This is a genomic window from Streptomyces sp. NPDC037421 (assembly GCF_055602105.1).
Window position 1 is genome coordinate 18,625 of sequence record NZ_JBVJWV010000041.1, and the last position, 41,608, is coordinate 60,232.

Sequence of the window (41,608 nt, forward strand, 5' to 3'; positions counted from 1 at the left end):
CCACCCCCCGGCCCGCTTGGGGGGGGACCCGCCCCTCTTTCCTGGTGGGGGTCACCAAACGGCACCACCCCGCCATCGCCCCAATCGCCGGCGGGGCTGATTGCGGCCCCGCCGGCGATTGAGGCGCTGGGGGAGGGTCTGGGGCGGAGCCCCCAGGGAGCGGGGTCCGGGGCAGCGCCCCGGGGAACGGGCGAAGGGCGGGGAGGGGCCGAGCCCGCGCAGCGGCACAGCACCCGCACACATCCACCGGCACCGGCACAAGCACGAGCACCGGCACCGGCACCGGCACCGGCACCGGCACCGGCCAGGGCAATCGCCAGAGCAATGGCCAGGGCAATGGCCGGACCCGCTCCGCCCGGCCAGGGCAACGGCGGGGCCCGACGTAGAATCCCCCCATTGTGTCTGAGCCCCTGAATCCCCAGCCCAGCCTCCCCGACTCCCCGCCGGAGGCGTACACGCCGCCCAAGTGGCGCACCGAGCCGCGGTTCCCCGACGGTCCCGCGCCCGACCCCGCCGGGTCGCACCACGAGCGCCGGATCCGGAGCTTCCAGCCGCGCCGCAGCCGGGTCACCACCGGCCAGGGCGAGGCGCTGAAGCGGCTGTGGGGCACCTGGGGCCTCGACATCGACGGCCACGAGGTCATCGACCTGGAGAAGCTCTTCGACGGGCTCCCGGTCATCCTGGAGATCGGCTTCGGCATGGGCGAGGCCACCGCCCAGATGGCCGCCGCCGACCCCTCCACCGGCATCCTCGCCGCCGACGTGCACACCCCCGGCCAGGGCAACCTCCTCGCCCTCGCCGAGCGGGGCGGCCTCACCAACGTCCGCGTGGCGAACGGCGACGCGATCATCCTGCTCCGCGAGATGCTCCCGCCCGCCTCCCTCGCCGGGATGCGCGTGTACTTCCCGGACCCGTGGCCCAAGGCCCGGCACCACAAGCGGCGCCTGATCCAGCCCGAGTTCCTCGACCTGGCCGCCACCCGCCTGGCGCCCGGGGCCGTGCTCCACTGCGCGACCGACTGGGAGGACTACGCCGAGCAGATGCTCGAAGTCCTCACCGCCCACCCGGAGTTCGTGAACACCCAGGCCGACGGCGGCTACGCGCCGCGGCCCGAGTTCCGCCCGCTCACCCGTTTCGAGGGCCAGGGCCTGGACAAGGGCCACGTCGTCCACGACCTCCTCTTCGCCCGGCGCGGCGCGGAGGAGATCGAACCGGCAGTCGAACCTGACTCCAAGAACTGACAAACGTCACTCGGAGTGTCCGACCCGCTCGGTAGGGTCATCATGTGTACCGAGCGCTCTCCCGTGTGCTCGCACGCCCATCGGGCCCGGCCCGCATGTGCGTGCTCGGCACGCTGCTCACCGCCACCGGGGTCGTGATCCTGGAGCTCGTGCGGGAGCAGACCGGCACGGCCGGGTTCTTCGTGGGCCTCGGCCTGGCCCTGCTGCCGGTGCCGCCGCTGATGGCGGCGTTCCGGTGGGTCGGCCGGGCCGCGCCGGGCCCCTGGCGGCAGTTGCTGTTCTGCTTCGGCTGGGGGGCCTGTACCGCGGCGCTGATCGCGATACTGGCCAACAGCTTCGCCACGGAGTGGATGGCCGCGGCCTCCACCGACCCCGCCGCCGCCGACCGCCTCGGCTCGGTCGCGATCGCCCCGGTGGTGGAGGAGACCGCGAAGGCCGCGGCCCTGCTCCTCGTCTTCGTCTTCCGAAGACGGCGGTTCACCGGCGCCGCCGACGCGATCGTGCTCGCCGGGTTCACCGCCACCGGCTTCGCCTTCACCGAGAACATCCTCTACCTGGGCAACGCCTTCGAGGAGGACCTGGCCAACGGCACCCGCGTCCTGGACTCCGTGACGGCGGCGACGTTCTTCGTGCGGGTCGTGCTCTCCCCGTTCGCGCACCCCCTCTTCACGGTGCTCACCGGCCTCGGCTTCGGCGCTGCCGCACTCACCGCCCGCCGTGCGCGCAGGACCGGGCTGCCCCTGCTGGGCCTGGCCCTCGCCATGGGAGCCCACGCGCTGTGGAACGGCTCCTCGCACTTCGGTGAGTACGGTTTCTACCTGGTCTACGGCTGCGTGATGGTCCCGGCGTTCGGGCTGCTGGTGTGGCTGGCCGTGCGGGTCCGGCGCGGGCGCCTGCGGGCCGTCGCCGCCGAGCTGTCGGTGTACGCCGCCGCGGGCTGGCTCAGTCCGGCGGAGGTGCCGGCCCTGGCTTCGGTGCCGGCCCGGTCACTGGCGCGCGCCCTGGCCCGCCGCACCGGAGGCCGCCCCGCCGCCCGCGCGGTGTCCCGGTACGCGGCGGACGCCGCCGCCCTCGCCCTGCTGCGCCGGCACGCCCGGCAGTCCGGCCCGGGCGGCCGCGGCCGGGACCCGGAATTCGCCGAGCGGGAGCGCGAGTTGCTGCACCGGCTCTGGCACCGCCGGGCGACGGCCGCGCCCGCGCTGGCACGGGCCGCCGTACTGGAGGAGCTGCTGGCCCCGCCGCGCTGGACCCCGCAGGCCGCCGCCCCGGCGCCCGCGCGGGTCCTCGTACCGGCGGCCAGGACTCCGGAGCTGTCGGCCTCGCCGACCTAGCGGGGTGCCCCCGGGCCGAGCCGTCAGACGTCGAGGCCCTTCGAGCCCAGCCACGCCAGCGGGTCGACCGTCGAGCCGCCCTTGCGCACTTCGAGGTGGAGGTGCGCACCCGTGACGTTGCCGGTGGCGCCGACCCGGCCGATGGTCTCTCCGGCGCCCACGGAGCCGGAGGTCACGGACATCGAGGAGAGGTGGCAGTACCAGACCTCGGTACCGTCGTCGAGCTTGAGCACGATCCGGTAGCCGTAGGCCCCGGACCAGCCGGCGGAGATGACCTTGCCGCCGCCCACGGCCTTGACGGGGGTGCCCGTCGGAGCGGCGAAGTCGAGGCCGGTGTGGTAGCCGGAGGACCACATGGAGCCGGCGGCCCCGTAGTGGGAGGTGAGGGTGTAGGAGGAGGTCGGCAGGGACCAGCCGCCCGCCGACTGCGAGCCGGAGCCCGTGCCCCCGCCGGAACCGGTGCCGGTGCCCGCCGCCTTGGTGGCGGTCTGCTCGGCGGCGGCCTTGTCCGCGGCCGCCTTCTCGGCTGCGGCCTGCTCGGCGGCGACGCGCGCCGTCTCGGCCTCCTTGTCGGCGGCTTCGCGCTGGGCCTTGGCCTCCTGGGCGGCGCTCTCGCGTGCCGTCCGCTCGGCGTCCGCCCGGGCCTGGGCCTCGTCGGCGTCCTGCTGCGATTCGGCCTGCAGGAGGATGCGGCTGAGCAGCGCCTCGCCCGCGTCGCCGCCCTGCTTCGGCACCGCGGCGGTCTCCGTGCCGCCCGCGACGCCGGTGCCGGAGTCGGCCGCGGCGGCGGTCCGCACGGCGTCGCCGCCGTCGGTGCCGGAGTGGCCGCCCCCGCCGAGCAGGTCGGGCATGGATATGGAGACCTGGGGGCGGTCCTGCGCGGTGGCGATGCCGCCCGCGCCGACCGCGGCGATCACGCCGACGCCGAGGACGGTCGAGCTGCGGGCGAGTCCGCCGCGCGCCTTGAGGACGCGGTGCTTGCCACGGAGCGGGCGTGCGGAGTCCTCCGTGGGATTCCACTCGCCCCAGGCTCCGGCAGTGGGCGCCTCCTGGACGTCGATGCCGTCAGGGGCAGGCGAGTTGGAGGCCACCGGGGCACACTCCTCATGGGCGAGAACGCACACGGGTGCCGTCGTTGCGACAGCTGGGACGACCGCGCTGCGTTATCGAACGGTAATCTACGCGGGGGAATGATTCCAAGCCGAAGCGATTGATCGTTAACACCAATCGGCCACGCCTCGAACAGCTTTGGCCTCCGCATTCGGCCCATGGAGCCACAACTCCGGCAATTCTCCCGCCCCACCCCCACCACTCCAGCCACACCGGCCAAATGACGCACTGTCAAGCACCTTGCACAGAGCCCCCTCTCGGCCACGCACGGTCACCCGGCCCCTCGCGGGTCGTCGCGGCGCACCACCGGGACGGTCCTCCTGCGCTCCGGCTGCCCCTCCCCCGCCCGCCCCACCGCGAGCAGCGCCATGTCGTCGGTCGTACCGCCGCCGGTGTGCCGGCGCACATCGCTGCTGAGCGCGCCCAGCAGCTCGTCCGGCCCCGGGAAGACCCTCCCCCGCAGCCGGGCCGCCGGATCGTAGAAGGTGCCCGACCCGTCCCGCGCCTCGGTCAGCCCGTCGGTGTACAGCAGCAGCGTGCTGCCCGACGGGAAGGGCCACTCCTGCGGCCGGGACGCCCCGCCGGCCGCCAGCTCGCCCAGGCCCAGCGGCAGCGCCGGCTCGGCCGGGGCCAGTACCGCCAGGCCGCCGTCCGCGTACAGCAGCAGCGGCTCGGGGTGGCCCCGGTTCAGCAGCCGCAGCCGTTCGGCGCCGGGCGGGATCTCCCCGAGCACGCACGTGGTGAACCCCTCCACCGCGTCCAGGCTGCCCCGCCGCGCCCCCTCCCGGGCCAGGGCGCGCTCCAGGCGCCGCGCGAGCCCCTCCAGGGTCGGCTCGGTCTCCGCCGCCTCCCGGAAGGCACCCAGCACCACCGCGACGGCCTCCACGGCCCCCAGCCCCTTGCCCCGTACGTCGCCCACCGCGAGCCGCACGCCGTACGGGGTGTCCTGGACGGCGTAGAGGTCCCCGCCGATGAAGGCGTCGGCCTGCGCGGCCTCGTACCGGGCGCAGACGTGCAGCCCCGCGATCCGCCCGGCCGGGGTCGGCAGCACGGCCCGCTGCGCGGCCTCGGCGATCCCGCGCGCCGAGGCGAGCCGCTCGCCGCCGCGCCGTACGACCAGGTTGATCAGCAGCGCCAGTCCGGAGACGGTCAGCACCGTCGCCAGCTCGGTCAGCGCCTCCACCTTCCAGCTGGTGCCGTTGTGGACGTGCAGGCCCACGACCACCAGCGAGGCGGCGATCCCGGTCAGCGCGGTCGCCCGGAGGGTGTACAGGGGCGCCGCGATCAACGGGGCCGCGGTGAAGAAGGGGGATCCGGTGAAGCTGGGCGGGGTCGCGAGGTCGAAGACCGTCCCCAGCACGATCAGCAGCACCGGCAGGATCCGCACCACCCGCCGGGCGGCGCCGTCCGCGCTGCCGTCCTCGCCCTGCCGGCCCAGCCCCGCCACGCTGCTCTCCTGCCGCCCGGTCGCGCCCCGCCCCTCCAGGCTGGCGGGAGGCGGCCCCGTACGGCGAGCGGACCGGGCCGAAGGGGTGACGACGCCGCGCCCCGGCCCCGGACACGACGAAGGCCCGGTTCCAAGAGGAACCGGGCCTTCGTACTGAGTAGCGGGGACAGGATTTGAACCTGCGACCTCTGGGTTATGAGCCCAGCGAGCTACCGAGCTGCTCCACCCCGCGTCGGTAAACCCAACTCTACGTCATCCGGGGGACGGCTCCTGCCAATTAACCCGCCCACACCCCCGCTGAAGGACATAACCGCAGGTCAGAGCCCTAGAACTATTCCATCCCGGTGCCCGGAGCAGCAGATCGGGCACCGGCGCGCAGGCCCTGGGACGGGATCAGGCCACCGGCCGGCCCCGGGAACGACGGAGCGCCCCGTCCGAAGAAGTCGGACGGGGCGCTCGGCGCGGGTCCGGAGGATGCTCCCCCGGGCCTGCGAGCGGTAGGCCATGTCGGACTCGAACCGACAACCAACGGATTAAAAGTCCGCTGCTCTGCCAATTGAGCTAATGGCCCTCCAGGTGCTCACCCCAGAGCATAGCCGGAGAGGGGCTGCGGACCGATCGGGTATCGCCGGGTGTGGCTCCGGCGGTTTCCCGCCATCCGGCGCGGGAGGGGCGAAACGGCCGGAAATGGGCTCGGCCCCCACCGCACCGGAGTGCTGTGGGGGCCGAGTCTTCGTCAGGTGGCGCTCAGGCGTCAGCCGTTGCGCTTCCAGCGGGGCTTGTCGTCGCGGCGGAAGCCGCCACGGTCGCCACCGCGGTCGTCACGGTTGAAACCACCGGACGGACGGTCATCGCGACGGAAGCCGCCGGAGGGACGGTCGTCGCGGCGGAAGCCGCCACGGTTGTCGCCGCCACGGTCGTCACGGTTGAAACCACCCGACGGACGGTCATCGCGACGGAAGCCGCCACGGTTGTCGCCACCACGGTCATCGCGGCGGAAGCCACCCGACGGACGGTCGTCACGGCGGAAGCCGCCACGGTCGCCGCCACGGTCGTCACGGTTGAAACCACCCGACGGACGGTCATCGCGACGGAAGCCGCCACGGTTGTCGCCACCACGGTCGTCACGGCGGAAGCCACCCGACGGACGGTCGTCACGGCGGAAGCCGCCACGGTCGCCACCACGGTCGTCACGACGGTTGTCGCGGCGCTCGTAGTTGCCCCGGTCGTCGCGGCGCTCGAAGGTGCGCTCCTGGGCGACGGGCTCGGCGACGGCGGCCACGGCAGCGGCGACCTCGGCCTCGGCGGCCTCGACGACCTCGGCGACGGCGGCCTCCGGGTCCTCACCGCGCTCGCGGGCGGAGCGGGCGACGAGGCGGTCGGCCTCCTCGCGCAGCTCGGCGGCGCGACGGGTCGCGCGCTCCAGCTGCTTGGTCAGGTCGGCGACCTCGCGCTCGGCCTGCTTGGCGGCGTTGTTCGCGGAGTCGGCCTGGACCTCGGTGAGCGAGCGCGCACCGGTGATCTCGGCGACCTCCGGGTCGAAGGCGCCGGCGCCCTGGACGATGTGGCGCGAGGCGTCGACGCCCGCGTCCTCCATCAGGCGGAAGATCTGGCGGCGCTGGTGCGGCAGGGCCAGGGAGACGACGACACCGGACTTGCCGGCGCGGGCGGTACGGCCCGAGCGGTGCAGGTAGTCCTTGTGGTCGCCGGCCGGGTCCACGTTGAGGACCAGGTCGATGCCGTCGACGTGGATGCCGCGGGCGGCGACGTCGGTGGCGACGAGCGCGTTGACGTAGCCGTCCTTGAAGTCGGCGAGGACGCGGGTACGGGCGCCCTGCGTCATGCCGCCGTGCAGCGCGTCGGCCTTCACGCCGGACTCGATGAGCTGCTCGGCGATGCGGTCGGCGCCCAGCTGGGTGCGGACGAAGATGATGGTGCGGCCCTTGCGGGCGGCGATGGCGGCCGTGACCGGCGCCTTGTCCTTCGGCTTCACGACGAGGACGTGGTGGGTCATGGTCGTGACGTTGCCCTGGGCGCTGTCGACCTCGTGGCTGACCGGGTTGCTCAGGTAGCGCTTGACCAGGGTGCCGATCTCGTTCTCCATGGTGGCGGAGAAGAGCATGCGCTGGCCGCCGGCCGGGACCTGGTCGAGCAGCTCGGTGACCTCGGGCAGGAAGCCCAGGTCGGCCATCTGGTCGGCCTCGTCGAGGACCGCGACCTCGACGTTCTCCAGGGAGCAGGCGCCGCGGTTGATGATGTCGCGCAGACGGCCGGGGGTGGCGACGAGGATGTCGACACCGCGCTCCAGGGCGTAGATCTGGTTGCCCATGGAGGTACCGCCGCAGACGACCTTCATCTTCAGGCCGAGGACGTCGCCGTAGGGCTGGAGGGCGTCCGCGACCTGCATGGCGAGCTCGCGCGTCGGGGTGAGGATGACGGCGCGGGGCTTCTTCTTGTCCGTGTGGCCGTCGGTCAGGCGGGCCAGGGTCGGCAGACCGAAGGAGAGGGTCTTGCCGGAACCGGTGCGGCCGCGGCCGAGGATGTCCTTGCCGGCCAGGGCGTCCGGGATGGTAGCGGCCTGGATCGGGAACGGCGTGGTGACGCCGTTCTGGGCGAGCTTGCGCACGACGCCCTCGGGCAGACCGAGGTCCGCGAAGGTGACGGTGGGCTCGGCGTCGTCGGCGTCGGCCGCGTCCGCCTCGGCGGTCACGTCGGCGACATCCGCCACGTCAGCCTCAAGGGCTTCGATGATCTCGTCGCGCTCGATGGCGTCCATGGCCTCGGTGACCGCGAGGGTCTCGGCGTCGACGATCTCGGTGGAGTCGTTCTCGGGCATGACGGAACGGTCAGAACTGGAAATGGACATGCGAAATGCGAAACCTTCCGGAGTCTCGGCACGCGCCCAAACTCCGTGAATCGCAAATCGACCGCCTCAATGCGGTCAGCCACGGCTAGGGAGAGTACGCGCCACACGGCGCTCTTCGGATTCGGCGCCGGGCAATGGGATCAAACGATCTATAACCATACGCACCCTCCCGGGGGTCTGGCAAGTCACCCTCCCGATTTCGCCCCTGACCTGCGGCGATACCTCGGGGACGAGTTACGCGAACCCCGGAAGGGCCGCCCAGAACCCCTCAGACCCGGGCAGAGTCCCTCAGGCCAGGGTCGCCCCCGGACCCGCGTCGGACGACCCGCTCGGCGTGGGTTCCGTCACAGTCGGGGTGGGGTCCGGCGTGGGGGTGGTCGTCCCGCCCGACCCGCCGGAGCCGGAGCCGCCGGAACCGGATCCCGAGCCCGAACCCGACCCGCCGGACCCCGAACCCGACCCGGACCCCGAACCGGATCCCGCGCCCCCGGCGGCCGACCCCGCGCCGCCGGCCCCCGAGCCCGAACCGGACCCGCCCGCCGCGGACCCCGGGCCGCCGGCACCCGTACCGCCCCCGGACGGCACCTGGCCGCCCTGACCGCCCGCGCCGCCGCCCGGGCCGGCCGACGGGGAGGGCTGCCCGGGCTTCGCGGGCGCGCCCGGGCTGGGCGAGGCGCCGGTCGCGCCGGAGGCCTTCCCGGGCTCACCGGGCTTGCCCGCCTGGCCGCCCGTACCGTCCTTCACGCCGTGGCCGTTGCCGTGCACCCCGGAGCCGTGGCCGCCGCCGGCCGCCCCGGCGGGCCCGCCCGTGTCCTTGCCGCCGACCGAGGCCGCGGGCCCCGGCTTCGCGGCGTCCTCGCCGACGCTCATGCAGCCCGCCGTCGCCGCCACCGCGAGCGCGGAGACGGCCAGTCTGAGGGACGCGGACAGGGAAGCGGTCAAAGGGCGCACGGGGGCACCTCCGGAGCACTGCGGCGGGGTCCGCGATGAGCGGGTCAATGAGCCCAACTCCCTTTACCCCGTAAGAGACACGCCCCTTACGCGAACAGCTGTCGCGCCACCTGCGACCCGAGCGTCACCGCGCCCAGCCCCGCCAGCACCGACGCCGCGACGTTCGCCGCGGCCAGGAACCGCCGGCCGCGCTCGGCCAGCCGCAGGGTCTCGTACGAGAAGGTCGAGTACGTGCTGAGCGCCCCGCACAGACCCGTACCCAGCAGCAGGTCCGCCCGCGAGGAGCCCGCGCCGGCCAGCGCCGCCCCCGCCAGCACCCCGAGCAGCAGACAGGCCGCCGCGTTGACCACGAAGGTCCCCCACGGGAACACGGAGTCGTGGCGGGCCTGCACCGCCCGGTCGGTCAGGTACCGCAGCGGCGCCCCGACGACGGCACCCGCCACCACCAGCAGCCAGTTCACCGGCGCCCCCGCGCACCGAGCGCCAGCCGGGTCACCGAGGCCGCCGCCCACACCGCGCCCAGCGCAGCCGCCACCGTCAGCCCGGCGTACGCCAGCGCGGTCCCGGCCTCGCCCTCGTCCAGCAGCCGGGAGAAGTCCACGGCGTAGGTGGAGAAGGTGGTGAACCCGCCGAGCACCCCCACCCCCGCGAACGGCCGCAGCAGCGGGTGCGGCGCGCTCCGCCCGCCCTCGCTGATCAGCACCATGAGTACGCCGATCAGCGCGCAGCCCGCGGCGTTGGTCCAGAAGGTCGCCCACGGGAAGGCCCCGGGCCCGGCCGGCCACAGCAGGGCCAGCCCGTAGCGGGCCGAGGCGCCGACGGCCCCGCCCGCGGCGACGGCGGCCAGCACCCGGCCCTGCGGCTCGGCGCGCTGGGCGGGCACGTGCAGGTCGACGTCGGGGTCGATCGCCTCCGCGCCGGGGACCGGCCGGGTCACCCGTAACCCAGGGCGTGCAGCCGTTCGTCGTCGATCCCGAAGTGGTGGGCGATCTCGTGCACCACCGTCACCTCCGTCTCGGCGACCACGCTCTCCCGGTCCTCGCACATGCGCAACGTGGGGTTCCGGTAGATGGTGATGCGGTCGGGGAGCACTCCGGCGTACCACTCGCCGCGCTCGGTGAGCGGGGTCCCCTCGTACAGGCCGAGCAGCTCGGGGTCGTCGGCCGGCGGCTCGTCCTCGACGAACACGGCGACGTTGTCCATCAGCCGCGTCAGCTCCGGCGGAATCCGGTCCAGGGCCTCTGCGACGAGCTCCTCGAACTCCTCGCGCGTCATCTCCAGCACCCGGCCATTGTCGCCCCGGTGCGGGCGCCCGCAGCTCGTCGGGGGAAACCGTTTTGGCGATAGCTCCTCCGATCCCATATGCTTCTCACGTCCCCGACGCGCTGCAAAGTGCCCGGCGGGCCTTTAGCCCTCATCGTCTAGTGGCCCAGGACGCCGCCCTTTCAAGGCGGTAGCACGGGTTCGAATCCCGTTGGGGGTACGCAACACCATGTGCAAGACTTGCTCTTGCACACACCAGGTCCTGTGGAGCAGTTGGTTAGCTCGCCACCCTGTCAAGGTGGAGGTCGCGGGTTCAAGTCCCGTCAGGATCGCTGAGGCTGGAAACAGTCTCGTGGCTGGGTAGCTCAGTTGGTACGAGCGATCGCCTGAAAAGCGATAGGTCGCCGGTTCGACCCCGGCCCCAGCCACAGAAGGAAGGCCCCGTCCATCGGACGGGGCCTTCCGCGTTCTACTCCTCCCGCTGCTCCGCCCGGGCGGAGCGCCGCCACCGCGCCAGGCCGAAGGCGAGGGCGCCCGCGCCGACCAGGGCGAGCAGCGCCCAGTCCGGCACGGCGTCCGCGAGGGAGCCGGCCCACCGCTCGACGGCGTACGAGTCGTCCACGTCCAGCAGCCCGGGCAGGGCGCTCGCCCCGTCGTACGCCAGGAACAGCGCGCCCAGGGTGATGAAGAACAGCCCGGACAGCAGCGACGTCGTGTGCAGTTCGAAGCGGCCCGCCCGGAAGGCCCGGCCGCGCAGCCAGCGCCGCCGGCCGAGGTCGAAGCGCTCCCAGAGCAGGGCCAGCACGAACAGCGGTACGGCCATGCCCAGCGCGTACACCGCCAGCAGCAGGCCGCCGTAGACCGGGCTGCCGCTGACGGCCGCCACCGTCAGGACGCTGCCGAGGATCGGGCCCGCGCAGAAGCCGGCCAGCCCGTAGACCGCGCCGAGGGCGTACACCGACAGGGCGGTGGTCGGGCGGATCCGGCCGGACAGCTCGGAGATCCGCCTCGGGGCGAAGCCGAGGCCCAGGATCTGGGCGAGGCCGAGCGCGATGATCAGCCAGCCGCCGGCGAGGACGAGCAGGTCACGGTTGCCGTGGAAGAAGCGGCCCGCGTAGGAGCCCGCCGCGCCCATCGGTACGAGGGTGCTCGCGAGGCCCGCGTAGAAGATCCCGGTGCGCGCCAGGAGCCGTGAGCGGGAGTCGATGGAGTACGCGAAGAAGGCGGGCAGCAGCAGGGCGCTGCACGGGCTGAGCAGAGCGAGGAGGCCACCGAGCAGGGCGGCCAGGTATCCGATGTGGGTCACTGCTTCGCCGCCGCCTCGGCCCTGGCGATGGCGGCGGTGAAGGCGTCCAGGGGCTGGGCGCCGGCGATGGGCTGCCCGTTGACGAGGAACGAGGGGGTGGACTGGACGCCGATGCGGTAGCCCTCCTCCTGGTCGCGGCGCAGCGCGGCCGAGGCCTGCTCGCCGCCCATGTCGGCCTTGAAGCGGTCCAGGTCGGGGACGCCGGCCTCGCGGGCCAGCTCCACGAGCCGGTCCTCGCCGAAGCCCTTGGCCTTGGCGCCCTCGGCGTACGCGGCCGCGTGGAAGGCGGTGAAGCGGTCCTGCTGCCCGGCGGCCCAGGCGGCCTTGGCGGCGGCCTCGGACTCGGCTCCGAAGATCGGGAAGTTGCGCCACTCGATGCGGAGGGTGCCGTCCTCGACGTACCTCTTCACCAGTTCGGGTTCGGTGTCGCGGGCGAACTTGCCGCAGTAGCCGCACTTGAAGTCGGAGTACTCGATGAGGACGACGGGCGCGTCGGCGCGGCCGACGGCGAGCTTGTCGCCGGCTTCGCGGCGGGCCAGCGCCTTGAGCTCGGCGGCGGGGTCGGTGCGGGGCGTGGCGGCGGCGGTGTCGCGGTGCGGCTTCTCCTGGGGGGCGGTGGCCTGCCAGGACACCAGGCCGAGGGTGACGGCGGCGATGGCGACCCCGGCGGAGATCAGCAGGGGCTTGCGGGACGAGCGGGACATACGGGTGCTCCAGAACTGCGTGGCTGCGTGTGGTGAAGGGGGGACTGGTGGTGCGGCCCCCCTACACCCGCATCACGGACAGCTCCACCGGCGAGGGCGCCCGCTGGTCGGGGCCGCGTACGGGTACGCGTACGCGCAGCGCGAGGTGCGGGCGCGCCTGCCCGGGCGCGGGGCGTGCCGCCGCGAGCTGCGCGTGGTCCTGCCCGCCGGCCCGGGGCGGCACCCCGGGCCCCTGCCCCCGCCCTCCGGGATCACACGAGGGCCCCGGCCCCTGGTCGCCGGTGGGGGCGTCCGCCACACCGGTCCCGGAACCGGTCGGCGCCGGAGCGAAGCCCGTCGGCGCCGCGCCCCGGTCCGGGGTCTCCCGTACCGGCCCGGCCGGGTAGCGGGCAGCGGGCCCGTGGGCCTCCGGCCGCACGGCAGGTGCGGAGGCCGGGTCCGGATCCGGGGCCGCCCGCACCGGCCCGCCCGTGCCGGTGGCCGCCTGCGGGGCCGGGCCCCTGTCCGCGGTCGCCCGCGCGGGCCCGGCCGGGGCCAGGGCCGATTCCCGACCCGCAGTCGCGAGTACACGAGCCGAGCGCAGCTCCGGACCGGCCTCCGGCCGCCCGGCCAGGGCAAGGGCCGGATCCCGGTCCCGGGTCCCCTGTACGGGCCCGGCCAGGGCAAGGGCCGCCCGCAGGGCAGGATCCCGGTCCGGGGTCGTCCGTACCGGCCCGGCCAGGGCAAGGGCGAGGGCCGTGCCCAGCAGAGCCACGAGGACGGCGGCAGCCGAACGGCGGAAGGACAACGGTGGGCGGCCTCTCACTCGCACAACTGGGGGACTCGTCCCGAAATGGTACGGGGAGGGGCACAAATGCGTTCGCCACCCGCCCGGCCCAGGTGAGATCCTCGATCAGGTATGTCTACTTCCTTCGCCGCCCTGCAGACGCTTCTCGGTGAGATCTCCCTCCGTGACGCGCACCGCCTCGGCCGCCGCCTCGAGGGCGCCCGCCGTATCCGCAAGCCCGAGGCCAGGCAGGCCGTGCTCGACGAGATCGCCGCGGAGGCCGAGAAGGCCGCCGCGCGACTGGCCGGCCGCGCCTCGCGCATGCCGGAGGTCACGTATCCCGAGAACCTGCCCGTCAGCCAGAAGAAGGACGAGATCGCCGAGGCGATACGCGACCACCAGGTCGTGATCGTCGCGGGCGAGACCGGCTCCGGCAAGACCACGCAGATCCCCAAGATCTGCATGGAGCTGGGACGCGGCGTCCGGGGCATGATCGGGCACACCCAGCCCCGGCGGATCGCCGCCCGCACGGTCGCGGAGCGCATCGCGGAGGAGCTGAGGTCGGAGATCGGGCAGACCGTCGGCTGGAAGGTCCGCTTCACCGACCAGGTGGACCAGGACGCGACCTTCGTGAAGCTGATGACGGACGGCATCCTGCTCGCCGAGATCCAGACGGACCGCGAGCTGCGCGCCTACGACACGATCATCATCGACGAGGCGCACGAGCGGTCCCTGAACATCGACTTCCTGCTCGGCTACCTGGCCACGCTGCTGCCCAAGCGCCCCGACCTCAAGGTGGTCATCACCTCGGCGACCATCGACCCGGAGCGGTTCTCCCGGCACTTCGGGGACGCGCCGATCGTCGAGGTCAGCGGGCGGACGTACCCCGTCGAGGTGCGCTACCGGCCGCTCCTCGAAGAGGACTCCGAGGAGAGCGACCGCGACCAGATCACCGCGATCTGCGACGCCGTCGACGAGCTCCAGGGCGAGGGCCCGGGCGACATCCTGGTCTTCCTCTCCGGTGAGCGGGAGATCCGCGACACCGCCGACGCGCTGGTCAAGAAGAAGCTCCGCTTCACGGAGGTCCTCCCCCTGTACGCCCGGCTCTCGCACGCCGAGCAGCACCGGGTCTTCCAGCCGCACACCGGCCGCCGGATCGTCCTCGCGACCAACGTCGCCGAGACCTCCCTCACCGTCCCCGGCATCAAGTACGTGATCGACCCGGGCACGGCCCGCATCTCCCGCTACAGCCACCGCACGAAGGTGCAGCGGCTGCCGATCGAGCGGATCAGCCAGGCCAGCGCCAACCAGCGCAAGGGCCGCTGCGGCCGTACCAGCGACGGCATCTGCATCCGGCTGTACTCCGAGGACGACTTCAACGGCCGGCCGGAGTTCACGGACGCCGAGATCCTGCGGACGAACCTGGCGTCCGTCATCCTCCAGATGACCGCCGCCGGGCTCGGCGAGATCGAGAAGTTCCCCTTCATCGACCCGCCGGACCACCGCAACATCCGCGACGGCGTGCAGCTGCTCCAGGAGCTCGGCGCGCTGGACCCGGCGCAGAAGGACGTGAAGAAGCAGCTCACCCCGATGGGCCGCCAGCTCTCCCAGCTGCCGGTGGACCCGCGGCTGGCCCGCATGGTCGTGGAGGCGGACAAGAACAACTGCGTCCGCGAGGTCATGGTCATCGCGGCGGCCCTGTCCATCCAGGACCCGCGCGAGCGGCCGTCGGACAAGCAGACGCAGGCGGACCAGAACCACGCCCGGTTCAAGGACGAGACGAGCGACTTCCTCTCGTACCTGAACATGTGGCGGTACGTCCGCGAGCAGCAGAAGGAGCGCGGCTCGTCCTCCTTCCGCCGGATGTGCAAGCAGGAGTACCTGAACTTCCTGCGGATCCGGGAGTGGCAGGACATCTACGCCCAGCTGCGGTCGGTGGCGCGGACCATGGGGATCCACGTCAACGAGGCGGACGGCGCCGAGACCAACATCCACATCTCGCTGCTGGCCGGCCTGCTGTCGCACATCGGCCTCAAGGACACCGACAAGAACGAGTACCTGGGCGCGCGGTCGGCGAAGTTCGCGGTGTTCCCGGGCTCGGCGCTGTTCAAGAAGCAGCCGAAGTTCCTGATGTCGGCGGAGCTGGTGGAGACCTCGCGGCTGTGGGCGCGGGTGAACGCCAAGGTGGAGCCCGAGTGGGTGGAGCCGCTGGCGCAGCACCTGATCAAGCGCACGTACAGCGAGCCGCACTGGGAGAAGGACCAGGCGGCCGTGATGGCGTACGAGAAGGTCACGCTGTACGGCGTGCCGATCGTGGCGCAGCGGAAGATCAACTACGGCCGGATCGACCCGGAGGTGTCGCGGGAGCTGTTCATCCGCAACGCGCTGGTCGAGGGCGACTGGCGGACCCACCACAAGTTCTACGCCGACAACCGCAAGCTGCTGACCGAGGTCGAGGAGCTGGAGAACCGGGCGCGGCGCCGCGACATCGTCGTGGACGACGAGACCCTGTTCGACTTCTACGACCAGCGGATCCCGGAGCACGTGGTCTCGGGGGCGCACTTCGACTCCTGGTGGAAGCACAAGAAGCGCGAGGAGCCCGAACTCCTCGACTTCGAGCGGGAGATGCTCCTGACGGAGAAGGCGGCCGGGGTCACCAAGGCCGACTATCCGGACTCCTGGCGGCAGGGGCAGCTGAAGTTCCGGGTGACGTACCAGTTCGAGCCGGGCGCGGACGCGGACGGTGTGACCGTGCACATTCCGCTCCAGGTGCTGAACCAGGTCACGGACGAGGGCTTCGACTGGCAGATCCCTGGTCTGCGGGAGGAGGTCGTCACGGAGCTGATCCGTTCGCTGCCGAAGCCGATCCGCAGGCACTACGTACCGGCTCCGAACTACGCGACGCGTTTCCTGCTGACGGCGCATCCGATGCAGGAGCCGCTGCCGGTGACGCTGGCGCGCGAGCTGCACCGGATGGTGGGCGTGCCGGTGGCGGCGGAGGACTTCGACCTCGGCCGGATCCCGGACCACCTGAAGATCACTTTCCGGATCGTCGACGAGCGGCGCCGCAACCTCGCCGAGGACAAGGACCTGGAGGCCCTGCGGCTGAAGCTGAAGCCGAAGGCCCGCCAGGCCCTCTCCAAGGCCGCGGCCGCCACCGCCGAACGGGCGGGCGGGGAGTCCCTGGAGCGCACCGGTCTGACGGACTGGACGATCGGCACGCTGGAGAAGGTCTTCGAGACCCGCCGGGCGGGCCAGCCGGTGAAGGCGTACCCGGCGCTGGTGGACGACGGGGCGAGCGTCTCCGTACGCCTCTTCGACACGGAGGCCGAGCAGCAGCGGGCGATGTGGCTCGGCACGCGGCGCCTGATCCTGCTGAACATCCCGGTGAACCCGGCGAAGTTCGCCTCGGACAAGCTGTCGAACCAGCAGAAGCTGGCACTGTCGCGCAATCCGCACGGCTCCATCCAGGCGCTGTTCGACGACTGCGCGACGGCGGCCGCCGACAAGCTGATCGCCGATCACGGCGGTCCCGCCTGGGACGAGGCCGGCTTCCGCCGGCTCTACGACAGGGTCCGGGCCGATCTGGTGGACACGACGGTGCGGACCGTCGGGCAGGTGCAGCAGGTCCTGGCGGCCTGGCAGGCCTGTGAGCGGCGGCTGAAGGCCACGGGCAGCCTGGCCCTGATGGCGAACGTCGCGGACGTGAAGGCGCAGCTGGCGGCCCTGATGCCGGCCGGTTTCGTGACGCTGACCGGGCTGAAGCGGCTGCCGGACCTGATGCGTTATCTGGTGGCGGCCGACCGGCGGCTCCAGCAGATGCCGACGGGTGCCCAGCGCGACACCACGCGCATGGAGAAGGTCCACGAGATGCGGGACGAGTACCTGTGGCTGCTGGAGCAGTTGCCGAAGGGCCGGCCCGTCCCGGAGGCGGTCACGGAGATCCGCTGGATGATCGAGGAACTGCGGGTCAGCTACTTCGCGCACGCCCTCGGGACGGCGTATCCGGTCTCCGACAAGCGGATCGTGAAGGCGGTGGACGCGGCGGCGCCGTGATCCGGTTCGACCGCACCCCCTGAGCTGCTGTACAGTCTGTTTCGCAGCCGCGCCAGTCGGCCGCGAATCAAGGTCCTGTGGAGCAGTTGGTTAGCTCGCCACCCTGTCAAGGTGGAGGTCGCGGGTTCAAGTCCCGTCAGGATCGCAGAAACGTCAGGGCCCGTATTCCGCAAGGGATACGGGCCCTGACGCGTATCCGGGCGCCGGCCGCGCCGCAGGGCGCCGGCGATCCGGGCCGACTCCCCCGCCGCATGATCGCCCGAGCCCCGTGGCGCCCCTGTGGGCCCCCCTGAGAGCCCCGGTGCCCCCTCGGCGCTTCCCGGGCCGCCGACGCGGCCCGGGGGCCTTCCAGGGGCCCTTCAGCGGGGTCGGGGGAACACATCGCCCGGAGAGGAAAAATCCCCCATACGCATGAGGCGCTCTGTACCCGGACCTCCCTTTACGGGGGGCATTGCCGGATGTACAAGAGTTATCAGCTGTGACGGGAGTCACCACATGAGTTTTTGAGACTCGCACGTTTATCGGACTCATACGCACGCTCAATTTAATATGTGCAATGGCACCTACCCCGCCGGCGCCCGGGGACGACGGGGTCCCGAACCCCTCCCAGGTCCGCCCGGGGGCGCTCCGGACACAAAAAGATCGCGCTGGACCCGGCGGAGTCCAGCGCGATCAAACGGCAGTGAGCCTGTTGGGGCAGGCCCAGCCGATGAAGCCATGTGGGTTTCATCGGATTGGGGGATCCGACACGTACCCGTTAATGCGGTGTTGCTGCGGGACCTCAGGCCTCGCTGCGCTGCTGCGGAATTCCCGCGAGCAGTGCGCGGACCTCGGCCTCGCGGTAACGGCGGTGTCCACCCAGGGTGCGGATGGACGTGAGCTTGCCAGCCTTGGCCCAGCGGGTGACCGTCTTCGGGTCCACGCGGAACATCGTGGCAACCTCAGCCGGGGTCAGCAGCGGCTCGGCATCAGGGGTGCGAGCGGTCATGAGCGGCCTCCTCGGGAGAACCGAACCATCTCGGTTCTTTCCTCTAAATTCTGCACCTTGGCCCGCGTTGCCCGAAATGGACATACGCAGGCCGAGTCGGTTATAGGACGAACGGCTTGTCCTCGGCACTACAACTACACCATCCGTCCAGCCTCGACGGCCAAACCGATGGAATTGCCCTCCGAGGTGTTCATCAGCGGCGGAAGCCGATGGACCGCCCCATAACGGACAGTCACCCCACTGTGACGATCAGTCACAGAGCGATCAGGAGTCGTCAGACCCCCCATAGAGTGCAATACCGAGCATTCCGCCCAAAGTTGGGTGGAAGGAACCCTCCCCGGACTCCTTGTCCTATTTTGGCACGAGGGTAGGGGAAGGGCGCAAGGGTGTGGATAGTGCGTTCCGTCACGCTTGGGCCAATGGCCCGTATCGGGACGTAGGTCCTGGAACTAAGACCCTAATGCGGTGATCGAACCCTTGATCTGCGTATTGTGGCCGATCGGCCGATGACAACCGATACGGGCGATACGCGAGGGGTCCGAACGGGTACCGAACGGGATTCGTACATGATCCCCACCGACCACGGGTTCCGAAAGGCCCAAAGCCCTCCTAGTTCGCGAAGAGCCTCTCCCGGACCGCCCGCCACCGCAGCGAAAGCTCCCCGTAGACCTGCGAGGCGCCCTCGCCGTCGCCCGCCCGCAGGGCCGCGAGGCCCTCCGCCAGGTCACGTGCCGACCGGTCCCCCGCCAGGCCGTCAGCCGGCAGCGCGTGCAGCAGCCCCCCGTAGTCCAGTTCGACCATCGAGCGCGGATGGAACTCCTCCAGCCAGCTCCCGACCTCCACCAGCCCGTCCGCCAGCGGCCCGTAGCCCTGGCCCTCCGCCGCGCGCAGGGTCCGCAGCGCCCGCGCGAGCCGCCGCCGGGCCTGCACCATCGGGGTCCGGTAGCGCAGCCGTTCGCCCCGCAGGTACTCCCGCTCCTCGTCCGCCACCAGCACGAACCAGCGCAGCGGGACCTGCCACACCCCGGTGCGGATCCACGGGCGCGCCTCCGGGTTCCGCTCGCGCCAGGCCTCGTACGCCTCGGCGGCCCGGCGCCGCTGCGCCGGCGGCAGCGCCGCGTCCAGCACCGGGCGCGGGAGCTCGGCCACCAGCTCCTGGAGCGCCAGCCAGCCGCGCAGCCGGGTCCGCCAGGGGCACACCAGCAGCACCCCGTCCCGCTCCGCCGTGAAGGCGTCCCCGCTCTCGTGCGCCGGGACCCCGACCACGGGGACCCGTACCAAATCGGAGAGCGAGCGCCGCAGTTCGTCCTGGGCCGTCGGGGCGGTCCCGCGCCGGGCGTACGCGGCCCAGTGCGTGCGCTCGGGCTCCGTGAACGCCGCCAGGGGCTCGTACACGCGCAGGTAGGAGGCGTACGGGACGGCCGGCCCGGGCCGTGGGGATTCGCTCACGCACCGGTCCTGCCCTTTTTGGCGCTCCGGCTCACCTCCGGGGCCGGGTAACCCGGGAGTGTTCCGATCCCCGGACAGGGGGTACCCCCGCGCGCCGCAGGTCTTACTCTGCTCCCAGTGCGCCCTCCCCCACCCGCAGGGCGGGCGTCTTTCCGCCGCATCTCTTCCATGGGAGTCACCACCGTGACCGAAATGACCGACGGCGTCCTGCACACCCTGTTCCGTTCGGAGCAGGGCGGCCACGAGCAAGTCGTGCTGTGCCAGGACCGAGCCACGGGCCTCAAGGCCGTCATCGCCATCCACTCCACCGCCCTGGGCCCCGCCCTCGGCGGCACGCGCTTCCACGCGTACGCCTCGGACGAGGAAGCCGTCCGCGACGCGCTGAACCTCTCGCGCGGCATGTCCTACAAGAACGCCCTCGCCGGTCTCGACCTCGGCGGCGGCAAGGCCGTGATCATCGGCGACCCGTCCGTCCTCAAGAGCGAGGAACTCCTGCTGGCCTACGGCCGGTTCGTGGAGTCGCTCGGCGGCCGCTACGTCACCGCCTGCGACGTCGGCACGTACGTCGCGGACATGGACGTCGTCGCCCGCGAGACCCGCTGGGCCACCGGCCGCTCCCCCGAGAACGGCGGCGCCGGCGACTCCTCGGTGCTGACCGCCTACGGCGTCTTCCAGGGCATGCGCGCCAGCGCCCAGCACCTGTGGGGCGACCCGACGCTGCGCGGCCGCAAGGTCGGTGTCGCGGGTGTCGGCAAGGTCGGCCGCCACCTGGTGGAGCACCTGCTGGAGGACGGCGCCGAGGTCGTGATCACGGACGTCCGCGAGGAGTCGGTCCGCGAGATCCTCGACAAGCACCCCGGCGGCGAGGTCACCGCGGTCGCCGACACCGAGGCCCTGATCCGCGTGGAGGGCCTGGACATCTACGCCCCCTGCGCGCTCGGCGGCGCCCTGAACGACCACTCCGTCCCGGTCCTGACCGCCACGGTCGTCTGCGGCGCGGCGAACAACCAGCTCGCCCACCCGGGTGTGGAGAAGGACCTCGCGGACCGCGGGATCCTCTACGCCCCCGACTACGTGGTCAACGCGGGCGGGGTCATCCAGGTCGCCGACGAGCTCCACGGCTTCGACTTCGACCGGTGCAAGGCGAAGGCATCGAAGATCTTCGACACCACGCTGGCCATATTCGCACGTGCGAAGGCCGACGGGATCCCGCCGGCCGCCGCGGCCGACCGGATCGCCGAGCAGCGGATGTCCGACGCCCTCGCGGAGCGCGCCGCGGCACGCAAGGCGTAGCCCTTTCCGGGACCCGCCGGAGCGCGGCGAGACAGAACTCACTGCGCTTCGGCGGGTCGGCGGCCAGGAAAGCGTTAAAATCGCAGCTGACCAGCGAGTACGGGGTGTCCCGCTGGTTCTGTGGAGAGGCGCGTCATGCGGGCGGCGTACCGTATGGCCGCGGAAGCAGGTACCGTTAAACCCCTACGGACGGTCTCTCCACGGAGAGCCCGCTCCGAACCATGAACGCGTGTCAGACTCTGGGGCCGTCGAGCCCCGTCACCGAGGGGGTCGAGCCATGGGGCGCGGCCGGGCCAAGGCCAAGCAGACAAAGGTCGCCCGCCAGCTGAAGTACAACAGCGGCGGGACTGACCTCTCGCGTCTGGCCAATGAGCTGGGCGCATCGCAGACAGAGCCGCTGCCTATCAGCGCGCCGGTCGAAGTCGATGACGATCTGGACGACGACGACCCGTACGCCAAGTACGCGGATCTGTACAACGATGACGACGAGGACGAGGACGAGCAGTCCGGCCCCTCGGCGCACCGTCGCGGGGCTTGACGCACCGATCCTCTGTTCACGGCGTGCCTACCAGCAGGCTGACTGAACTTGTTCCACACGTGCCGAAACCCGGTCCAGGGCATTGCCCCGGACCGGGTTTCAGTGCTGCTCAGACCGCGTAGCTCCCGGTCAGGGTCGCGCCCTCGGCGTGGTCGCCCCGGTCGAGGATCTCGCCGGCGACCCAGGCCTCGACGCCCCGGTCGGCGAGGGTGGTCAGGGCCACGTCCACCGACTCCTGCGGGACCACGGCCATCATGCCGACGCCCATGTTCAGGGTCTTCTCCAGCTCCAGCTGCTCGACGCTGCCGGCCTTGCCGACCAGGTCGAAGATCGCCCCGGGCGCCCAGGTGGAGCGGTCGACGGTGGCGTGCAGGTGGTCCGGGATGACCCGGGCGAGGTTCGCCGCGAGGCCGCCGCCCGTGATGTGCGAGTACGCGTGGACCTCGGCCGTGCGGGTGAGGGCCAGGCAGTCCAGCGAGTAGATCTTGGTCGGCTCCAGCAGCTCCTCGCCGAGGGTGCGGCCGAGCTCGTCGACGTGCTGGTCCAGGGACATCCCGGCCCGGTCGAAGAGGACGTGCCGGACCAGCGAGTACCCGTTCGAGTGAAGGCCGGACGACGCCATCGCGATGACGGCGTCCCCCGTACGGATGCGATCGGCGCCGAGGAGGCGGTCGTACTCGACCACACCGGTGCCGGCGCCCGCGACGTCGAAGTCGTCCGGTCCGAGCAGACCCGGGTGCTCGGCGGTCTCGCCGCCGACGAGGGCGCAGCCGGCGAGGACGCAGCCCTCGGCGATGCCCTTGACGATGGCGGCGACACGCTCGGGGTGCACCTTGCCGACGCAGATGTAGTCCGTCATGAAGAGCGGCTCGGCGCCGCAGACGACGATGTCGTCCATGACCATGGCGACCAGGTCGTGGCCGATGGTGTCGTACACGCCCAGCTGGCGGGCGATGTCCACCTTGGTGCCCACGCCGTCGGTGGCCGAGGCCAGCAGGGGGCGCTCGTAGCGCTTGAGGGCGGAGGCGTCGAAGAGGCCGGCGAATCCGCCGAGGCCGCCGAGGACCTCGGGGCGCTGCGTCTTCTTCACCCACTCCTTCATCAGCTCGACGGCGCGGTCGCCCGCTTCGATGTCGACGCCGGCGGCTGCGTAGCTGGCACCGGTGGTCTTCTCTGTCATGACAGGCGAGAGCTTTCGTGTCGTTGCTGCGTGTGGTGCCGGGCCCCGGGAGAAGCCTCAAAGACAGGGCTCGGCGCAGGTGGAGCCGGGCCGGCCCGGGGAGGGCCGGCCCACGGGCCTACGGGCGGCGGAGCGCGTCGGCGGCGTCGGTGCCGCCCGCGAGCTCGTTCTCCAGGAGCTGCTTGCCCAGGAGCTGCGGGTCGGGCAGCTCCATGGGGTACTCGCCGTCGAAGCAGGCACGGCAGAGGTTGGGCTTCTGGATGGTGGTCGCCTCGATCATCGAGTCGAGCGAGATGTACGAGAGCGAGTCCGCGCCCAGCGACGTGGCGATCTCGTCGACCGTCATGCCGTTGGCGATGAGCTCGGCCCGGGTGGCGAAGTCGATGCCGAAGAAACACGGCCACTTCACCGGCGGGGAGGAGATCCGGATGTGGACCTCGGCCGCACCGGCCTCGCGGAGCATCTTCACGAGGGCGCGCTGGGTGTTGCCGCGGACGATCGAGTCGTCGACGACGACGAGGCGCTTGCCCCGGATGACTTCCTTGAGGGGGTTGAGCTTGAGGCGGATGCCGAGCTGGCGGATCGTCTGCGAGGGCTGGATGAAGGTCCGGCCGACGTAGGCGTTCTTGACCAGGCCGGAGCCGTACGGGATCCCGCTGGCTTCGGCGTATCCGACGGCGGCGGGCGTGCCGGACTCCGGCGTCGCTATCACCAGGTCGGCCTCGACCGGAGCCTCCTTGGCGAGGCGCCGGCCCATCTCGACGCGCGACAGGTAGACGTTCCGGCCGGCGATGTCGGTGTCCGGGCGCGCCAGGTAGACGTACTCGAACACACAGCCCTTGGGCTTCGCTTCCGCGAAGCGCGAGGTGCGCAGGCCGTTCTCGTCGATCGCGATGAGCTCGCCCGGCTCGACCTCGCGGACGAAGCTGGCGCCGCAGATGTCGAGGGCGGCGGTCTCGCTCGCGACCACCCAGCCGCGCTCCAGGCGGCCGAGGACCAGCGGGCGGATGCCCTGCGGGTCACGGGCGGTGTAGAGGGTTCCCTCGTCCATGAAGACCAGGGAGAAGGCGCCCTTGACCTGGGGGAGGACCTTGGCGGCCGACTCCTCGATGGTCAGGGGCTTGCCGTCCTCGTCGGTCTGTCCGGCGAGGAGGGCGGTGACCAGGTCGGTGTCATTGGTGGCGGCCACCTGGGTGGCGCGGCCGTCCTGACGGGGGAGGTCGGCGACCATCTCGGCGAGCTCGGCGGTGTTCACCAGGTTGCCGTTGTGACCCAGGGCGATCGAGCCGTGGGCGGTCGCCCTGAAGGTGGGCTGAGCGTTCTCCCAGACGGAGGCTCCGGTGGTCGAGTAGCGGGCGTGACCGACCGCGATATGACCTTGGAGGGATCCGAGGGAGGTTTCGTCGAAGACCTGGGAAACGAGGCCCATGTCCTTGAAGACGAGGATCTGGGAACCGTTGCTCACAGCGATTCCCGCGGACTCTTGTCCGCGGTGCTGCAGTGCATACAGTCCGAAGTAGGTGAGCTTGGCGACCTCTTCACCCGGAGCCCAGACACCGAAGACGCCGCAAGCGTCCTGGGGGCCCTTCTCGCCGGGGAGCAGGTCGTGGTTGAGTCGTCCATCACCACGAGGCACACCACCGAGTGTAGGCGAGATCGACCACTGGTCCGAATTGGGGACGGCCGGGAAATCTCACAGCACAGAGGGTGACCGGGCGGCGCCGTCTCGTATTCCGATCACTTTGTTGACAGCTACGAGGGAATTCGTACAGGCTCTCGCCCCATGCAGCCTCTCGGTGACCGTGCCGTCACCCTCGTCGAGCGCCGCCACGTAGACCTGGTCCGTGTCGCGAGCGCCATCTGTCGCTGTTCTGCGTAGTCACAACTCTTTCTCCTTTTTCCTGATTTCGCTCGTCCAGCCCCGCCCTGCCGTGCCGCGCGCCGTCCCGCGCCCGCCCGGGGCAGGGGCGGCCGGGCCGCGCCTTGGAGTTCCCGTGTCTTCGTACAACAGCAAGCTGTCCCGCCGTGCCTTCGGGGGCGCCGTCGGAGCGACCGCGGCCACCGCCGCCGTGGGGCTGGGCGCCGGTCCGGCGCAGGCCGCCGACGGCCGTGAGGCGGGCCCGCAGGAGCGCGAGTTCCGGGCCGCGCGGGACCGGCGCTCGCGCCGCCCGAACATCCTGTTCATCCTCGGGGACGACCTCGGCTGGGCCGACCTCTCCTCGTACGGCTCCCCGCACATCAAGACCCCGAACCTGGACCGCCTCGCCCGCCAGGGGGTCCGCTTCACCGACGCGTACTCGGGCTCCGCGACCTGCTCCCCGACCCGTTTCAGCCTGTACACCGGGCGCTATCCGGCCCGCACCAAGGGCGGTCTGGCGGAGCCGATCGCCGACAAGTCGGCGGGCCTGGACCCGACGCACCCGACGCTGGCGTCGCTGCTGAAGGAGGCCGGCTACGCCACCGCGCTGATCGGCAAGTGGCACGCCGGCTACCTGCCCGACTACAGCCCGACGAAGTCCGGCTGGGACACGTTCTTCGGGAACTTCGGCGGGGCGCTGGAGTACTACTCCAAGCTGGGCCTGGGCGGCGAGTACGACCTCTACGAGGGCGACGCCGCCTACAAGGACCTGCGCTACTACACGCGGATCATCACGGAGCGGGCGAGCGAGTACGTCTCCCGCGACCACGGCGGCAGGCCCTGGCTGCTGAACCTGAACTTCACCACCCCGCACTGGCCGTGGATCGCCGACGGGGACACCGCCGAGAGCGCCGAGATCGTCCGGCGGATCAAGGCGGGCGACGCGCGGGCGCTGTGGCACCAGGACGGCGGCTCGGTCGAGAAGTACAAGCAGATGGTCGAGGACCTCGACCGGTCGGTCGGCGAGGTGCTGAAGGCGCTGAAGCGCTCCGGCCAGGAGGACAGCACCCTGGTCGTCTTCTCCAGCGACAACGGGGGCGAGCGGTTCTCCTACAACTGGCCGCTGTCCGGCAACAAGGCCTCGCTCCAGGAGGGCGGGATCCGGGTGCCGAACATCGTGCGCTGGCCCGACCGGCTGGACGGCGGCCAGGTCAGCCGGGTGCCCGTGTTCAGCCCCGACTGGACCGCGACCCTGCTGGAGGTGGCCGGGACCCGGCCGCACCGGGCGTACCCGCTGGACGGGGTGAGCCTGGCCGGGTACCTGCTGCGCGGCGAGAGGCCGGCCGAGCGCGACCTGTTCTGGCGGGTGCGCGGGGAGCGGGCGCTGCGCCGCGGCGACTGGAAGTACTACCGCGGCAAGTCGGGGCGCGACCAGCTGTTCAACCTGGCCGGGGACCTGCGCGAGCAGGCCGACAAGGCGGCCGTGGAGCCGGCCAGGCTGGCGGAGCTGCGCAAGGCGTGGGAGGCCGTGGACGCCGGTCTGCTGCCGTACCCGGCCTGAGGTCACTCGGCCGCCGAAGCCGCCTCGGCGGTGACGGTGCTGCCGTCGGGGGCGGTGAGGGTGAGGGTCCGGCCCTGGACCTTCCAGGTCAGGGGGCCGCTGCCGAAGAGGGCGGTCAGGGAGCGCTCCAGCTCTCCCGCCGCGCCCTCGCACGCCATCCGGGTGGTGGTCAGCGGGCCGAAGGCCACGGTGGCGCCGTCGACGGTGGCCGGGGCGCTGAAGCGGTTGCAGCCGAGGGTGCCGCTCGCCTGCCCTTCGGGGGTGAGGGTGAAGCGGGCCTCCCGGTCGCCGGGGGCGGTGATCCCGGCGACGGAGTGCACGGTCCAGGCGGTCGCGGTGAGCGGGGCGTCCGGAACGGGCGGCGTGGCGGAGGTCCGCACGGTCAGGGTGGCGTCGCCGCGGTCCTGCCCGGCCGCGCCGCACGCGGTCAGGGCCAGTACGAGGGCCAGGGTGCCGGTCGTGAGGAGCCTGAGGGTACGCATGCCCCTGGGACGGGTCCGGCGCCCGGCCGGTTCCACGGCTCAGGCCATCAGGGGGAGGACCCCGGACAGGTCGGCCCGCTCGCCGCTGGCGCTGACCCGCGCGGCGTCCAGTTCCGCGGCCCAGCCGGTACGGCCCGTCGCGAGCCGGATCCAGGTCAGCGGGTCGGTCTCCACCACGTTCGGCGGGGTGCCGCGGGTGTGGCGGGGGCCCTCGACGCACTGGACCACCGCGAAGGGGGGCACCCGTACCTCGACGGAACCGCCGGGGGCCTTGAGCGCGAGGGCGTCGGCGAGCAGCCGCGTACAGGCCGCGAGGGCCTGCCGCTCCATCGGGATGCCGAGGCCCGCGGCGCGGTTCAGGTCGTCGGTGTGGACGACCAGCTCGACGGTCCGGGTGACCAGGAAGTCGGCCAGGGTCATGTCCCCGATCCACAGGTCCAGCACCCGGTTGCCGGGGTTGGCCTCCAGCGCCTCGGCGAGGCGGGCGCCCGCCCGCTCGTACAGTTCGGGGAGCGGGGCGCCGGTCAGGGTCTCCCGGGCGGCCTCGGAGATCTTCCCGGCGAGGGAGGCGGTGGCGAAGGGCCACTCGACGGCGGTCAGCTCGACGACGGCGGCGGGCGGCCGGGCGAGGCCGCGGGCCAGCGAGTCGGCGATCCACGCGACGTGCGCGGCGAGCTCGGCCACGCTCCACTCCCCGAGCCCGCTGGGCCGCGCGAGCTGCTCGGGGGTCAACTCCCGGACGGCTTCCGCGACGTGGCCGAACTGTGCGGTGACGGCTGCGCGGATCTTCGCCTGGTCGTAGGTACGCGGCTTCCTCTTGGCGGGCGGCATGCCCCGACCCTACTCGGGGAGGCGGAGGGCGGTGCAGCCGTGGCGGGTCGCGGTCGCGGTGGCGTAGGCCGTGAACACCTCGTCCAGTCGCGGCCCGAGCACCCGGTCGTAGCGGTAGGCCGCGGTCATGCCGAAGACGGCGGGGCGGCCGCCGCAGGTGGCGGACGCGTACACGACCCGGTCCTCGCGGCCGGCCTGGCCCGCGGCGATGTCGTGGAGCCCGCCGGTCAAGGGCTTGGCCTTCGTGCCGTCCGCGTCGTCCCCGAAGTAGGCGTGGGTCTGCAGCCACCAGGGGTTCGTGTGGAGGTCCGAGGGCCCGCCGGCCCGCACGCCCTCGGCGAGGAGCCCGGCCTCGATGCCGCGCCGCGTGTCGGTGCCGAGCGCGAGGACGCAGGACTCCTCCGTGGCGTGCTCCGCCGACGGGGTCCCGAGCGCCCGGTCGGGCAGCCGCTTGCGGTCCTGCCGACCGTGCAGGAAGGCCGCGTACCAGGCGCAACCGCCGGTCGCGCGGTCCGCGGGGCCGAGGTCCCGCCCCGGTACGGGCAGGTCGGCGGGGAGTCCGGGCGGGGTGGTCTCGCAGCCCTTGCGTTCCGCCGCCCGCACCGCCGCCGTACGGGCGATGGCGGCCAGTGCCCTGCGGTCGCGGGCGGTCGGTTCTGCGTACCGGGCGGTCGCGGTGGCCCTGAAGGAGGTCACCCCGGCCACGTCCCGACGGCACACGGCCTCGACCGTGACAGCGCGCGCGGTGTGGCTGCCGGCCCGGCCGTCGCCGAGTGGAGCGGGGAGCGGCGCGGCGATCCGGTCGGTGACGTCCGCGGTGGAGTCCCCCGGGGCCCACCGCCGGACGGGCTCGTCGTCCGGGTCGAGGACGTGCAGCCCGGGCTGGGGCAGGGAGTGGACCTTGAGGGTGAAGTACCAGGGCCGGTGCGGGTCCCCGGCGCGTCCGCTGCGCAGCCCGCAGAGGTCTGGCAGGTCGTACAGATCCAGTCGGCGCGCGTACGCGTCCTCGTCGGCCGACACCCGGTCCCGGCCTCCGTCCAGGCGCAGCACCGCGTCCGCGTCGACCAGGTCCGCGCACGCTTCCCTGATCGCCGTACGGCTCTCCGCGCGGTACTGCCCCGACCGGCAGGAGCCGTACAGGGCCCAGCCGCCGAGGAGCACACCCGCCACACCGGCGGCGCAGAACAGCGCGTTGACGGTGTTGCGCCGTCGGCCCCGGGCCGGCGCCGGTCCGCCGCCGGACGGCTCCGGTGGTGCGGACATCCGGGCCCCCAGGTCCTGCGACGACGCGACGCGGGCGACGCTACCAACCGGCGGGCCGGGCGGTCCCGGAAACGACGGGCCCCCGCCCGGAAGGGTCCGGACGGGGGCTCGGGGCGGCGGGCGCCGGGGACGATCAGGCCAGCAGGGCCGGGATCGTGGCCTCGTGGGCTTCGCGGAGCTCGGTCAGGGGGAGGGTGAACTCGCCCTGGACCTCGATCGCGTCGCCGTCGACCACGCCGATGCGGGCGGCCGGCAGGCCCCGCGCACCGCACATGTCGGTGAAGCGGAGCTCCTCGCTGCGCGGGACGGCCACGATGGCGCGGCCCGCGGACTCGGAGAACAGGAAGGTGAACGCGTCCAGGCCCTCGGGGACGACCACGCGCGCACCGTTGCCGCCCTTGAGGCAGGACTCGGTGAGCGCCTGGATGACGCCGCCGTCGGACAGGTCGTGCGCGGCGTCGATCATGCCGTCGCGCGAGGCGGAGATCAGGATCTCCCCGAGCAGCTTCTCGCGGCCCAGGTCCACCTTCGGCGGCAGGCCGCCGAGGTGGTCGTGGACGACCTGGGACCAGGCCGAGCCGCCGAACTCCTCGGCCGTGTCGCCCAGCAGGTACAGCAGCTGGCCGGCCTCCGCGAACGCCATCGGCGTACGGCGGTTGACGTCGTCGATCACGCCGAGGACCGCCACGACCGGGGTCGGGTGGATCGCGACGTCGCCCGTCTGGTTGTAGAGGGAGACGTTGCCGCCGGTCACCGGGGTGCCCAGCTCGAAGCAGCCGTCCGCGAGACCGCGGGTGGCCTCGGCGAACTGCCACATGACGCCCGGGTCCTCGGGGGAGCCGAAGTTCAGGCAGTCGGAGATCGCCAGGGGCTTGGCGCCGGTCGCGGCGACGTTGCGGTACGCCTCGGCCAGGGCCAGCTGCGCGCCCGTGTACGGGTCGAGCTTGGCGTAGCGGCCGTTGCCGTCGGTCGCCATGGCCACGCCGAGGTTGGACTCCTCGTCGATGCGGACCATGCCCGCGTCCTCGGGCTGCGACAGCACGGTGTTGCCCTGCACGAAGCGGTCGTACTGGTCGGTGACCCAGGACTTGGAGGCCTGGTTCGGGGAGGAGACCAGGGCCAGGACCTGCGCGCGGAGCTCCTCGGAGGTCTGCGGGCGGGGCAGCCTGCCCGCGTCGTCCGCCTGGAGCGCGTCCTGCCACTCGGGGCGGGCGTAGGGGCGGTTGTAGACCGGGCCCTCGTGGGCGACGGTGCCCGGGGGCACGTCCACGATCTGCTCGCCGTGCCAGAAGATCTCCAGGCGCTCGCCGTCGGTCACCTCACCGATGACGGTGGCGATGACGTCCCACTTCTCGCAGATCTCCATGAAGCGGTCGACGTGCTGCGGCTCGACGATCGCGCACATGCGCTCCTGCGACTCGCTCATGAGGATCTCCTCGGGCGAGAGCGTCGCGTCGCGCAGCGGCACGGTGTCGAGCTCGACGCGCATGCCGCCGGAGCCGGCGGAGGCCAGCTCGGAGGTGGCGCAGGACAGGCCGGCGCCGCCGAGGTCCTGGATGCCCGCGACCAGCTTCTCCTTGAAGATCTCCAGGGTGCACTCGATGAGGAGCTTCTCCTGGAAGGGGTCGCCGACCTGGACGGCGGGGCGCTTGGTGGGCTTGGTGTCGTCGAAGGTCTCGGACGCGAGGACCGAGACGCCGCCGATGCCGTCGCCGCCGGTGCGGGCGCCGTAGAGGATGACCTTGTTGCCGGGGCCGGAGGCCTTGGCGAGGTGGATGTCCTCGTGCTTCATCACGCCGATGCAGCCGGCGTTGACCAGCGGGTTGCCCTGGTAGCACTCGTCGAAGACGACCTCGCCGCCGATGTTGGGCAGGCCCAGGCAGTTGCCGTAGCCGCCGATGCCCGCGACGACGCCCGGCAGGACGCGCTTGGTGTCGGGGTGGTCGGCCGCGCCGAAGCGCAGCGGGTCGACGACGGCGACCGGGCGGGCACCCATGGCGAGGATGTCGCGGACGATGCCGCCGATGCCGGTGGCCGCGCCCTGGTAGGGCTCGATGTACGAGGGGTGGTTGTGCGACTCCACCTTGAAGGTGACCGCGTAGCCCTGGCCGACGTCGACGACGCCGGCGTTCTCGCCGATGCCGACGAGCATGGCGTCGTTCTGCGGGACCTTCTCGCCGAACTGCTTCAGGTGGACCTTGCTGCTCTTGTACGAGCAGTGCTCGGACCACATGACGGAGTACATGGCGAGCTCGGCGCCGGTGGGGCGGCGGCCGAGGATCTCGCGGATCCGGGCGTACTCGTCCTCCTTGAGGCCGAGTTCCTTCCAGGGCTGGGAGGCGTCCGGGGTCTCGGTGGCGTTCTTTACGGTGTCGAGGCTCATGCGCTGACCAGCTTCTTCAGGACCGACGTGAAGAACGGGAGGCCGTCGGTGCGGCCGGTCCCGATCAGCGGCTCGACCGCGTGCTCGGGGTGCGGCATGAGGCCGACGACGTTGCCCGCGGCGTTGGTGATGCCGGCGATGTCGCGCAGCGAGCCGTTGGGGTTCACGTCGAGGTACCGGAAGGCCACTCGGCCTTCGGCCTCCAGTTCGTCGAGCACGCGCTCGTCGGCGACGTACCGGCCGTCCATGTTCTTGAGCGGTACGGAGATCTCCTGGCCGGCGGTGTAGTCGCCGGTCCACGCGGTGTCCGCGTTCTCCACCCGCAGCTTCTGGTCGCGGCAGATGAAGTGGAGGTGGTTGTTGCGGAGCATCGCCCCCGGCAGCAGGTGGGCCTCGGTGAGGACCTGGAAGCCGTTGCAGATGCCGAGGACGGGCATGCCGGCCTTGGCCTGCTCGATGATGGTCTCCATCACCGGCGAGAACCGGGAGATGGCTCCGGCGCGCAGGTAGTCCCCGTAGGAGAAGCCGCCCGCGAGGACGACCGCGTCGACCTGGTGCAGGTCCTTGTCGCGGTGCCAGAGCGAGACCGGCTCGGCCCCCGCGAGGCGGACGGCGCGCAGCGAGTCACGGTCGTCGAGCGTTCCGGGGAACGTGACGACTCCGATGCGTGTGGTCACCGTCAGGCCTCGACCTTCACGGTGAAGTCTTCGATGACGGTGTTGGCGAGGAACGTTTCGGCCATCTTGTGGATGCGGTCGAGGGCGGCCTGGTCGACCGGTCCCTCCACCTCCAGTTCGAAACGCTTCCCCTGGCGGACGTCGGCGATCCCATCGAAGCCCAGGCGCGGCAGTGCACGCTGCACCGCCTGGCCCTGGGGGTCGAGGATCTCCGGCTTGAGCATGACGTCGACTACGACGCGTGCCACTGGCACTCCCGATGAGGTGGTTGGTGCGAAGGCGGTTCCCTCAGCGTACCCGCCCGAAATTTCTACGCGGGTAGATATCCGCGGAGTCCGGACCTCCCGCCGTTTCGGCTTCACCAACGCTTCGCAAAATCCACCGGAAAACCACGCCCCCGGGATTGCGACGGGACACGCGGGAGCAATTAACTGGGCTTCGCAATTAACCGGGAATCGCGGTACAAAGGAATCAGCCGGGATTCCCACGGTTTGACGTATTCCACCGAAACATCCACACAGGCGACATCACCGCACGTCAGCGGGCGGCGACGGCGCACGAAGGGACCGATATCCGTGGCGCAGCGCGTAGTAGTCACGATCTCCGACGACATCGATGGCGGAGAAGCGGCGGAAACGGTCACGTTCGCCCTCGACGGTAAGTCGTACGAGATCGACCTCAATGCGGCCAACGCAAAGAAACTGCGGAAGAGCCTGGCCCCCTTCGTGGCCGCCGGCCGCCGCCGGTCGCGTTCGGGGAAGACCTACAAGACGACCTCGATCGCGCCGGACCCGGCGGTCGTGCGGGCCTGGGCGCGCTCCCACGGGCACGACGTGCCGCCGCGGGGCCGCATCCCCAAGGCCGTCTACAGCGCGTACGAAGCGGCCCACTGACCGTCCGGTGGCCGCCCGGTGGCCATCGGGCGGCCGTCCGTCCGGTGGCCCGCGACCCGGATTTGCCATGCACCCCCTCCGATCGGCTAGTGTGTGGATCACGCCGAGGGGCGAGGCCGAAAGGCAAGAACCCCGAAGTCGTGCGGGTGTAGTTCAGTAGCAGAACACCCCCCTTCCAGGGGGGAGGCGCAGTGTGCAATCCCTGTCACCCGCTCTGCACGCTTTACCGGCCACGGTTGTGGATCAGGTAGAGTAGTGCTCGCATCGCAACGGCCCAGGCCGCAGCGAGATGCGGACGTAGCTCAGTTGGTAGAGCACCACCTTGCCAAGGTGGATGTCGCGCGTTCGAGTCGCGTCGTCCGCTCAGTGAACGAAGGCCCCGATCGGATTCCGATCGGGGCCTTCGTCATTTCCGCTCCCGCCCCCTTTCGGCTTTTGTGGCGCGGCTCACATCCGATGACAAATGTCATCGCGGGCGGTGACAGCGCGCACTGCTCCGCCCGCCGGTCCGCCGCGAGGCTTGAGCCATGACCACCGACACAGTGATCCAGGCAGAGGAACTGCGCCGCGGCTACGCCGGGGGCTTCGAAGCCGTCCGGGGCGTCACCTTCTCCGTGGCGCGCGGCGAGGTCTTCGCCCTGCTCGGCACCAACGGCGCCGGCAAGACCTCCACGGTCGAGCTGCTCGAAGGGCTCGCCGCCCCGACCGGCGGGCAGGTCCGCGTCTTCGGGCTCGACCCCCACACCCGGCGGGCCGAGGTCCGCCCGCGGACCGGGGTCATGCTCCAGGAGGGCGGCTTCCCCTCGGACCTGTCGGTCACCGAGACCGTCCGGATGTGGAGCGGTGTCACCACCGGCGCCCGCCCGGCGGCGGAGGTGCTGGAGCTGGTCGGACTGGCCGCTCGGGCGTCCGTACGGGTCAAGCAGCTGTCCGGGGGCGAGCGGCGGCGGCTCGACCTGGCGCTCGCCCTGCTGGGCCGGCCGGAGGTGCTCTTCCTGGACGAGCCGACCACCGGGATGGACCCCGAGGGCCGCCAGGACACCTGGGCCCTCGTACGGGAACTGCGGGCGCAGGGCACCACGGTGCTGCTGACCACGCACTACCTGGAGGAGGCCGAGCAGCTCGCGGACCGGCTCGCGATCCTGCACGAGGGGGAACTGGTCCTGTCCGGCACCCCCGAGGAGGTGACCGCGACCCGGCCGTCCCGGATCCGCTTCACCCTGCCCGACGGGGTGCCCGCGGGCCGGCTGCCGCTGGCGCTGCACGCGGCGGCCGACGGGCAGCAGGTCGAGATCCGCACCGACCGGCTCCAGCACGACCTGGGCGCCCTGCTGCGCTGGGCCGACGAGGACGGGGTGGCACTGGCCGGGCTCGACGCCCGCCACGCCTCCCTGGAGGAGGCCTTCCTGGAGATCGCCCGGAGCCGGCGCAACGCGGGCACCGGCGCTCTTGCCCACGACGAAACGATGGCGGGGACCCGATGAACACCATGACCCTGAACCCCGGCCGGCTCGCCGCACTCGGCCGCTCGGAGCTGACCCTGCTCCTGCGCAACCGGGCCGCCCTGAGCGTGGCCGTGCTGCTGCCCGCCTCGATGGTGTTCGTCCTGCGCTCCTCCGTCGGCGGGGACACCGCGGCCGCCGTCGCCGAGGCCACCCTCACCGGTGGGATCGGGATGGTGCTGCTGCTCGTCGTCTACATGAACCTGGTCTCGGCGTACGTGGCCCGCCGCGAGGAGCTCGTACTGAAGCGGCTGCGCACCGGGGAGGCCGGCGACCTGGAGATCCTCGCCGGGACGGCGCTGCCCGCCGCGGCCATCGCGCTCGCGCAGATCGCCGTGCTCACCGCGGCCGGCGCCTCGGTGCTGGGCGCGCCGATGCCCGACAACCCGGCGCTGGTGGCGGCGGGCGTGCTCGCCGCGATGCCGCTGCTCGCCGGACTGGCCGCGCTCACCAGCGCGTTCACCCGCAACGTGGAGACCGCGGGGCTGACCACGCTGCCGCTGTTCCTGGCGACGATGATCGGCTCGGGGGTGTTCGCGTCGACGGACAAGATGCCCGACATGGCGGCCTCGTTGTGCGAACTGCTGCCGCTCAGCGGCGTGATGACGCTCGTACGGGGCGGCTGGAGCGGCGGGGTGGCGGGGTACGACCTGCTGGGGGCCGCGCTCACCACGCTGGCCTGGATGATCGTCACGGTGTTTGCTGTCCAGCGGTGGTTCCGCTGGGAACCGCGACGCTGACCAGAGCGAAGAGCCGGGGGGACGGGACCGTGTCGAAGCTGACCGGGTGGTGGAAGAAGCGCAGCAGTGCGGGGAAGGTCGAGGTGTACACACGCTGGTCCTTCCACCTGTTCGTGCTCATCGAGATCGTGTCCTTCGGGCTGGTCGCCCTCGCCGGCAGCGTCAACGACTCGGAGAACAGCACCCCGGCGGCGCTGGGCGTCGCGGCCTTCCTCGTGGTCGTCGCCCACGCCGTCCTCGTCGGCTTCCTCTCGTCCAGGTCCCTGGACGCCGTGTGCGGCCGCCGCGAACGCCCGGTCCGGCTCGCGGTGGTGACGACGGCCGCCACCGTCGCGGCCGTACTGCTCTTCCTCTTCCTGCGCCGGTTCGGCAGCCTCGACGACTCCGTGGCCCCCGGCCTGGTGGTGGGGGTGACCTGCTTCGGCTGCGGATCCCTCGTCCTGGCCGTGGAGAAGGTCCAGCACATGAAGTACGTGCCCCTGGTCGCCGCGGTCGCGACCTCGGCGACCGTCGCCGCGCTTGGCCTGCCGCTGAACGAGATCATCGGCTACTTCGTCGCCGTCCTGCTGACGAGCGTCTTCCTCGCCTTCACCTGCGGGTTCTCCGGCTGGCTGCTGCGCACCGTCTACGAGCTCGACCACGCCCGGGAAGTCCAGGCGCAGTTGGCGGTCGCCGAGGAGCGGCTGCGGTTCGGGCGGGACCTGCACGACGTGATGGGCCGCAACCTGGCGGTGATCGCCCTCAAGAGCGAGCTGGCGGTACAGCTGGCCCGGCGCGAACGCCCCGAGGCCGTGGACCAGATGATCGAGGTGGAGCGGATCGCGCGCGAGTCGCAGCGGGAGGTCCGCGACGTCGTGCGCGGCTACCGGGAGGCGGACCTCGCGGTGGAGCTGGAGGGCGCGCGCGGGGTGCTGAACGCGGCCGGGATGGACTGCCGGGTCGAGTACCCGGCGGCCGCGCGGCAGCTGCCGGGCGAGGTGCAGTCGGCCCTGGGCTGGGTGGTCCGGGAGGCGACGACGAACGTCCTGCGGCACGGGGACGCGCGCAGCTGCCTGATCCGGCTCACCGCCCTGGCGGCCTCGGGCACGGTGACGCTGCTGGTGGAGAACGACGGGGTGCCCGAGACACCCGCCGGCATGCCCGGGTCCGGGCTCGCGGGGCTGCGTGAGCGGCTCGCGGCGGTGGAGGGGACCCTGCTGGCGGGGCCGGCCGAGGGCGGCCGGTTCCGGCTGCGGGCCGAGGTGCCCCTGGACACACGACGAGTGGAGGTGCGGGCGTGAGCCCCGTACGCGTACTTCTGGCCGACGACGAGCACCTGATCCGGGGCGCGCTGGCCGCGCTGCTGGGCCTGGAGGACGACCTCGTCGTCGTGGCCGAGGCGGCCTCCGGGCCGGAGGCGCTGGCGATGGCACGGGCGCACCGGCCGGACGTGGCGGTGCTGGACCTCCAGATGCCGGGCGCGGACGGTGTGAGTGTGGCCACATCGCTGCGGGCCGAACTGCCCGACTGCAAGACCATGATCGTGACCAGCCACGGGCGTCCCGGGCACCTGAAGCGGGCGCTCGCGGCGGGGGTGCGGGCCTTCGCGCCGAAGACGGTCTCGGCGCAGCGGCTGGCCGAGCTGATCCGCACCGTGCACGCCGGAGGGCGTTACGTGGACCCGGAGTTGGCGGCCGACGCGATCAGCGCGGGCGACTCCCCGCTGACGGCCCGCGAGGCGGAGGTGCTGGAACTCGCGGCGGACGGGGCCCCGATCGCGGAGATCGCGGAGCGGGCCTCGCTGTCGCAGGGGACCGTGCGCAACTACCTGTCGTCGGCGGCGACGAAACTCGGCGCGGAGAACCGGCACACGGCAGTGCGTCTCGCACGGCAGCGTGGTTGGGTATAGTGGTTCTCGCGCTACGGCGCACAGGCGGACATAGCTCAGTTGGTAGAGCACCACCTTGCCAAGGTGGATGTCGCGCGTTCGAGTCGCGTTGTCCGCTCAGTGAACGAAGGCCCCGATCGGTTGATCGGGGCCTTCGTCGTGTCAGCTCCAGGTCTGGCCGGTGAGGCGCTCGTAGGCCTCGACGTACTTGGCGCGGGTCTGCGCCACGACCTCCTGCGGGAGGACCGGCGGCGGGAGCTCGCCCTTGGAGTCCCAGCCGGAGGCCGGGGAGGCCAGCCAGTCGCGGACGTACTGCTTGTCGAACGAGGGCTGGGTGCGGCCCGGCTGCCACTGGTCGGCCGGCCAGAAGCGGGAGGAGTCCGGGGTGAGGACCTCGTCGGCGGCGACGAGCGTGCCGTCCTTGTCGAAGCCGAACTCGAACTTGGTGTCCGCCAGGATGATGCCGCGCTCGCGGGCGATGTCGCGGGCGCGCCCGTACACGGCGAGGGTGGTCTGGCGCAGCAGCGCCGCCGTCTCGGCGCCGGTGGTGCGGGCGACCTCCTCGTAGGAGACGTTCTCGTCGTGGTCGCCGACCTCGGCCTTGGCGGCCGGGGTGAAGATCGGGGCGGGCAGCTCGGAGCCGTCCACCAGGCCCTCGGGGAGGGCCAGTCCGCAGACCGTGCGGGACTGGACGTACTCCTTGAGGCCGGAGCCGGTGAGGTAGCCGCGGGCCACGCACTCGACGGGGACCATGTCGAGGCTCTTGCAGACCAGCGTGCGGCCCTCCCAGTCGGCGGGGGCGCCGGCGGGCAGGTCGGTGCCGATGACGTGGTTGGGGACCAGGTCGGCGAGCTGGTCGAACCACCAGAGGGAGAGCTGCGTCAGGATGCGGCCCTTCTCCGGGATCTCGGTGGGCAGCACCCAGTCGGCGGCGGAGATGCGGTCGCTGGCGACCATCACGAGGTTGCCGTCCTCGTCACGGTAGAGGTCGCGGACCTTGCCGGTGTGGAGGTGGGCGAGGCCGGGCACCTGCACCGGCTCGGGCTTTTCGACGAATCCGGGCACGGGGTCTCCCTGTGGTTCTGTACGAGCGCGGGACCATTCTCCCGCACGGGGTGCCGTGCCCGGGGCAGGGGGTGTGCCGGATCCGGGGCGGGCGCCTCAGTCCCGCTTGCAGATCCGGTCGAGGAGGTTCGCCGTCGCCCGCTGGACCCGCTCGTCCACGTGCCCGGGGCGGTCGAGCGCCGGGGACCAGGCGAAGGTGCCGGAGGCGAAGACCAGGGCGCCGCTCGGGGCCCGGTACAGGGAGGTCTCCTGGTGGCGCTTGGCCCCGTCGCCGTCGAGGTAGGGGGAGTGCGCGAGCAGGATGCGGTCCTGGTGCTCGGGGAGCTGGGTGCGCGGGAAGTAGCGGTCGGCCTCACCGGCCACCAGACCGTCGAGCTCGTCGTTCTCGGCGGCACCGGTGGAGTCCCAGAGCCAGTGCGTGGCGTTGCGGACGATCAGCGGCGCGGGCTCGGGGACCCGCCCCGCGTACTGGATGCCGAGCAGCTGCTGCTCGGGGCGGTCGATCTCGCGCCACAGGCTGGGACGGCCGGGGCCGCGGCGTTTTCGGCAGGTCAGGAGCCGGTCCTCGACCCCGGAGGGCGAGGGGGACAGCTCGACCTGCCAGTACATGGTGTTCGCGGAGAGGAAGACGAGGGAGGTTCCGTGGTCGCGGGCGCGCTCGACGGTGCGGCGCATGGGGACCGACCAGTACTCGTCGTGGCCGGGGAAGACCAGGCCCCGGTAGCGGGCCGGGTCGACGCGGCCCGCGTGCAGGTCGCGGGTGTCGGCGTAGGCGAGGTCGTAGCCGTAGCGCTCGGCCCAGCGGATGAAGTCGTAGGCGTGGCCCACGTGCAGGGGCAGGCCGGCGCCCGCGTAGGGGCGGTCGAAGGAGACGGTGATGGCGGCGTCGCGCTCGCCGAGCAGCCGGCCCTGCTCGTCCCAGGCGTGGTAGAGGCTGGCGCCCGTGCGGCCGTCCTCGGGGTAGAGGTTGTAGGCCTGCCAGGTGATGTCCGGGAGCAGCAGGAGGAGGTCGGCGGGGTGGTCGTCGCGGACCGTGAAGGGGATGTGGGAGCGGTAGCCGTCGGCGGTGGTGAGGACGGCCACGTAGGCGCCGATGCTCCAGTACGAGGGGACCTGGAGGCGCCAGGAGAGCCACCAGTGGTGGCAGGAGACGGTGCGGTCGGCGGTGAGCGGGGCGGGCTGGACGATGCCGGACAGCCGGGGGCTGGTGGTGATCTTGGAGGCGCCGTCGCCGCCGTAGTGGCCGATCCGGTAGACGTCGACCGAGAACTGCTGGGGCGGGTCGACGGTGATGTGGAAGTCGATGGCCTCGCCGGGGGCGACGGCTCCGGTGGAGGCGAAGCCCTTGATCTGCCGGTGGACGTCGTCGGCGGTGCGGGGGCCGCCGCCCCGGGGGTTCTGGGCGGGGATGCCGGGGTTCTGGCCGGGGGTGGCGACGGCCGGGTCCACGTACCAGGGGACGACCTGGCCGGTGTCGTCGAAGTACAGCTCGCTGCCCCGGAACCAGGGCAGGGGGCCCTGGCCGAAGGGATCGGTCACCGCGTGCGCGAGCGCACCTGACTCCCAACGCCGGATCTGGTCCGCACCCATACCGTTCCCCTCCCTCGCTCCCCCGAACGCGTTCGCTCCACTCAGGTGCGCGGCGGGATTTCGGACACCCTTCCGCGACCGGTCCCAAGCACATCACATAACGCACTCACTCCGTCACCGTTCGTCGTGAATTGACGTGACCGGAACGCGGGGAGCCGCTCGGCGCGGGTGGTGGTCCTGGGCCTCGCCCCGGGCGTCCGGGGGTGGTCCGGCCGCGGCTCAGAGGAGGCGGACGGGCTTCTCGGGGCGTACGCCCAGCTCCGCGAGCCAGTCGCGCAGGGGGGCCGGGTCCCCGTCCTCGACGAGGGAGAGCACCCGGGGGGCGAGATCCGCGCGGCGCTCGCCGTCGACCAGCAGCACGGGGCCGTCCAGCCAGTCCAGGCCGGGGCCGGCGCCGGCCGAGTCCACGGCGGCGCAGCAGACCAGGGCGGTGACGTGATCGGCGAGCAGGTCCCGGCCGCTGCGCGGGGGCTGGAGCGGGAACAGCGGCAGCGTGTCCGCGCCGCCGCGCGGCTGGGGCCTGGCGGCTCCGGCGGCGCGCTCCTCCCGGGCCAGGTCGCCGCTGAGCCGCCCGGCGAGGGCCTCCCCGGCCGCGCCGTCCCCGGCGGGGTCGGTGAGGTAGCCGAGGACCCGCTCCAGCGTCGGCCCGCCCGGGGCCGCCGGTTCGCCCAGGGCGGCCCGGTCCGCGGGGCGGGCGGGGGCGGGGCCGCCGGGGCCGCCGCTCACGGGCGTGGAGGCTTCGGCCTGGGCGGGGGCGCCCGTGGTCACGGGCACCTGCTCCGCCGGGGCCGTGGAGCCGTCCGGCCGGGGCGGGGCGCCGGCGGGCGGTGCCAGGTCCGCCGGGACGGACAGGGCGTCCAGGGCGGCGTGCAGGCGGGCCGCCTCGGTACGCCACTTCCGGTCCACGACCTCCTGCGGGTAGGCCGTCCAGTCCACGGGCGACCAGTCCGGCCCCGCCTCGGCCGGGCCGCCGTGGAACAGCCGGGCCGCCAGCAGGGAGGCGGCCTCGTCGACCACGCCGGGCTGCTCCAGCAGGTCGCAGGCGGGGCGCTCGCCGAGCCGCGAGGCGAACCCCTCGGCCAGCCGGTCCCGCCGGGACAGCTCGGTCAGGGCGGAGACCACTCCGGCGTCCAGGTGCGCCGGCCAGCGGCCCATCCGCCAGGCGGGCAGCGCGACCCGGGTCAGCAGCCGGTCCCAGCCCGCGTAGGCGAGGCCCACCTGCTCCTGGGCGACGATGCGCAGCCCGTAGTCCACACCCTGTGCACGGTCGGAGGCTGCGGCGGCCACTCCGCGCTCCATCTCGGCGGCGTCCGTCCGGCACAGCCGCAGCAGCAGCCGGGCCGGGCCGCCGATCCAGCCCAGGCCGGGCCTGCCGCCGATGTCCACCGCCGCGTCGAGCCCGCGGACGAAGCCGCGCGCGTCGGCTATGTCCGGGTGCGCGGAGGGGCCCGTACCGGCGACGACGGGCGCGAGGACGGCCCGTAGCTCCGCGACCCGCATCCACCACAGGAACGGCGAGCCGATCACCAGCACGGGGGCCGCGCCGGGCTCGGACTCCGGGCCGGTGGCCGTGCCGGTGCCGGTCCGGCGGTGGGCGGCGTGGGTGCGGTCCTCCAGCCAGCTGTCACAGTCCGGGGTCAGGGCTATCGCGGAGGGCGCGGGGACGTCCATCCGGTCGGCCAGGTCCCGGACGAGCCGGTAGAGGTCGGGCGCGGCGGCTTCCGGCAGCGGCACCGTCGGGGTCACGGCGGGACCCGCGCGCAGCACCACCGCGCCGAATATCCCGCCCGCCAGCAGCACCAGCGCGGCCACCGAGCAGACGGCCAGGGTCACCGCCGGCCAGGGGTCACCGGCCAGCCGGCCCGTCATCCGGGCGGCGACGAGCACCACCGCGAGGGCGGCGGGCAGCAGCACGGCGGCCATGGCCCTGCTGCGGACCCGCAGCACGGCGAGGGCCCGCGAACGCGCGGACGGCGCGCCCACTTCTGCGATCGAACCGGTTCCGGACACGGCCGGACCTCACCCCCTCTGCCCTGCGGCGGCTTTGCTCACTCCCCCACTGTGACACCCGCCACTGACATCGCAATGCCGGTGGGCCATGTGCCGGAATGCTTGCGCCGCACCCTAGTTGGGGCGGGGGCGGACGTCAGGCAGTCCGGGTGACGATCACCCGATGGAATGGCTTTGGGTAAAGCTGGCAGCGTTCGAAGGCGGCCGGATGCAGTCGCACGCGTACGCACGCGCGGGGGCGGGGGGGGGGGGGGGGGGGCGGGGGGGGAGGGGGGGGGGGGGGGGGGGGGGGGGGGGGGGGGGGTGGCTGGGGGGGGGGGGGGGGGGGGGGGGGGGGGGGGGGCCCCGCCCCCCCCCCCCCAAACCGGCCCTGAGACCGCCCAGCCGGCACCCCGCT

Annotated in this window: 35 protein-coding genes and 9 tRNA genes; 19 read left to right on the plus strand and 25 right to left on the minus strand. The window is 72.5% G+C overall.

Going from position 1 to position 41,608, the window contains the following annotated elements:
• Positions 1 to 410 precede the first annotated feature (410 nt).
• On the plus strand, positions 411 to 1,241 hold the full coding sequence (gene trmB, locus ACZ7IF_RS34730; RefSeq protein ID WP_470980115.1) for a tRNA (guanosine(46)-N7)-methyltransferase TrmB: 831 nt from the start codon (positions 411 to 413) through the stop codon (positions 1,239 to 1,241).
• 95 nt (positions 1,242 to 1,336) lie between these two features.
• The gene (locus ACZ7IF_RS34735; RefSeq protein WP_470980118.1) at positions 1,337 to 2,572 is read left to right on the plus strand and encodes a PrsW family intramembrane metalloprotease; all 1,236 of its coding nucleotides are present in this window, start codon (positions 1,337 to 1,339) and stop codon (positions 2,570 to 2,572) included.
• 23 nt (positions 2,573 to 2,595) lie between these two features.
• Here ACZ7IF_RS34735 and ACZ7IF_RS34740 read toward each other — a convergent pair whose 3' ends face one another.
• The 9 genes from ACZ7IF_RS34740 to ACZ7IF_RS34780 all read right to left on the minus strand — a co-directional run bounded on the left by ACZ7IF_RS34740 (position 2,596) and on the right by ACZ7IF_RS34780 (position 10,230).
• On the minus strand, positions 2,596 to 3,663 hold the full coding sequence (locus ACZ7IF_RS34740; RefSeq protein ID WP_470980035.1) for a M23 family metallopeptidase: 1,068 nt from the start codon (positions 3,661 to 3,663) through the stop codon (positions 2,596 to 2,598).
• Positions 3,664 to 3,953: 290 nt separating this feature from the next.
• Entirely contained in the window at positions 3,954 to 5,129 is a 1,176-nt protein-coding gene (locus tag ACZ7IF_RS34745) for a PP2C family protein-serine/threonine phosphatase (RefSeq protein ID WP_470980037.1), read from the minus strand.
• Positions 5,130 to 5,287: 158 nt separating this feature from the next.
• Positions 5,288 to 5,361 (minus strand) — tRNA-Met (locus ACZ7IF_RS34750).
• A gap of 266 nt (positions 5,362 to 5,627) precedes the next feature.
• A tRNA-Lys gene (locus ACZ7IF_RS34755) sits at positions 5,628 to 5,700 on the minus strand.
• Between the two features lie 183 nt (positions 5,701 to 5,883).
• Entirely contained in the window at positions 5,884 to 7,995 is a 2,112-nt protein-coding gene (locus ACZ7IF_RS34760; RefSeq protein WP_470980039.1) for a DEAD/DEAH box helicase, read from the minus strand.
• Positions 7,996 to 8,283: 288 nt separating this feature from the next.
• On the minus strand, positions 8,284 to 8,946 hold the full coding sequence (locus tag ACZ7IF_RS34765) for a hypothetical protein (RefSeq protein WP_470980042.1): 663 nt from the start codon (positions 8,944 to 8,946) through the stop codon (positions 8,284 to 8,286).
• Between the two features lie 86 nt (positions 8,947 to 9,032).
• On the minus strand, positions 9,033 to 9,407 hold the full coding sequence (locus tag ACZ7IF_RS34770; RefSeq protein ID WP_470980045.1) for a fluoride efflux transporter FluC: 375 nt from the start codon (positions 9,405 to 9,407) through the stop codon (positions 9,033 to 9,035).
• On the minus strand, positions 9,404 to 9,883 hold the full coding sequence (locus ACZ7IF_RS34775) for a FluC/FEX family fluoride channel (protein ID WP_470980048.1): 480 nt from the start codon (positions 9,881 to 9,883) through the stop codon (positions 9,404 to 9,406). Before ACZ7IF_RS34775 ends, ACZ7IF_RS34770 begins: the two co-directional genes overlap by 4 nt.
• The gene (locus ACZ7IF_RS34780; RefSeq protein ID WP_030225620.1) at positions 9,880 to 10,230 is read right to left on the minus strand and encodes a metallopeptidase family protein; all 351 of its coding nucleotides are present in this window, start codon (positions 10,228 to 10,230) and stop codon (positions 9,880 to 9,882) included. The genes ACZ7IF_RS34775 and ACZ7IF_RS34780 overlap by 4 nt, the downstream gene beginning before the upstream one ends.
• Before the next feature lie 126 nt (positions 10,231 to 10,356).
• Here ACZ7IF_RS34780 and ACZ7IF_RS34785 point away from each other — a divergent pair.
• The 3 genes from ACZ7IF_RS34785 to ACZ7IF_RS34795 all read left to right on the plus strand — a co-directional run bounded on the left by ACZ7IF_RS34785 (position 10,357) and on the right by ACZ7IF_RS34795 (position 10,637).
• A tRNA-Glu gene (locus ACZ7IF_RS34785) sits at positions 10,357 to 10,429 on the plus strand.
• Positions 10,430 to 10,467: 38 nt separating this feature from the next.
• Positions 10,468 to 10,541, plus strand: a tRNA-Asp gene (locus ACZ7IF_RS34790).
• Positions 10,542 to 10,563: 22 nt separating this feature from the next.
• Positions 10,564 to 10,637, plus strand: a tRNA-Phe gene (locus tag ACZ7IF_RS34795).
• Between the two features lie 41 nt (positions 10,638 to 10,678).
• Here ACZ7IF_RS34795 and ACZ7IF_RS34800 read toward each other — a convergent pair.
• The 3 genes from ACZ7IF_RS34800 to ACZ7IF_RS34810 all read right to left on the minus strand — a co-directional run bounded on the left by ACZ7IF_RS34800 (position 10,679) and on the right by ACZ7IF_RS34810 (position 13,006).
• Positions 10,679 to 11,515, minus strand: a complete 837-nt coding sequence (locus ACZ7IF_RS34800; RefSeq protein ID WP_470980052.1) for a cytochrome c biogenesis CcdA family protein — start codon at positions 11,513 to 11,515, stop codon at positions 10,679 to 10,681.
• Positions 11,512 to 12,219 carry a DsbA family protein gene (locus ACZ7IF_RS34805; RefSeq protein WP_470980055.1) on the minus strand — a complete coding sequence of 236 codons (708 nt, stop codon included), beginning with the start codon at positions 12,217 to 12,219 and terminating at the stop codon, positions 11,512 to 11,514. Before ACZ7IF_RS34805 ends, ACZ7IF_RS34800 begins: the two co-directional genes overlap by 4 nt.
• 61 nt (positions 12,220 to 12,280) lie before the next feature.
• Entirely contained in the window at positions 12,281 to 13,006 is a 726-nt protein-coding gene (locus tag ACZ7IF_RS34810) for a hypothetical protein (protein ID WP_470980058.1), read from the minus strand.
• A 111-nt stretch (positions 13,007 to 13,117) separates the two neighbouring features.
• On the opposite strand from ACZ7IF_RS34810, the gene hrpA reads away from it, so the two are divergent.
• Complete coding sequence (gene hrpA / locus ACZ7IF_RS34815) at positions 13,118 to 17,041, plus strand: ATP-dependent RNA helicase HrpA (RefSeq protein WP_470980061.1); 3,924 nt, start codon at positions 13,118 to 13,120, stop codon at positions 17,039 to 17,041.
• 71 nt (positions 17,042 to 17,112) lie between these two features.
• Positions 17,113 to 17,186: transfer RNA gene (locus tag ACZ7IF_RS34820), tRNA-Asp, on the plus strand.
• A 636-nt stretch (positions 17,187 to 17,822) separates the two neighbouring features.
• Here ACZ7IF_RS34820 and bldC read toward each other — a convergent pair.
• Both bldC and ACZ7IF_RS34830 read right to left on the minus strand, forming a co-directional pair.
• Positions 17,823 to 18,029, minus strand: coding sequence for a developmental transcriptional regulator BldC (gene bldC, locus ACZ7IF_RS34825; RefSeq protein WP_003949541.1), 207 nt, complete (start codon positions 18,027 to 18,029; stop codon positions 17,823 to 17,825).
• Positions 18,030 to 18,638: 609 nt separating this feature from the next.
• Complete coding sequence (locus ACZ7IF_RS34830) at positions 18,639 to 19,478, minus strand: DUF8083 family protein (RefSeq protein ID WP_470980064.1); 840 nt, start codon at positions 19,476 to 19,478, stop codon at positions 18,639 to 18,641.
• A gap of 183 nt (positions 19,479 to 19,661) precedes the next feature.
• Here ACZ7IF_RS34830 and ACZ7IF_RS34835 point away from each other — a divergent pair, with 183 nt between their 5' ends.
• On the plus strand, positions 19,662 to 20,771 hold the full coding sequence (locus tag ACZ7IF_RS34835) for a Leu/Phe/Val dehydrogenase (RefSeq protein ID WP_470980067.1): 1,110 nt from the start codon (positions 19,662 to 19,664) through the stop codon (positions 20,769 to 20,771).
• A gap of 277 nt (positions 20,772 to 21,048) precedes the next feature.
• A complete protein-coding gene (locus ACZ7IF_RS34840; protein WP_125602468.1) occupies positions 21,049 to 21,309 on the plus strand; it encodes a DUF3073 domain-containing protein in 261 nt (86 codons plus the stop codon).
• 109 nt (positions 21,310 to 21,418) lie between these two features.
• Here the strand turns inward: ACZ7IF_RS34840 and purM are convergent, their stop codons facing one another.
• Both purM and purF read right to left on the minus strand, forming a co-directional pair.
• The gene (gene purM, locus ACZ7IF_RS34845; RefSeq protein WP_362456326.1) at positions 21,419 to 22,489 is read right to left on the minus strand and encodes a phosphoribosylformylglycinamidine cyclo-ligase; all 1,071 of its coding nucleotides are present in this window, start codon (positions 22,487 to 22,489) and stop codon (positions 21,419 to 21,421) included.
• Between the two features lie 118 nt (positions 22,490 to 22,607).
• Positions 22,608 to 24,125 (minus strand): amidophosphoribosyltransferase, encoded by a 1,518-nt coding sequence (gene purF, locus ACZ7IF_RS34850; protein WP_125819347.1) that lies wholly within the window; start codon positions 24,123 to 24,125, stop codon positions 22,608 to 22,610.
• Positions 24,126 to 24,272: 147 nt separating this feature from the next.
• On the opposite strand from purF, the gene ACZ7IF_RS34855 reads away from it, so the two are divergent.
• Positions 24,273 to 24,368: a putative leader peptide gene (locus ACZ7IF_RS34855; protein ID WP_352211348.1), complete on the plus strand. Its 96-nt coding sequence runs from the start codon at positions 24,273 to 24,275 to the stop codon at positions 24,366 to 24,368.
• Between the two features lie 115 nt (positions 24,369 to 24,483).
• Complete coding sequence (locus ACZ7IF_RS34860) at positions 24,484 to 25,908, plus strand: sulfatase-like hydrolase/transferase (protein ID WP_470980071.1); 1,425 nt, start codon at positions 24,484 to 24,486, stop codon at positions 25,906 to 25,908.
• A 2-nt stretch (positions 25,909 to 25,910) separates the two neighbouring features.
• Here the strand turns inward: ACZ7IF_RS34860 and ACZ7IF_RS34865 are convergent, their stop codons facing one another.
• The 6 genes from ACZ7IF_RS34865 to purS form a co-directional block, all read right to left on the minus strand.
• A complete protein-coding gene (locus tag ACZ7IF_RS34865) occupies positions 25,911 to 26,390 on the minus strand; it encodes an META domain-containing protein (protein ID WP_470980074.1) in 480 nt (159 codons plus the stop codon).
• A gap of 39 nt (positions 26,391 to 26,429) precedes the next feature.
• On the minus strand, positions 26,430 to 27,221 hold the full coding sequence (locus ACZ7IF_RS34870) for a maleylpyruvate isomerase family mycothiol-dependent enzyme (RefSeq protein WP_470980077.1): 792 nt from the start codon (positions 27,219 to 27,221) through the stop codon (positions 26,430 to 26,432).
• A 9-nt stretch (positions 27,222 to 27,230) separates the two neighbouring features.
• Positions 27,231 to 28,484 carry a hypothetical protein gene (locus tag ACZ7IF_RS34875; protein WP_470980080.1) on the minus strand — a complete coding sequence of 418 codons (1,254 nt, stop codon included), beginning with the start codon at positions 28,482 to 28,484 and terminating at the stop codon, positions 27,231 to 27,233.
• Positions 28,485 to 28,617: 133 nt separating this feature from the next.
• On the minus strand, positions 28,618 to 30,867 hold the full coding sequence (purL, locus tag ACZ7IF_RS34880; RefSeq protein WP_470980083.1) for a phosphoribosylformylglycinamidine synthase subunit PurL: 2,250 nt from the start codon (positions 30,865 to 30,867) through the stop codon (positions 28,618 to 28,620).
• Positions 30,864 to 31,544: a phosphoribosylformylglycinamidine synthase subunit PurQ gene (gene purQ / locus ACZ7IF_RS34885; protein WP_470980086.1), complete on the minus strand. Its 681-nt coding sequence runs from the start codon at positions 31,542 to 31,544 to the stop codon at positions 30,864 to 30,866. The genes purL and purQ overlap by 4 nt, the downstream gene beginning before the upstream one ends.
• A 2-nt stretch (positions 31,545 to 31,546) precedes the next feature.
• Positions 31,547 to 31,792 (minus strand): phosphoribosylformylglycinamidine synthase subunit PurS, encoded by a 246-nt coding sequence (gene purS, locus ACZ7IF_RS34890; RefSeq protein ID WP_042801325.1) that lies wholly within the window; start codon positions 31,790 to 31,792, stop codon positions 31,547 to 31,549.
• A 327-nt stretch (positions 31,793 to 32,119) separates the two neighbouring features.
• Here purS and ACZ7IF_RS34895 point away from each other — a divergent pair, with 327 nt between their 5' ends.
• The 8 genes from ACZ7IF_RS34895 (at position 32,120) to ACZ7IF_RS34930 (ending at position 36,664) form a co-directional block, all read left to right on the plus strand.
• Complete coding sequence (locus ACZ7IF_RS34895) at positions 32,120 to 32,437, plus strand: histone-like nucleoid-structuring protein Lsr2 (RefSeq protein WP_470980088.1); 318 nt, start codon at positions 32,120 to 32,122, stop codon at positions 32,435 to 32,437.
• 142 nt (positions 32,438 to 32,579) lie between these two features.
• A tRNA-Gly gene (locus ACZ7IF_RS34900) sits at positions 32,580 to 32,651 on the plus strand.
• 77 nt (positions 32,652 to 32,728) lie between these two features.
• Positions 32,729 to 32,801: transfer RNA gene (locus ACZ7IF_RS34905), tRNA-Gly, on the plus strand.
• Positions 32,802 to 32,964: 163 nt separating this feature from the next.
• Positions 32,965 to 33,921 (plus strand): ABC transporter ATP-binding protein, encoded by a 957-nt coding sequence (locus tag ACZ7IF_RS34910; protein ID WP_470980091.1) that lies wholly within the window; start codon positions 32,965 to 32,967, stop codon positions 33,919 to 33,921.
• On the plus strand, positions 33,918 to 34,679 hold the full coding sequence (locus tag ACZ7IF_RS34915; RefSeq protein ID WP_470980094.1) for an ABC transporter permease: 762 nt from the start codon (positions 33,918 to 33,920) through the stop codon (positions 34,677 to 34,679). The genes ACZ7IF_RS34910 and ACZ7IF_RS34915 overlap by 4 nt, the downstream gene beginning before the upstream one ends.
• A gap of 29 nt (positions 34,680 to 34,708) precedes the next feature.
• Positions 34,709 to 35,959: a sensor histidine kinase gene (locus tag ACZ7IF_RS34920; RefSeq protein WP_470980097.1), complete on the plus strand. Its 1,251-nt coding sequence runs from the start codon at positions 34,709 to 34,711 to the stop codon at positions 35,957 to 35,959.
• Positions 35,956 to 36,567 (plus strand): response regulator transcription factor, encoded by a 612-nt coding sequence (locus ACZ7IF_RS34925; RefSeq protein WP_007265383.1) that lies wholly within the window; start codon positions 35,956 to 35,958, stop codon positions 36,565 to 36,567. The genes ACZ7IF_RS34920 and ACZ7IF_RS34925 overlap by 4 nt, the downstream gene beginning before the upstream one ends.
• A 24-nt stretch (positions 36,568 to 36,591) precedes the next feature.
• Positions 36,592 to 36,664, plus strand: a tRNA-Gly gene (locus ACZ7IF_RS34930).
• 44 nt (positions 36,665 to 36,708) lie between these two features.
• On the opposite strand, the gene ACZ7IF_RS34935 is transcribed toward ACZ7IF_RS34930, so the two are convergent.
• From ACZ7IF_RS34935 to ACZ7IF_RS34945, 3 genes are all read right to left on the minus strand, one after another.
• The gene (locus tag ACZ7IF_RS34935; protein WP_470980100.1) at positions 36,709 to 37,611 is read right to left on the minus strand and encodes a phosphoribosylaminoimidazolesuccinocarboxamide synthase; all 903 of its coding nucleotides are present in this window, start codon (positions 37,609 to 37,611) and stop codon (positions 36,709 to 36,711) included.
• A gap of 96 nt (positions 37,612 to 37,707) precedes the next feature.
• Positions 37,708 to 39,201 (minus strand): N,N-dimethylformamidase beta subunit family domain-containing protein, encoded by a 1,494-nt coding sequence (locus ACZ7IF_RS34940; RefSeq protein WP_470980103.1) that lies wholly within the window; start codon positions 39,199 to 39,201, stop codon positions 37,708 to 37,710.
• A gap of 219 nt (positions 39,202 to 39,420) precedes the next feature.
• Positions 39,421 to 41,211: a M48 family metalloprotease gene (locus tag ACZ7IF_RS34945; RefSeq protein WP_470980106.1), complete on the minus strand. Its 1,791-nt coding sequence runs from the start codon at positions 41,209 to 41,211 to the stop codon at positions 39,421 to 39,423.
• Positions 41,212 to 41,608 lie beyond the last annotated feature (397 nt).

What these genes read in the sequence shown, in the direction of transcription:
- ACZ7IF_RS34735 (WP_470980118.1), top strand. Translation starts at nt 1,337, where the DNA reads ATGTGCGTGCTCGGCACGCTGCTCACCGCCACCGGGGTCGTGATCCTG.
- ACZ7IF_RS34760 (WP_470980039.1), bottom strand. Translation starts at nt 7,995, where the DNA reads ATGTCCATTTCCAGTTCTGACCGTTCCGTCATGCCCGAGAACGACTCC.
- ACZ7IF_RS34805 (WP_470980055.1), bottom strand. Translation starts at nt 12,219, where the DNA reads ATGTCCCGCTCGTCCCGCAAGCCCCTGCTGATCTCCGCCGGGGTCGCC.
- hrpA (WP_470980061.1), top strand. Translation starts at nt 13,118, where the DNA reads ATGTCTACTTCCTTCGCCGCCCTGCAGACGCTTCTCGGTGAGATCTCC.
- bldC (WP_003949541.1), bottom strand. Translation starts at nt 18,029, where the DNA reads ATGACCGCTCGCACCCCTGATGCCGAGCCGCTGCTGACCCCGGCTGAG.
- ACZ7IF_RS34840 (WP_125602468.1), top strand. Translation starts at nt 21,049, where the DNA reads ATGGGGCGCGGCCGGGCCAAGGCCAAGCAGACAAAGGTCGCCCGCCAG.
- purM (WP_362456326.1), bottom strand. Translation starts at nt 22,489, where the DNA reads ATGACAGAGAAGACCACCGGTGCCAGCTACGCAGCCGCCGGCGTCGAC.
- ACZ7IF_RS34855 (WP_352211348.1), top strand. Translation starts at nt 24,273, where the DNA reads ATGCAGCCTCTCGGTGACCGTGCCGTCACCCTCGTCGAGCGCCGCCAC.
- ACZ7IF_RS34865 (WP_470980074.1), bottom strand. Translation starts at nt 26,390, where the DNA reads ATGCGTACCCTCAGGCTCCTCACGACCGGCACCCTGGCCCTCGTACTG.
- ACZ7IF_RS34870 (WP_470980077.1), bottom strand. Translation starts at nt 27,221, where the DNA reads ATGCCGCCCGCCAAGAGGAAGCCGCGTACCTACGACCAGGCGAAGATC.
- ACZ7IF_RS34875 (WP_470980080.1), bottom strand. Translation starts at nt 28,484, where the DNA reads ATGTCCGCACCACCGGAGCCGTCCGGCGGCGGACCGGCGCCGGCCCGG.
- purL (WP_470980083.1), bottom strand. Translation starts at nt 30,867, where the DNA reads ATGAGCCTCGACACCGTAAAGAACGCCACCGAGACCCCGGACGCCTCC.
- ACZ7IF_RS34910 (WP_470980091.1), top strand. Translation starts at nt 32,965, where the DNA reads ATGACCACCGACACAGTGATCCAGGCAGAGGAACTGCGCCGCGGCTAC.
- ACZ7IF_RS34915 (WP_470980094.1), top strand. Translation starts at nt 33,918, where the DNA reads ATGAACACCATGACCCTGAACCCCGGCCGGCTCGCCGCACTCGGCCGC.
- ACZ7IF_RS34940 (WP_470980103.1), bottom strand. Translation starts at nt 39,201, where the DNA reads ATGGGTGCGGACCAGATCCGGCGTTGGGAGTCAGGTGCGCTCGCGCAC.